The organism is Burkholderia sp. BCC0419 (assembly GCF_902830285.1).
Lineage (GTDB): Bacteria > Pseudomonadota > Gammaproteobacteria > Burkholderiales > Burkholderiaceae > Burkholderia.
Genome location: NZ_CADESR010000006.1, coordinates 115,343 through 172,642 on the forward strand (window position 1 = coordinate 115,343; position 57,300 = coordinate 172,642).

Genomic DNA, 57,300 nt, shown 5'->3' on the forward strand with positions numbered 1-57,300 from the left:
ATACCGGCGTGCTCGTCTGTGCCGTGGTCGGCTTTCCGCTCGGCGCGGGGCTGTCCGCCGCGAAGGCATTCGAAGCCACCGCCGCGATCGCGGCGGGCGCCGGCGAGATCGACATGGTGATCAACATCGGCGCGCTGAAAAGCGACCGCGCCGACGACGTGAAGGCCGACATCGACGCCGTGCATCGCGCCTGCGGCACGGTGCCGCTCAAGGTGATCCTCGAGACGGGGTTGCTGACCGACGACGAGAAGGTGCGCGTGTGCGAGATGTGCCGCGATCTCGGCGTCGCGTTCGTGAAGACGTCGACCGGGTTCGGCCACGGCGGCGCGACGCTCGCGGATGTCGCGCTGATGCGGCGTACGGTCGGGCCGACGCTCGGCGTGAAGGCGTCGGGCGGCGTGCGCGACCGCGCAGCCGCGCTCGCGATGCTCGAAGCCGGCGCAACGCGGCTCGGGACCAGTTCGGGGGTCGCGATCGTCACCGATCAGGGTGGCGGCGGGTCGGGGTACTGAGCCGGCGCCGCCGTCAGCGGGTGAAGACGTTCAGCCCGCCGTCGCTGAACAGTTCGGCCGTCACGCGCGTCGGCGGCGTGCCGGCGAACGTGAGCGGATATTTCGAACCGGGCGGCGCCATTTCACCCGACGGGCTGATCGCGAACGTATCGCCGTCCCAATGCGTGCATGCGAACGATACGTTGCCGGGGCCGATCGTCAGCACCAGCGCGTCGTCGACGACGGTCACCGTCATCGGCCCGTAATAGTCGTTGCCGTAAGTGCCCGCATAGGCGGTCAACGCTTGCGGCGGCGCGGGCGACACGGGCGCGGCGGCACCGGCCAGCGTCCCGGCCGGCGCGGTCAGCCCGGCCGTCTGCTCCTTCGCGAAGGCCGGCCAGTCCCGCTGCTGCGCGCCGTACTGGACCAGGTCGAGGAACGCGAAACCGATCGCCTCGGCCACGCCGACCGGCCAGATATTGGTCAGCACGGCGATGCCGATGTCGAGCGATGGCACGAGCACGAAGAAGGTACCGGCGCCTAGCAGGAAGCCGCCGGAATGGCTGACCATCGGCCGCCCGCCGTCGGCGGTCGTGCCGACGTTGAAGCCGAAGCCGTAGTATGCGGCGGCGCCCTCGGCGCTCGCCGGGCGGATCAGGATCTGCTGCGACAGGGCGGGCGACAGCGCGGCGGCCGGGATCAGTTGCGTCGCGCCAGCGCGACCGTTGGCCAGCACCATCGCCATCCATCGCGCGAGATCGTTCACCGACGAGCTCACGCCGCCCGCCGGCGATTGCAGGTCGGCATCGCGTGGGGCCGCAACCGGCACGAACACGCCCTTGACGGGGACATGCCCCACCGCATGGTTCGCGCTCGCCAGGTAGTCCGCGTATCGCGAGCTCGTGCGCGTCATGCCGAGCGGCGCATAAACGGCCTGTTCCGACAGCGTCGCCCAGTCGATGCCCGCCGCACTCGCGACCCCGATCGCCGCGGCCGTCAAGCCGATATTCGTATATGCGTAATGGCTTCGGTAGCCGGTGAGCGGGATCTCGCGCAGCCGGTTGAACACGGTCGCCTGGTCGAATCCCAGTTCCTCGAGCTGATCGCCGACATGCTCCGGCAGCCCGGAACGGTGCGCATACAGGTCGGCGACCGTCAGTGATTGCGTGACGGACGCATCGGACAGCGCGAACGACGGCATCAGTTGCTGCATCCGAGTGTCCCAGCTCACGACACCCTTGCCGACCTGCGACGCAACGACCGTCGCACCGATCGACTTCGAAACCGACGCGAGCTGAAAGATCGTGTCGGCGTCGACCGGCTGGCCGGTAGCCGTGCTGCCCACCCCGTAACCCTTCGCGAACAGCGTCTTCCCGCCGTGCACGACGGCCACCGCGATACCCGGCACGCCCGAGCTGCCGAGCAGCGCGCTCACGAGCGGATCGAGCTGGGCGACGGCCGCCGCGATCCGTGCATCGGGCACCGGCGCGAGCGGATCCGACGATACCGAATCGCCACCGCAGGCCTGCAGCATGCCGAGACCGCCGATGCCGAGTGCCGAGCCGAATACCGTCTTGAGGAAGCGCCTGCGATCGAGAGAGTCGGTCATGATGCAAACCCCATGGATTGGTGCGTGCGTGTTGTGTTTTTGATTCCCGACGCGAACCGGCACATCCCGGCGCCGATCGCCCGGACAATATGCCTGCACGGCACGAATCCCACAATACCCGGGTGGCGCGCCGATCGCCGTCGCGCACCGTCTTCCGCCCGTGCCACAACCCCGGCACAATGCCGCCCATGCGCTACGACAACGCCTTCGTTTACCCCTCCACCGGCCTCGTCGGCCGGCTCGCCAACCGGATCGTCGCGAGCGGCCCGCTGCTGCGCGCACGCCGCGCGTTGCTGTCGCGGCTGCCGTTCCTGCAGCTCGCGAGCGACGTCGAGCATGTCGTGTATTGCACGTGGGTCGTCGACGTCGCGGCCGCCGCGCACCTCGTGCCGCACGGCGTCACGCTCGCGAGCCGCGGCGGCCGCACGCTGTTCACGACGCTCACCTACCGGCACCGGCACTTCGGCCCGCGGCTCGCCGGCCCGCTGCGGCGCGTGTTTCCGTCGCCGTTGCAGAGCAACTGGCGCCTCTACGTCGACGCGCTGCCGGACGGGAAGCCGGCCGAGCGCACCGTGTTGTTCGTGAAGAACGTGTTCGATCACCCGCTCTATGCGCTCGGCAGCCGGCTGTTCAGCGACGCGCTGCCGTCGCATCTCGCGCGGCCCTTTACACATGCGGCGCGCGACGGACGCTACGACACGCGGCTGGCGGGGAGCGGCGGCAGCGCGCCCGACTTCCGCTGCACGGCCGAAACGTCGCACGACCGGACGCTGCCCGATGCATTCGCGCCGTTCTTCGACGGCTGGCGCGCGGCCGTCGCCGCGCTGTCGCTGCAGCACGCGGCCGTCGCCCATGTCGAGGACTGCGACCGCCTCGCGTATGCGTCGATCGACCTGCCGATCGACGTCGACGCGGTGCGGCCACTGAAGACGGTCGGGCCCGCAGGCGGCGGCGACTTCCTCGCCCGCATCGGCGCGACCGGCGAACCGCTGTGCTTCGTCGTGCCCGACGTCGCATTCCGCGTACTGTCCGAGCGGTTGCTGTAGCGTGATGCTCGGGTGGTCCGCCGCTGGCGCGAGCTAGCGGGCGCGGCGGCTGCTCGCGCTCAAGCATCTTGCACACGGCGAGAAGATCGCCACCGTCGCGATGAATCACTGCTACAGCAGCCAGAGCTTCGCGGCGGCAGGACTGTTCTCGGAATACTCTCGGGCTCGTTACGTTGGCGAGCGTGGCTATTTGTGTCGTGCCGACCTTCGCGGCGCATGCAAACGGGTGACGACACCGCTTGCGGCGCTTCATTGCGCGGCGCTGTGCTTCGGAAACCTCATCGCTATGACAAGCCCGCCGTCGGCCGCGTTGGAAATCTGCAGCGTGCCGCCGTTATGGCGAACGAGGCGGTGAACGATGGCCAGGCCCAAGCCGCTGTGCGAGGTGCCACCGCGAGCGGGATCGAGCCGGACAAACGGACGCAGCACACGGTCGAGATCGAGCTCGGATACGCCGGGCCCGTGGTCTCGCACCACGAGTTCGTAGTGCTCGCCATGCGCTCGCGTGGCGATCTCCACGGGCGGCTCACCATAGGTCAGCGCATTTTCGACGAGGTTCGAGAGCGTGCGGTCGATATCGACCGTGGGCAGCATGAAGCCGGGCCCCGCGTGAAGATCGAGCGTGACGAGCGCATCCAGGTGCGCTTCGCCGCTCGGACCCGGCGCGCCGGTGTAATCGCGACGACAATACGTGTCCACGCTGATCTGCGGCGAACCTTCGGGGATCTCGCGCGCGAAGTCGAGAAACTGCGTGATGACACGCGACATCGACTCGGTATCGCGCAAAAAACCCTCGCGATCGCCACGGTCGGTCAGCAGGTCAGCCCGCACCTGCATGCGTGTGATCGGTGTGCGCAGGTCGTGCGCGATACTCGCCAGCATCACGGCGCGCTCGCGCTCGGCCACGGCCAGCTCGCCCGTCATGTCGTTAAAGTCGCCGATCAGCTCGCGCAATTCGCGCGGCCCGCGCTTGCGCACGATGTTCAGATGGCGACCGATGCGATATTCGCGCGCGGCTGCGGCAAGATCGCGAATGGGGCGATTCAGTTGCCAGGCAAGCACGACGGCAACCGCGATGGCGAACACCAGCGTCAACGCCAGCATCCCGGTGAAACGGCTCAGCGGCACCTCGGCTCGCGGCAGCACGATGCCACGCGTGCTGCCCGCCCGAAGCACGCGCAGCGTGCCGCCGCCGTCCATTGCCACGTGGGTGCCCGGCGGCAGCACGTGCCGCAATTGCCGTTCGACGGGCCCGTTCGTGTCGCCGCGAAAGCGCTGCGCATCGGCGGCCGGCAGTTGCTTCAGGTCCACGAACGAAATACCGAGGATATCCGCCACGGACCGCTCACCGCCGCTGTCCTGGCCGCCCATGCTGGCGGCAGCCTCCACTACGCGCGAAATATGGAAGGCGGCGAGGCTCGCGCGGGTCCGCTCGATCAACAGCAGCGACGTGAGGTGAACCAGCACGAGCAGGCCCACCGTGGTGACGACGAGCCGGCCGAACATCGTATCAAGTGGATTCTTCATCGGCCGGGTTGTCGGGAATGAACATGTAGCCGATCCCGCGCACAGTTTGCAGCCGTCGGGGATTGGATGGATCGTCCTCGATCAGGCGGCGCAGGCGCCATACCGGCACGTCGATGCCGCGCTCAGTCACTTCGGCATCCGGACCGTGGAGCAGTTCGATGAGCCGCGTGCGCGATAGCGTTTCCATGGGGTGCGAGGCCAGCACCTCGAGCAGCGCATACTCGCCGCCAGTGAGCTTCACGGGTGTGCCTTCGCACAGCAGCGTGCGCGTCGAGAAATCCAGTTCGAAACGGCCGAACCGGCAAGGTGCACGCTTCTCCCGCACCGCCGTGGTTCGCGGTGGCCCCTGGCGGCGCAGCACTGCATGGATGCGCGCGAGCAGTTCCTGCGGCATGAACGGCTTGCCCAGATAGTCGTCCGCCCCGAGTTCGAGCCCCAGCACGCGGTCCGCGCCTTCGGCGCGCGCGGTCAGCATGATGACGGGAATCGTGTCGCCGCTCGCGCGCAGTTGCTTGAGTGCGGTAAGGCCATCCCCGCCCGGCATCATGAGGTCCAGCACGATGATGGCCGGCCGCTCGCGCTCCAGCCGCCGTACGAGATTCGTTGCATCGTGAAGAACGGAGAACTCGATGCCGCGCTGCTGGAAGAACTTGCGCAGCAGGTCGCGCAGTTCCGCATCGTCGTCGACGAGCAGGACTTGCGGGGCGGTGTCGGGGATGGAAGGTGGGTGCATTTCGGGTACTCAGGGCGGCGTGAGGACCAAATGATGGTAGCCCGGATGCGATCTGAATGGCTTTCGGAATATTACTGTGATTTGCGATCGCTAACGGAACCGGCACAAGCGCCGGGCCGCGACGGTATTTCGTACGCCGAACGCCCGATTCTCTTTTCCCTGTCCGGTCGCGTCACCGGACAGTAAGTTTCCGTAAGCACAAAAAAATGCGCCATCGGTAGCGTTACGCCTTGTCCAGCACCGGTACCGCTGAGGTACCCCTGAAGCGTCCGGTGCCGTCCCGTTCTCGCATCGCGCGACATCGCGATGTCCAAACAGGTCAAAGTTGACGTCCTCCACCGCCTAAAAGCGGAGGATTCCCACACCTGGCGATGCACGTCCGCATCGGAGAATGTTCAGCGCAGCGTTGATATCGCGATCATGCACGACACCACATCCACTGCAGGCCCATTCTCTTACTCGCAGTCCCGCAATACCTTTCGGCCGCGTCGTGCTGTCTTTCGACCCGCACGCCGAACAGGACTGGGTCGAACCGCTTTCGTCGACTTCCTCGAACGTGACTCCGTGCGCGATCGCTTTGTAGCGGAGCTTGTTTCGGAAGGACGACCAGGATGCGTCGTAGACGCTCTTCGCCATCCTGGTTCTGGCGAGCTTCGCGGCCGACACGTTGCCGACCGCGATGTAATCGAACCGCCGCACCAGATCGAGCGCGAGCTTGTGTTGGAAGTCGGCTCGGGCATTCGCGATCTTGGCGTGCAGCTTCGCGATATGCCTTTTGTGCTTTCGCGCCCGCTGCGCTTTCGCGAGCTTCTCCGCCGCGCGTCGGCCGAACCGGTCATTCGGCAGTTTTTCTCCGGTCGAAAGTGTGGCGAAGTCTTTCAGGCCGAGGTCGATGCCCACACCGGAACGGATAGGTCGGGCCTGCACATCCGGCATCTCGATCACGATGTTGAGAAACCAATTGCCGCGCGCATCCTGCGCAAAGTTGGTGCCGTCCTTGATCTTGCCGTCGGGAAGCGGTCGGCTGTTGAACACGCGGAAGGTGTTGCCGGCGAAACGGAACGCGTCACCCTCGCGCTTCAGGTCACGCCCCTTCAGCGGCACCCAGCCCAGCGATTTCCTGCCGCGATAGCGCAGGTAGGGGCGACGGTTCCGACTGCGCGACTTCGCGTACTGCTCGCACGTCGCGTTGATCGTGCCGGAGTGGATGTCGAGTTCCTTGCTGCTGCCGGTCGTGAGCACATTCAAGTCGAAACCGGTCGGCCACTTCTTGTTCCACTTGAGCGCGTGCTTCTGCGTGTCATTGCAGAAGTTCCAGACGTAGTTCACCGCACGGCTCTGCTTGTTGAGCAGTCCGTTGAGCGATTTCACCCGGTAGCGGTAGACAAGGATCATGCCGGTGATCCTAACCCGTGGAAGAAGCTGTCTGTCAACAGCACTCCTTTCCTTCCCGCCATCAATGGCGGGGTCTCTCGGAGCAAATTCTGATGAAGACGCCCATTCTCCCGAACCACGCGCACCGCCACATGACGTGCAGGCCGCGCCAGCTGTTTGCCGCACTCTCGATACTTGCGATAGTCGGAACCGCCGGCTGCAACAGGCAGAGCGGCGCACCGCCCGGCGGCTCCGCCGCGCAGACAGCACAGGTGGGCGTGCTCTCCCTCGCGCCGCAGCACATCGTCGAAACCACCGAACTCTCCGGCCGCCTTTCCTCGCAGAAGGTCTCCGACGTGCGACCGCAGGTGAGCGGCATCATCCTCAAGCGCTTGTTCGTGGAAGGCGGCGACGTGAAGGCGGGCCAGGTGCTCTACCAGATCGATCCGGCCACCTACCAGGCTGCCTACGACCAGGCGCGTGGCACGCTCGAAAACGCCCGCGCCACGCTGGCCTCGGCGAAGACGAAAGCGGACCGCTACACCGAACTCGTGAAGATCAACGCCGTGAGCAAGCAGGACTACGACGATGCCGTCGCTGCGGTTCGCGAAGACGCCGCGAGCGCCACGGCCGACGAGGCAGCGCTCGAATCCGCGCGCGTGAACCTCGAATACACGCGCGTGCGTGCGCCCATTTCGGGGCGCATCGGCGCATCGACCGTGACAGAAGGCGCGCTCGTCACCTCGAACCAGACCACCGCGCTCGCCACCATCCAGGCGTTCGACCAGATGTACCTCGACGTCACGCGCCCGAGCACGGAATGGTTGAGGCTTCGCAAGGCCTTCGCTTCCGGGCGCCTGAAGAAGACGGGCAGCGACAGCGCCGCCGTCACGCTCGTGATGGAAGACGGCACCGAATACGCCCACCCCGGCGCGCTGCAGTTCTCCGGCGTCACGGTGGACGCCACCACGGGTTCGGTCACGCTGCGCAGCACGTTCCCGAACCCCGAACGCGAATTGCTGCCGGGCATGTTCGTGCGCGCGCGCCTGGAAGAAGGCGAGAACGACAACGCGATACTCGTGCCGCAGATGGCCGTGACGCGCGCGTCGGACGGCAAGGCGAGCGTCTACGTCGTGGATGCGGCGGGCAACGCGCAGCAGGTGCAAGTAACGGCCGACAACGCTTTCCGCGACCAATGGATCGTGACGTCCGGTCTGCACGCCGGCGACCGCGTGATCGTGAGCGGCCTGCAGAGCGTGCATGCGGGCGCGCCGGTCAAGGTGGCGGCCGATACGCCGCAGACGCAGGCGGACGCGGCATCCGCGACACCCGCGACGGACACGGCCTCGACCGTGTCGGCACAACGCTAAGCGGAGAACGGCATGGCAGAGTTCTTCATCAAGCGTCCCATTCTCGCGTGGGTCATGGCCATCGTCATCATGCTGGTGGGCGCGGCGGCGGTCACGAGTCTTCCCGTCGCGCAGTACCCCACCATCGCGCCACCCTCGGTGCAGGTGACGGCCACTTACCCCGGCGCCTCCGCAGACACCGTCGCTGCAACCGTGACGCAGGTGATCGAGCAGAAGCTGAGCGGCATCGACAACGTGCTGTACATGTCGTCCACGAGCAGTTCCGCCGGGCAGGCCACCATCACGCTGACGTTCAATCCCGGAACGAATCCCGACATCGCGCAGGTGCAGGTGCAGAACAAGGTGACGCAGGCCACGCCTACCCTGCCCCAAACGGTGCAGGAGCAAGGGGTGCAGGTAGCGAAGGCGTCGACGAGCTTCCTCATGATCGTCGCGCTCTCGTCGCCGGGCGGCACCTGGAATTCGGTGGATCTCGGCAACATCATCGCGACCCGGATCGAAGATCCGCTCGCGCAGTTGAACGGCGTGGGCGACGTGACGCTGTTCGGCGCGCAGCACGCCATGCGCATCTGGCTCAACCCGGTGAAGCTGCACAGCGTCGGACTCACGCCCTCCGACGTGACCACGGCCATCACCAACCAGAACGTCGAGCTCTCCACGGGGCAGGTAGGCGGCTCGCCGGCAACGGATTCGCAGGCCATCAACGCGACCATCCGCTCGTCGAGTCTGCTTACGACCGCCGACCAGTTCGCCAGCATCCTGCTGCGCGTGAACAGCGACGGCTCGCGCGTGCTGCTGAAGGACGTTGCGCGCGTGGAGGTGGGCGGCGACAGCTACGACACCTCGTCGCGTCTGAACGGCAAGCCGGCATCCGCGCTCGCCATCAAGCTCGCCACTGGCGCCAACGCGCTGGACGCAGCCAACGCGGTGCGCGCGAAGCTCGCCGAAATCCAGCTGCAATTGCCGAAGGACGTCGCGATCAGTTACCCGTACGACACCACGCCGTTCGTTCGCATCTCGATCGAAGAGGTCGTGAAAACGCTGTTCGAAGCGGTCGTACTGGTCTTCCTCGTGATGTACCTGTTCCTGCAGAACGTGCGCGCCACGCTGATTCCCACCATCGTGGTGCCCGTCGCGCTGCTCGGCACGTTCGGTGTGATGTCGATGATCGGTTTTTCGATCAACGTGCTCTCGATGTTCGCGATGGTGCTCGCCATCGGCCTGCTCGTGGACGACGCCATCGTGGTGGTGGAAAACGTCGAGCGCATCATGAGCGAGGAGAAGCTCGGCCCGAAGGAAGCCACGCACAAGGCGATGGGGCAGATTACCGGCGCCCTGGTCGGCGTGACCACCGTGCTCACCGCCGTCTTCATTCCGATGGCGTTCTTCGCGGGCTCCACGGGCGCGATCTACCGGCAGTTCTCCATCACCATCGTCTCGGCGATGCTGCTGTCGGTCATGCTCGCGCTCACGCTCACGCCGGCGCTGTGCGCCACGCTGCTCAAGCGCGCCGACGTGGAGCACCACGAAAAGCGCGGCTTCTTCGGCTGGTTCAACCGGTGGTTCGCCAAGAGCAATGCGGGCTACAGTTCCTCGCTCGCACGCGTGGTCGCACGGCCCGCGCGTTACATGCTTCTCTACGGTGTGATCGCCGGCGTCGTGGCGTTGCTCTACGTCACGTTGCCCTCCTCGTTCCTGCCTGACGAAGACCAGGGCTACTTCATCGTGTCGATCAGCGCGCCCGCGGGCACGCCAGCCTCGCGTACGCTGAAGACGGTGGAGGCCGTGGAGCAGTACGTGCTGAAAAACGAGCCGGGCGTCAAGCAGGTCATCGCCATCAACGGCTTCAGCTTCAACGGCCAGGGGCAGAACAACGCCATCGCGTTCGTGACGCTCAAGGACTGGAGCCTGCGCGGTTCGCGCGACAGCGCGCCTGCCATCATCGCGCGCGCCAACCAGCATTTCGCCGGGAATCGCGACGCGCGCATCTTCGTGCTGAATCCGCCCGCCATTCAGGAACTGGGTACGCAAAGCGGTCTCGACTTCGAGATAGAAGACCGCGGCGGCGCAGGCCACGACAAGCTGCTCGCGGTGCGCAACCAGTTTCTCGGCATGGCGTCGAAGGAACCGACGCTCGCGATGGTGCGCCCGTCCGGCCTTGAAGACACGCCGCAGTTGCAGGTGGACATCGACCGCGAAAAAGCCAACGCGCTGGGGCTTTCCATCTCCGACGTCAACGACACGCTGCAGACCGCGTTCGGTTCGTCCTACGTGAACAACTACATCGACACGGGGCGCGTGCAGAAAGTCTACGTGCAGTCGGACGCGCCGTATCGCATGATGCCTGCCGACCTTGGCGACTGGTATGTGAAGGCAAGCAGCAACGCATCGAGTTCGTCGTCTTCATCGTCTTCGAGCACCACCACGAGTACGACAGGCTACGACTCCACGATGGTGCCCTTCTCGTCGTTCGCAAAGAGCCACTGGACGTTCGGGCCGCCGCAGATCGAGCGCTACAACCGGCAGCTCGCCATGGGCGTTTCGGCCGCCACGCGGCCCGGCGTGAGCACCGGCGATGCCATGAACGCGGTCGAGCAGCTCGCGCACAAACTGCCGCCCGGCTTCGCTCTGGAATGGACAGGACAATCCTATCAAGAGAAGCAGGCCGGCTCCCAGGCCACGACGCTCTACGCGATCTCGCTCGTCGTCGTGTTCCTGTGCCTTGCGGGTCTCTACGAAAGCTGGTCGATTCCGCTTGCGGTGCTGCTCGTCGTGCCGCTCGGTGTGCTGGGCGCGTTACTTGCCGCTCATGGGCGCGGACTTTCGAACGACATCTACTTCAAGGTGGGGCTGCTGGCCACCATCGGGCTTTCCACGAAGAACGCCATTTTGATCGTCGAGTTCGCGAAGGATCTGCAGGCGCAGGGGCACAGCCTCGTGGACGCCGTACTCGAAGCCGCCCACATGCGGTTGCGCCCCATTCTCATGACCTCGCTCGCGTTCGTGTTCGGCGTGCTGCCGCTCGTCATCAGTACGGGTGCCGGCGCCGGCGCACGCCATGCCATCGGCACGGGCGTGACGGGCGGCATGATCGCGGCCACGGTGCTCGCCATCTTCTTCGTACCGGTCTTCTTCGTCGTGGTGCGCAGGCTGTTCAAGGAACACGGTCACACCACGGACTCCGCCGACATCATCGAGGGCAACGCATGAAACGCACATTGATCGCCCTTCTTTGCGCGGGCGCGCTGGCAGGCTGCACGCTGGACCCGATGTACCAAAGGCCGGCCGCACCGGTCGATAACACCTGGTCCACCGTGCCCGCGCAGGCGCAGCCGAAGGCCGCTCAGAGCACCGCCGCGGTGCCGCTGGGGGCCGATCTCGGCTGGCGCGACTTCTTCAAGGATCCGCGACTGCAAAAGCTGATCGAACTCGCGCTCGCGAACAACCGCGATATGCGCGTGGCCGCGCTCAACGTGGCGCAGTACGAAGCGCAGTACCGCATTGCGCGCGCCAACGTCGGACCGACCATCAACGCATCCGGCTCGGTCACGCGCGAACGCGTGGCAGGCTCCACGAGCGCATACAGTTCGAGCAGCGCGAGCGTGGGCCTCACGTCGTGGGAAATCGACTTCTTCGGCCGCCTGCGCAGCCTGAAGCGCCAGGCGCTCGAGCAGTACCTCGCCACGGACGCCGCGCGCACCAGCACGCAGATCAGCCTGATCGCGACCGTCGCCACCGACTATCTGCAACTGCTTTCCGACGAGGCTTCGTTGCAGATCACGCAGAACACCGCGGATGCGGACCAGCACACCTACGACCTCACGGTGAACAAGATGAAGATGGGCAGCGCGTCGCTGCAGGACGTGCGCCAGGCCGAAAACTCGCTGGCGAGCGCGCGGTCGAGTCTCGCCTCGTACACGCGTGCGGTCGCACAGGACCGCAACAACCTGGTGGCCGAAATCGGCGCGCCGCTGCCCGACGATCTGCCGCAAGGCCCTTCGCTGATGGAAAGCGAGAACACGTTCGCGGACATCGGCGAAGGCGTGCCGTCGGATCTGCTCGCGCGCCGGCCCGACATCGTCGAAGCCGAGCACACGCTGAAGGCCGCCAACGCCAACATCGGCGCGGCGCGCGCCGCGTTCTTTCCGAAGATCGAGCTGACGGCTTCCGCGGGCACCACGAGCGGCAGCCTCTCGAACCTCTTCAAGGCGGGCACGGGCGCGTGGACATTTGCGCCGTCCATCTCGGTACCTCTCTTCGACTTCGGCTACAACCGCGCCACGCTGGACGTGGCGAAAGTCGAAAAGGACATCGACATCGCCAACTACGAAAAGGCCATCCAGACGGCGTTCAAGGAAGTGTCGAATGCGCTCGCCGGACGCACCACGTATGTCACCCAGGTGGCTGCGGACCGTGACTACGTGAACTCGGCGCAGCAGTACTACGATCTCGCGCGGGCACGCTACCGCAGCGGTACCGACAGCTTCCTGACCCTGCTCGACGCGCAGCGGACGCTCTACGCCGCGCAGCAGCAACTGGTCACGGACATGCTCGCCAAGCAGTCCAACCTCATCACGCTGTACAAGGTGCTGGGCGGCGGCTGGTGGGAGACGGGCATGGTGGCGCAGCGGTAACCGCTGTACGCCCGTGAACGACGTGTATTCACCAATCGCGGGTGTCTTGCTATCGATGAGCGGCACTTCGTCGTAGCGACGGCGCTACCGCGCCGCGATCCCCGCAATGAAGCACACGCTTGCAGCCGCCGACGCCACCGTGCGCACGTGATTCCACCTCGTCCAGTCGTGCACGTAGCGCGCCCACAGTGCCGCGCCTTGCACGCTCGCCGGATCGGCCGCGGCAAGCGCATCGTTGAGCGGCACGTTGACGGCCATCGTCACGGCGAACATGCCGAACACATAAAGCACGCCGCCCGCGACCGCCGCCATCGCGCCCGGCTGGTCGCGATTGAACAATGCGATCACGACAAGCGCAAGCGCCGTCAGCGTCGTGCCGAGAAACAGCGGCATGAACGGCGAACGCACGATGTCGACGTTGATCGCGTTCATCGCGGCCGCGCCGGCTGGCGGCGCGAGCCGGCCGAGCGACGTCATCACGAACGTCGAGAACGCGAAGTACACGCCGGCCATCAGCCCGCAGCCGATGGCCGAGCTCCACAGCAACGCGGCAGTCACGAACGCGATCATGGTCGGGCGCTCCACACGCCGGTCGCAGCGGCCGCGCGCGCATAGTCGACGAAATCGCGCGCAGGGCGACCGAGCGTGTCCTCGACTCCGTGCGCCACTGCGCTGTTGCGCCCGTCCAGCACTACGTCGAACAGGTCGTCGAGCAGCGCGACGACCGGCTCCGGCACGCCGACCTCGCGCAGCCCGGCGACGAACGCATCGCGCGGAATCTCGCGATAGGCGACCGGCCGCCCGGCGGCCCGTGCGATTGCGTCGACCGCTTCCGCGAACGTCAGCGCGCGCGGGCCCGTCACCTCGATCACGCGGTCCGCGAACCGCGCATCGGTGAGCGCGGCCACGGCCACGTCCGCGATGTCGTCCGCATCGACGAACGGCTCGGGCACCGCACCCGCCGGCAGCGCGACTTCGCTGGCCAGCACGCCGTCGAGCAGATAGCCTTCGGAGAAATTCTGGTTGAACCAGCTTGCCCGCACGACACCCCAGCCCACGCCCGACGCCTGCAACGCGGCCTCGGCCGCCTGCGCACGCGGCTCGCCGCGCCCGGACAGCAGCACCACGCGCTCGACGCCGCGCTCCCGCGCGAGCCGGGCGAATCCGGCAATCGCGTCCACCGCGCCTTCGACGGCCAGATCGGGCTGGTAGGTCACGTAAGCGGCCGACACGCCGTCGAGCGCGGCGGGCCAGGTCTCGGGCACGGTCCAGTCGAAGCGGGCGGCCGACGTGCGCGACACCGGCCGCGTCGCGAGGCCGCGAGCACGCAGCCGGGCATCGACGCGGGCGCCCGTCTTGCCCGAACCGCCGACGATGAGGATGGGAAGTGCCGACATGAGCGTCTCCTTTGAGCAAAACACGAGAATGTCTCGTTTTTCAAAAACACGATAAACTCTCGCATTAGCAACGTCAAGTTTTTCGGGAGGCGGCATGGGCCGGCAAAAATCGGGGCAGAACGACGTGCCCGACGCGGCGGCAGCGGACACGCCGGCGCGCTCGCGGCTGGTACCGACGCAGCAGCGCAGCCGCGAGCGGTTCGAGCGCATCCTCGCGTGCGCGTCGGACGTGATGGTCGAGAAAGGCTGCGATGCGTTCCGGATGAGCGACATCGTCGAACGCACGGGCATCTCGTTCGGTTCGCTGTACCAGTACTTTCCGGACAAGGCGGCCGTGATCGGCACGCTCGCGGAGCGCTACAACGCAGCCGGCCACGACTGCGTGCGGCGCGACCTCGCCGCGATGAAGACGCTCGACGACCTGCACGGCACGCTCGCGCGCATCACCGACAGCTACTACCGGATGTTCGTCGACGAGCCGCTGATGCGCGACATCTGGCGCGCGACGCAGGCCGATCGCGCGCTGCAGGAGCTGGATCGCGCGGACGGCGCGTTCCTGGCCGGGATGTTCGCGGATGCATTGGCAGAAGTCGCGCCCGGCACGACCCGCGCGCAGCGCAGCGCATTCGCCGAGCTGATGATGATCCAGATTGCGGCGGCCGTGCGCCATGCAATCACGCTGCCGCCGAAGGCGGCGCGGCAGATTCTCGCGATGTTCAAGCGCGCGCTGCCGCGCGATCTGTCGGTGCTTGACGCATAATCGCGCCGCACAAAGCACGCGGCCGCCCGAAGGCGGCCGCGCGAAGTGGCATGATGTGCCGCTTACTTGCCGTAGTCGTACACCCCGCGCCCGGTCTTGCGCCCCAGCCGCCCCGCCGACACCATCTCGCGCAGCAGCGGGCACGCACGATACTTCGGATCGCCGAAGTCCTTCACGAACACATCCATTACCGCGAGGCACACGTCGAGGCCCACGAGGTCGGCCAGCGCGAGCGGCCCGATCGGGTGGTTCGCGCCGAGCTTCATCCCCGCGTCGATCTCCTCGGCCGACGCGATGCCTTCGGCCAGCACGAAGAACGCTTCGTTGATCATCGGCACCAGGATCCGGTTTACGACGAAGCCCGGCGAATTGCGCACGCCGATCGGCGATTTGTCGAAACGCTCGGTCAGCGCGCGCACGGCCGACGCGGTCGCGTCGCTCGTCTGCAGCCCGCGGATGATCTCGACGAGCGGCATCAGCGGCACCGGGTTGAAGAAATGCATGCCGAGGAAACGCGACGGATCGGCAAGCGGCGCCGCGAGCGCGGTGATCGAGATCGACGACGTGTTGGTCGCGATGATCGCGTCCGGGCGCGCGACGGCCTCGATCTGCTTCAGGATGCGGCCCTTCAGCTCGACGTTCTCGGTCGCGGCTTCGATCACGATGTCGGCCGACGCGAGCTTCGCGTAGTCGGTCGACGTCGTGATGCGCGCGAGCGCCGCATCGCGTGCGGCCGCGTCGAGCTTGTCCTTCGACACGAGCCGCTCGAGGCTGCCCTTCAGCGTCGCGAGACCCTTGTCGAGCGCGGCGTCGCTGACGTCGATCATCACGACGTTCAGTCCTGCAACGGCAGCGGTTTGCGCAATGCCGTTACCCATGGTTCCGGCGCCCACGACGCCGACGATTTCGATGGCCATGAAATGTCCTGTGTATTCGGATGCTGAGCGGTCGATTATCAGATGTTCTCGAAGATCGCGGCAATCCCCTGGCCGCCGCCGATACACATCGTCACGAGCGCGTAACGTCCGCCGATGCGCTTCAGCTCGTACAGCGCCTTCACCGTGATCAGCGCGCCGGTCGCACCGATCGGGTGACCGAGCGAGATGCCCGAGCCGTTCGGGTTGACCTTCGCGGGATCGAGGCCGAGCTCCTGCGTGACCGCGCACGCCTGGGCGGCGAACGCCTCGTTGGCTTCGATCACGTCGAGATCGGTGATCTTCAGGCCGGCGCGTTCGAGCGCCTTCTGCGTGGCCGGCACCGGGCCGATGCCCATGTACGCCGGATCGACGCCCGCGTGCGCATACGCGACGAGGCGGGCGAGCGGCTTCACGCCCTGCGCGCGCGCGGCGTCCGCGCTCATCATCAGCACGGCGGCCGCGGCGTCGTTGATGCCCGATGCGTTGCCGGCCGTCACGGTGCCGTTCTCCTTCGCGAACACCGGCTTCAGCTTCGAGAAATCGTCCGGGCCGGCGTCGTGGCGCACGTGCTCGTCGGTGTCGAATGCGACTTCGCCCTTCTTCGTGCGGATCGAGATCGGCAGGATCTGGTCCTTGAAGCGCCCTTCCGCGATCGCGCGCGCCGCGCGACGATGCGATTCGAGCGCCAGCGCATCCTGCGCTTCACGCGAGATGTCGTACTTGCGTGCGACGTTCTCGGCCGTCACGCCCATGTGGATCGTCTGGAACGGGTCGTGCAGCGCGCCGAGCATCATGTCGACGAGCTTGCCGTCGCCCATGCGCTGACCGAAGCGCGCGGCCGGCACGGTGTACGGCGCGCGGCTCATGTTCTCCGAACCGCCGCCGATCGCGACGTCGGCATCGCCGAGCATGATCGTCTGCGCGGCCGACACGATCGCCTGCAGGCCCGAGCCGCACAGGCGGTTCACGGTCAGCGCCGGCGTGTGCTGCGCGACGCCGCCATTGATCGCCGCGACGCGCGCGAGATACATGTCCTTCGGCTCGGTGTTCACGACGTGGCCGAACACGACATGGCCGACCGCATCGCCCGGCACGTTCGCGCGCGCCAGCACTTCGGCGACCACCTTCGCACCGAGATCGGTCGGCGAGAAATCCTTCAGGCTCCCGCCGAAATCGCCGATCGCGGTACGGACACCGCTCACCACCACGACTTCCTTCGCTGCATTGCTCATCGTCTCACTCCGGTTCGTTCGCGCCCGCGGGCGCGGGGATGCGTTGCGTTACATGTTCGGGTAATTCGGCCCGCCGCCGCCTTCGGGCGTGACCCACACGATGTTCTGCGTCGGGTCCTTGATGTCGCAGGTCTTGCAGTGCACGCAGTTCTGCGCGTTGATCACCAGCCGATCGCTGCCGTCGTCGTTCTTCATGAACTCGTACACCGCCGCCGGGCAGAAGCGCGCCTCCGGCCCCGCGTAGGTGCGCAGGTTCACGTTCACCGGCACGCTCGCGTCCTTCAGCGTCAGGTGCGCCGGCTGGTTCTCCTCGTGGTTCGTGTTCGAGATGAACACCGACGACAGCCGGTCGAACGTCAGCTTGCCGTCCGGCTTCGGGTACTCGATCGGCTCGCACTGCGATGCCGGCTTCAGCATTTCATGGTCCGCGTGCTGGTGATGCAGCGTCCACGGCACGTTGCCGCCCATCACCTTCTGCTCGAGCCCCACCATCAGCGTGCCCAGGTACAGGCCCTTGGCCATCCACTGCTTGAAGTTGCGCGCGCGGTACAGCTCCGTGTACAGCCACGATTGCTTGAACGCGTCCGGATATGCGTTCAGCACGTCCGACTGGCGGCCCGCCTGTACCGCGTCGAATGCGGCGTCGGCCGCCAGCATGCCGGTCTTGATCGCCGCGTGGCTGCCCTTGATCCGCGACGCGTTCAGGAAGCCCGCGTCGTCGCCGATCAGCGCGCCGCCCGGGAACACCGTCTTCGGCAGCGACAGCAGGCCGCCGGCCGTGATCGCCCGCGCGCCGTACGACACGCGCTTGCCGCCTTCGAGGAACGCGCGGATCGACGGATGCGTCTTGTAGCGCTGGAATTCCTCGAACGGCGACAGGTACGGGTTCGTGTAGCCCAGTCCCACCACGAAGCCGACCACGACCTGGTTGTTGTCCATGTGATACAGGAACGAGCCGCCGTAGGTGTCCGACTTCAGCGGCCAGCCGGCCGTGTGGATCACGAGGCCCGGCTTGTGCTTCGCGGGATCGATTTCCCACAGTTCCTTGATGCCGATCCCGTACGCCTGCGGATCGGCGTTCGCGTCGAGCTTGAACTTCGAGATCAGCTGACGGCCGAGATGGCCGCGGCAGCCTTCGGCGAACAGCGTGTACTTCGCGTGCAATTCCATGCCGAGCTGGAAGTTCTCGGTCGGCTCGCCGTCCTTGCCCACGCCCATGTTGCCGGTCGCGACGCCTTTGACCGAGCCGTCGTCGTTGTAGAGGATCTCGGCGGCCGGGAAGCCCGGGAAGATCTCGACGCCCAGCGCTTCGGCCTGTGCCCCAAGCCAGCGCGTGACGTTGCCCAGCGAAATCACGTAGTTGCCGTGATTCTTGAAATTGTCGGGCAGCGCCCAGTTCGGCGTCGTGACCGCGCTCTTCTCGGACAGGAACAGGAAGCGGTCTTCCGTCACCTCGACGTCGAGCGGTGCGCCGCGCTCCTTCCAGTCGGGAAACAGCTCGGTGATCGCGCGCGGGTCCATCACCGCGCCCGACAGGATGTGCGCGCCGATCTCGGAACCCTTCTCGAGCACGCATACGCCGATCTCGGTGCCTTTCTCGGCAGCCAGCTGCTTGAGCCGGATCGCCGCCGACAGCCCGGCAGGGCCGCCGCCGACGATCACGACGTCGTATTCCATCGATTCGCGCGGGCCGTATTGCGCGAGCAAGTCCTGTGTGGTCAAAATCCTGTCTCCTGCTGCGTTCCGACCGTCAGCCGGTCAGAACTGGTCTTCCGTCAACGCGAGCACGCTCTCGTTGCCTTTCGCGCCGACGATCGACGCTTCGAGCGCACTCGCCTGCACCAGCACGTGCTCCGCATAGCATTGCGCGATCGCGATCTTCGCGTCGAAGAACGCCGTGTCGCTCGCGCGGTTCGCGTGCGCGGCCAACAGCGCGCGCGCCATCTGCCATCCGCACAGCACCACGCCCGCCAGCTTCAGGTACGGCACGCTGCCCGCGAACACCGCGTTCGGGTCCTGCTTCGCGTTCGCCAGCACGTAGTCCACCACCGACGACAGCGAGCGCGCGCCCTTCTCCAGCTGCGCCTTCATCGACGCGGCTGCCGCGCCGTCCAGCTTGCCGAGCGCCGCGACAGTCTCGCCGATCTCCGCAATCAGTGCCTTGGCGACCGCGCCGCCGTCGCGCATCGTCTTGCGGCCGACCAGGTCGTTCGCCTGAATCGCGGTCGTCCCTTCGTAGATCGCCAGGATCCGCGCGTCGCGGTAGTACTGCGCCGCGCCGGTCTCCTCGATGAAGCCCATCCCGCCGTGTACCTGCACGCCCAGGCTCGCCACGTCGTTCACCATCTCCGTGCTCCAGCCCTTCACCACCGGCACCAGATATTCGTAGATGGCCTGATGACGCGCGCGCGTCGCCTCGTCCGAATGGCGGTGCGCAATGTCGCTGTGCGCCGCGGCCACATATGCCAGCGCCCGCGCGCCTTCGGTCAGCGCACGCATCGTGCCCAGCATCCGGCGCACGTCCGGGTGATGGATGATCGTCACCGACTGCTTGGCCGAGCCATCCACCGGACGGCTCTGCACGCGTTCCTTCGCGAATTCGGCCGCCTTCTGGTACGCGCGGTCGGCCACGCCGATCCCCTGCATCCCGACCCCGAAGCGCGCCGCGTTCATCATGATGAACATGTATTCGAGGCCGCGGTTCTCTTCGCCGATCAGGTAGCCGATCGCGCCGCCGTGATCGCCATATTGCAGCACCGCCGTCGGGCTCGCCTTGATCCCGAGCTTGTGTTCGATCGACACGCAGTGCACGTCGTTGCGCGCACCGAGCGAGCCGTCTTCATTGACCATGAACTTCGGCACGATGAACAGCGAAATGCCCTTCACGCCTTCCGGCGCGTTCGGCGTGCGCGCCAGCACCAGGTGGACGATGTTGTCCGCCATGTCGTGCTCGCCCCACGTGATGAAGATCTTGGTGCCGAACACCTTGTAGGTGCCGTCGCCCTGCGGCTCCGCGCGCGAGCGCACCAGCGCGAGGTCCGAACCGGCTTGCGGCTCGGTCAGGTTCATCGTGCCGGTCCATTCGCCCGAGATCAGCTTCGGCACGTAGCGCTGCTTCTGCTCGTCGGTGCCGGCCGTCAGCAGCGCCTCGATCGCACCGTCGGTCAGCAGCGGGCACAGCGCGAACGACAGGTTCGACGCGTTCAGCATCTCGATGCACGGCGTCGCGATCAGCTTCGGCAGCCCCTGGCCGTCGTATTCGGCCGGATGCTGCAGCCCCTGCCAGCCGCCTTCGACGAACTGTCGGAACGCTTCGCCGAAGCCTGGCGTCGCGGTCACGACGCCATCCTTCCAGCTGCTCGGGTTGCGGTCGCCTTCGACGTTCAGCGGCGCCAGCACCTCGCCGCAGAATTTCGCGGACTCGTCGAGCACGGCCTGCGCCGTGTCGTAACCCGCATCCTCGAAGCCCGGCAACTGCGCAACGGCGTCGATGCCCGCGAGTTCCTTCAGCACGAACAGCATGTCCTTGACGGGGGCGTTATAGCTCATGGTCGATGTTCCAATCAGGCGGTGAATAGGAGCGCCACGGGGTCCGATACGGCAAAACCGGCCAGAACCGGGCGACGGGATGGGCCATCCTAACGCCGGGAACCCGGATTCCCATTGTCATATCCGGCCCACATGGTGACAAAACCGGCCACGGCGCGCGCGGGCGGCTGCCCTCGCGCCGAACGGCGAAAGCCCGTCGGGCGGCCATCAGCGCTCGTCCGACGGCCGTTCCGGCCGGGTGGCGAAATAGCGCGCGGGCGAATCCCCGAACGCCTTGCGGAACATCGCGATGAAGTTGCTGGGCGACGCGTAACCCAGCGCGTCCGACACCTCGGCCACCGGTCGGCCGCGCGCGAGCAGATCGAGGCCATGCGCGAGACGTGCCTGCTGGCGCCATTGCGAGAAGCTCATCCCGGTTTCGGCCGACATGAGCCGCCGCAACGTACGAGGCGACATCGCACCGAACGCCGCCCACGCGTCGAGCGTGCGCGGGTTGCCGGGATCGTCGAGGAGCGCCCGTGCCACGCGCGCGAGCCGCGGATCGACGGGCATCGGCACGTGCAACGCCTCGTGCGGCGTGCGCCGGATTTCGTCGTGGATGACCGCGGCCATCCGCGCGTGCTCGGGCGCCAGCGGCGCGTGCCGGCACCATCCGATCGCCCGGTGCACGAGCGAGCGCAGCACCGCGCTGATGCCGATCACGCACGGCTCGTCCGGCAGGCCCGCGCAGAACGGCGGCGCGGCCAGCAGCACCCAGCCGGCCGGCGCACCGCTCACCCGCACCTTGTGCGGCATGCCGGGCGGCACCCAGCCCGCACGATGCGGCGGGAGCAGCCACGCGCCGCGCGGCGTATGAACGTGGATCAGCCCCGCCTCGACACACAGCACCTGGCCGCGCGCATGCGCATGCCAGTCGTATTCGCGTGTGCCGAGCCGATACACGCTGGCCGGATCGTCATTGCCGCGCAGCGCGATCAGCGCGGGACCGTCCAGCCATTCGCTGTAGTCGGGGGGCGTCACGTCGGTGGCGGGTGCGTCGTCCATGTTGGCCAGTTTACGGCATCGAGCGGCCGGATGCCGTTATCCGACCGCCCGTCCCGCGCGGAACAATGCATGCCGGACCGCGCGCCCCGCGCGGCTAGCGGAGATCGTCCCATGCAAAACATTCATGTCGCCATCGTCGGCGCGGGCCTCGGCGGTCTGTGCCTCGCCCAGGCGCTGAAACAGGCCGGCATCGCGTTCGATGTCTACGAGCGCGACCCCGCCATCGACAGCCGGATGCAGGGCTACCGCATCCGGATCGACACGGCCGGGCAGCGCGCGTTGGCGGCCTGCCTGCCGGCCGGGCTGGCGGCATTGTTCCGGGCGTCGGCGTCGCAGGGCGCCGGCGGCACGCGGCTCGCGACGCCCCGGCTCGCGCCGGCCGACGGACACGCGTCCCCCGGCTGGCACACTGCACCGGACACGCCGGACCTAAGCGTGAACCGGCTGACCCTGCGGGAGATCCTGATGGCCGGCATCGAGGATCGTGTGCATTTCGCGCACGCGGTCGACCACTATCGCCTGCTGCCCGACGGCCGCGCGCAGGTGATGTTCGCGAGCGGCACGTCCGGGGCCGTCACGTGCGACGTGCTGGTCGGCGCGGACGGCGTCCATTCGACCGTCCGGGCGCAGCTCGTCCCCGCCGCCGCGCCGGTCCGGACCGGCAGCCTGTGCCTCTACGGCAGGACCCGGCTACCGACCGACGGCCCCGCCTTCGCCGACACCGCCGTGTTGCGCGACGCCACCACGGTGATCCTGGCCGACGGCTGCGCGGCGATCCTCGAGGACATGCGGTTCCGCACCGACTTGCGCGCGCTCGCCGCCCGTGCGCTGCCGCGCAGCCGGTTCACGCCGCCGGGCGACTATTTCTATTGGGCCGCGATCGGGCCGTCAGGCCGCCTCGGGCTGGACGGCGCCGACACGACGGCTGCGCTGGCGGCCCGGATCCCGGCCGCGCTGCGGCACGTCGCGCGAGACTGGCACCCGGTGCTGCGACGCCTGCTGCTCGATACGCCGGCCAACGCCGTCGCCGCGCTGCCCGTGCGCCGCGGATGCCCCGACGTCGCGCTGCCGGCCGGCCCGGTCACGCTGCTCGGCGACGCGATCCATGCGATGAGTCCCGCCGGCGGCGCGGGCGCCAATACCGCGCTCACGGATGCCGCTGCGCTCGCAACGCTGCTGGCCGGGCAGACCGGCAGCGACGGTGACATCCGGCACGCGCTGACGCGATATGCCGAACACATGCGTGTGTGGGCGACCGACGCGGTGGCCGCGTCCGATCGTGCAGCCGCGTGGCTGTTTGCCGCGGGCGAACCGGAAGCGCCCGTTAATCCGGAGTCCATATCGATGATAGCGGTCACGCGCGCCAAAGGAAACGGCTAGCCGCAATCGTGCCCGCACGGCGCGAGCGGCGAAGGGAGCCGGTTATGGGAGCGTCCGCTCAAAACCGGCCATGAAAACCGCAAAGGAGCCGGTTATGGGATTCACTCCGCGTACCCGCGAATCAGCGACGCACGGCCCCGCGCCCGCATCACGCGCGGCGCCGATACGTCCCCGGCGTACTCCCCGTCCAGTGCCGGAACGCGCGATGAAACGCGCTCGGGTCGTCGAAGCCGATATCGGCGCCGATCGCCGCGATCGTGTCGGGCGTATCGGTCAGCCGCTGGATCGCGATATCGCGCCGCAGCTCGTCCTTCAGCACCTGGAACGTCGTCCCTTCGGCGGCCAGGTGGCGGCTCAGCGTACGCACCGAACAATGCAGGTGCTCGGCCGCCTGGTCGATCACGGGCAGGTCGGGCAGCGCCGCCGACAGGTACTGCCGCACCCGGTGGCACACGAGCTGTTCGCTGAACGATTCGAAGATCCAGTCGCCGGGCGCACGCGCGAGGAATTTACCCAGGTTGCGCTTGCTCTGCCGGATCGGCGCGTCGAGGTAATCGGCGCTGAAGCGCATCAGCGTGCGCTCGCAGTCGAACTGCACGGCGCCGGTGAAGAAGTACAGGTGGTCGACCGCATGGCGCGGCCGCGGGCACGCGAACTCGATCTGCAGCAGCGGAATCTTCTGCCCGATCAGCCAGGAGCACACGCCGTGCACGAGCTTGAGCATCAGCTCCTGGCCGAGCGCGCCGATCGGGCCGATGGCGTCGTTCGGGCGCAGCAGCACCTGCGCGACGAGCTCGTCGCGCTTCGATTCGACGAAGAAGTCGTCGAGCAGGATATGGAAGAATTGTCCGAAACGATGCAGCGCCGTTTCGAGGTTGCGCGCATCGAGCAGGCTCAGGCACAGATACTTCAGCGTGCCGCCGCGCAGCGGGCGCGAGAAGATGCCGGGCATCTCGTCGTCGAGGTCGATCGCGAGCGTGCGGTACAGCGTCGAGAACTGCTCCTCCGTCACGCGCGCGTGCGGCTCGCCGAGCAGCTCGATCGGAATGCCGGCGCCGCGCAGGTAACGTTCGACCCCGTCGCGCTGCATGCCCGCGCTCGCGAGAAAGCCGTTGACGAGCGAGATCGGCACCGTCGCGCTCGGCGACGGCTGCGTACGCCCGGGCCGGGCGGAAAGTGAATCTGAGCCGGTCATCGCGTCCCCGTCGATCGAACCGACCGCATTGTACTTGAGCGGCCCGAGCGCCACTGTCGGGGTTATCGGCGCACCGGACCGCGCAGCCGCGGCCGCGGCGCCCTCGTCAGTCGGTGCGGCTGAGCTCCCGGCGCAGGATCTTGCCGACCGTCGACTTCGGCAGCCGGTCGACGAAGCGAACCAGCTTCGGCACCTTGTACGCCGCCAGGCTTGCGCGGCAATGCGCGACGAGCTGCGCTTCCGTCACGTCGGCGTCCGGCGCACGCACCACGAACAGCTTGACGGCCTCGCCCGTACGCGGGTCCGGCACGCCAATGCACGCGCATTCGGCGACGCCCGGCAGCGCGGTCGCCACCGCTTCCACCTCGTTCGGGTACACGTTGAAGCCGGACACGATGATCATGTCCTTCTTGCGGTCGACGATCCGCAGGAAGCCGGCCGCGTCGAATACGCCGACGTCGCCGGTGCGGAAATAGCCGTCCGCCGTGAACGCGGCCGCATTCGCATCCGGCTTCTGCCAGTAGCCGCTCATCACCTGCGGCCCCTTCACGCAGATCTCGCCCGCTTCGCCGAGCGCCACCTCGCGATCCTGCTCGTCGAGCAGCTTCACGTCGGTCGACGGCAGCGGCAGGCCCGTGGTGCCCGTGAACCGGTCGATCGACTGCGGGTTGAACGACACGACCGGCGACGTTTCCGACAGCCCGTAGCCTTCGCGGATGAAATTGCCCGTCACCGCCTTCCAGCGCGACGAGATCACGTCGATCACCGCCGCCCCGCCGCCGGCCGACAGCTTCAGCCGCGACCAGTCGACCTCCTTCAGCCGTGGATGGCCGGCGAGCCCCGCGTACAGCGTGTTCACGCCGACGAACACCGTCGGCCGCGCGGCCTTCAGCACGTCGACGAACCCGTCCATGTCGCGGGGATTCGCGACGAGCCAGTTCTGCGCGCCGATCGCGAAGTAGGACAGGAAGTTCACCGTCAGCGCGAAGATGTGATACAGCGGGATCGCCGTGACCACGACCTCTTCGCCCGGCTGGCGCGCATCCGGCACGATCGCCGCGAACTGCGCGACGTTCGCGACGAGGTTGCGATGCGACAGCGCCGCGCCCTTCGACAAGCCGGTCGTGCCGCCGGTGTATTGCAGCAGCAACAGGTCCGCGCCGCTCAGCGCAACCGGCTCGCACGCGAGCGATTCGCCGGCGGCGATGGCTTGCGCGAGCGCGGTCGAACCGGGCGGCAGTGCGTCGCACGTGCCGGCCGGCGCATCGACGACGCCGAGATCCTCGCGCCCCACGCTCAGCACGGTGCGCACGCGCGTGCCGCCGACCACCTCCGCGAACGTGCCCATCGAGCCGCCGCAGACGACCGCCACCTCGACCCCCGCGTCGTTGAGCTGATGCTCGAGTTCGCGCGCGGTGTAGTGCGGATTCACGTTGACCTGGATCGCGCCGATCTTCGCGACGGCGACGAACACGACCGGAAACGCGAGCACGTTGGGCAGCATCACGGCCACGCGATCGCCCTTGCGCACGCCGACGACCTGCTGCAGATACGCGGCCAGCGCGGTCGACAGGCGCTCGACGTCGGCATAGGCGAGCGTGCGGCCGAATGCATGAAACGCCGGACGGTCGGCGAAGCGGCGCATCGCGTCGTCCAGCAGCGCGCTGACGGAAGGATGGCGATCGGCGTCGATCTCGGCGGGGATCGAGCCATACGACCCGGTCCAGTGTCTCTTCGTCATGTCTCACTCCTCTGGGACGGCACGCCAGCCTGCGCGCCGTTCGCACGGCGGCCTGCACGCCGGAAGGACGCGGGCCGCCGCCTGATCGGCGACTATCGCCCGCGCGACGCGCTTTGCAAATGATCCGGGCGGCCGAAAACATGATCGAAACGGACACGCGCGCACGCCGGCTTGTCCGGGCGACTCCGTCGGACGCCGCCGCCACGCACATATTCCCGCGCGCGAATTGCAAAGCAGCAAGCGGCATGGCGCGGCGTGTCGCCGTTCTTCATAATCGACGACCGCCCCTCATTCGCCGAGACCATGCAGCCGCTCGCCCTGGCCCCCGCCGACACCTTCTCGTCCGTTCGATTCCTGCTGACCGACATGGACGAGACCCTGACCCATCGCGGTCGCCTGGCCGCGCAGACTTATGCGGCGCTCGAGCGGCTGCAAACGCGCGGCATCCGCGTGATCCCGGTCACCGCCGCGCCGGCCGGCTGGTGCGACCAGATGGCGCGGATGTGGCCGGTCGACGGCGTGATTGCAGAGAACGGCGGGCTCTTCATCCGGCGCGGCGCGGACGGGCACGGCGCCGAACGCCGTTACTGGCACGCGGACGATGCGCTCGACGGCGCGCGCGACGCGCTCCGGCGCATCGCGCAGCATGTCGGGAAGGCCGTCCCCGCCGCCCGCCACGCGGACGACCAGGACTTCAGGCTGACGTCGCTCGCGTACGCCCGCAGCGGCGGCGACCAGGACAACCGGATACTCGACGCGCTGATCGAGGCCGGCGCGGACGCGACCATCAACAACCTGTGGGTGATCGGCTGGGTCGGCGGATACGACAAGCTGTCGATGTCGCTGCGCGTGCTGGCGGATACGTTCGGCGTCGATGCCAATGCGGCGCCCGGTTGCGTCGCCTATTCGGGCGATTCGACCAACGACGCGCCGATGTTCGGCTATTTCGCGCATACGGCCGGCATGAGCACCGTGGTCGAGTATCTGCCGCAGTTGCCCGCGCTGCCGCGATGGATCACGCAAGGCCCGGGCGGCAGCGGCTTCGTCGAATTCGCCGACGCGATCCTGCGCGCGCATCCGGGTGATCGGGGCTGACCGCTCGCGCGTATCAGGGTGAACCCTGTGGCGGATGGAACCGTTCCCGCGCAGAATTGCGTGCCGTCAACGATATCGATTCGGACGCAGGATCCCGCCATGCCGCGCAGTGCGCTGTTGAAACCGACCGACGCCCGTCACACCCGGCTGCCGGACGCCGCCTCCACCCACGCGTTGCGCGAGCAGCGCTTCACGCCGGCCAAGCTAGCCGTGCTGGTCGACGTGGCCGCGCAAGCCGGCCTCGACCCGGCGACGGTGCTCGCCGGCACCGGCCTCGCGCCGGCCGACGTCGCGGACCCGTTCACGCTCACGTCGCCGCTGCAGTTCCTGACGGCCGCGCGCAACGCGGTCGGCCGGTACGACGGCACCGACCTCGGCGTGCGCGTCGGCCGCCTGCTGCGCGCGTCGAGCTACGGCATGTACGGCTACGCGATGCTGTGCTCGGAATCGCTCGCGCGCGCATTCGATTCGGCCGTCAACTATCACCGGCTCGCGAACGGCATGCTGCCGATCCGCTGGGTCGAACAGGGCGACACCGCGTCGTGGCTGTTTCCGGACCGCCACGAAGTCGCGCTGCCCGATCTCGACGAGCCGCTGTACCGTTTCCTGATCGACATGCAGTTCGCGCTGCACGTGACGATCATCAAGGACGTGATGGGCGGATGGTGCATGCCGGCGCGCGCGCAGTTCGCGCAGCCGCGGCCGCCGCACGGGGCGCTGCTGGCCGACGCGCTCGAATGCCCGATCGCGTTCGACCAGCCGCATCACGTGCTCAGCTATCCGGCGGCATGGCTCGCGCGCGCGCCGCAGCTCGCGAATCCGATCACCGCCGCGCAGGTGTCGTCGCACTGCGCGCAGTTGCTCGACGAATTGCGCAGCCAGTCGGGTATCACGCGACGCGTCTACGAGGAGCTCACCCGCACGCCGGGACAATTCCCGGACATCGACGCGATCGCCGAGATGCTGTGCATGACCTCGCGCACGCTGCGCCGCAAGCTCGAAGCCGAAGGCACGTCGTACAGCGAACTGCTGACGAGCGTGCGCAAGGCGCTCGCGATCGACTATCTCGGCACGACCACGCTCAGCACCGAGGACATCGCGCTGACGCTCGGCTTCAGCGATGCCGTGGGATTCCGCCACGCGTTCAAGCGCTGGACCGGCACGACGCCGAGTGACGTGCGGCGCAAGCGCGGCGGATGACGCCGCCGACCGCGATCAGCGCGCGTCGCCCGCCGCCGGCGACGCGACCGCCAGCGCAAACTCGAACACCGCGCCGCGCCCGGGCCGGTCGACGAGCCGGATGCCGCTGCCGTTGAGCGCCAGCATCCGGTGCACGATCAACAGGCCGAGCCCGCCGCTCGTCGCCGTGCCGCCGCTCATCGGCCGCTGCGGCCGCTGGAACAGCCCTTCGCGCCGCGCGGGCGGAATCCCCGCGCCGGTATCCGACACGGTCACGACCACGCAATCGTCCTGCGGCGTCAGCGCGACCTCGACTTCGCCGTGCTGCGGCGTGTGTCGCAACGCGTTGTCGAGCAGGTTGGTCAGCACGCGCTCGATCATCCCGAGATCGGCCGACACGACCGGCACGCGCGGCGGAATCCGCGCATGCAGCGCGACACCGCGCGATTGCGCGGTCAGCTCGAATTTCTGGAACACGTCCTGCACGAGATCGACGAGCGAGAACGGCTCACGCTCGGCCTGCACGCCGCCCGATTCGAGCCGCGCGAGCTCGAACAGCGCCTGCGCGAGCCGCCCGACCTTCGCGCTCTGCGTGAGCGCGATCGACAGGTAGCGCCGCCGTTCGGGCTCGGCCAGCGTGTCGGCCTTCAGCGACAGCGTCTCCAGATAACCGTGCAGCGACGTGAGCGGCGTGCGCAGGTCGTGCGAGATGTTCGTGATCAGTTCGCGCCGCTGCTGGTCCTGGCGCGTCAATGCGCGCCACTGGTCGCCGATCCGGTCGGCCATCTGCGCGTACGCGGATTCGAGCACCGCGATGTCGTCGCCGCGGCGGCCGGGCGGCAAGCGCAGCACCGGCGGCGGCGCATCAGACGCAGCATCAGGCGCATCAGGTGTGTCAGGCGCACCCGGCGCGCCGGGCACACCGTTCGCGTCGAAGCCGCGCATCGCGGCCGTCAGCCGGCGCAGCGGGCGCGTGATGAAGCTGAATGCGGTGAGGCCCGCGAGCAGGCCGAGCAGCGCGACGATCGCCATCGACCACAGCGTCGTGCGCAGCACGTTCCCGGCGTCGACGCGCGCGGCGAGCCGGTCATGCGCCTCGCCGAGCAGCACCACGTAGATGTAGCCCGACGGCGGCTGCCCCGCGCGCTGCAGCGGCGCGGCACTGAACACCTTGCGCGCGTCCGGGCTGCGCGGATCGTCGCCGAGGATCGGCAGCGGCTGGCCCGCGATGAAGCGCTGCACGGGCGCGAGATCGACGCGGTCGCGCTTCACGTGGCCCGGCGGCGCATCGTCGCCCTTGATGCGGCCCGCGTTGTCGAGCAGGTACACCTCGACGCTCGGGTTCACGCCCATCAACTGCCCGAACAGCGTGCGCACGGCGTCGGGGCGCAGCCCGTTCGCGTCCATCAGCGGCGCGCTGCCGGCGATGTTCGCGGCCAGGTCGCGCGACAGCGCCTGCACGACTTCCTTCTCGCGCATGTCGTTCGCGCGGATCTGCAGCCACGCCGACGCGCCCGAGCACGCGAGCAGCAGGATCGAGAACACGAGCGACAGCCGCTGGGTGAGCGTGAGCTTCATCATGCGTCCCGCTGGCCCGGCGCGGCGAGCTTGTAGCCACGCCCCCACACGGTGAGGATCCGCACGGGCTCGGCCGGATCGGCCTCGATCTTCGCGCGCAGCCGGTTGATGTGGGTGTTGACCGTATGTTCGTAGCCTTCGTGCTGGTAGCCCCACACCGCGTTCAGCAGATCCATCCGCGAGAACACCTTGCCCGGATGCCGCGCGAAGAAATACAGCAGGTCGAATTCGCGCGGCGTGAGGTCGATGCGTGCGCCGTCGACGCTCGCCTCGCGCGCGATCGGGTCGATCGCCAGCCCGGCGACATCGAGCGTGCCCGCGTCGATCCGCGAATCGCGCGCGAGCGCATCGACGCGCCGCAGCAGCGCCTTCACGCGCGCGACGAGTTCGAGCACCGAGAACGGCTTCGCGAGGTAGTCGTCGGCGCCGAGCTCGAGGCCGAGGATCCGGTGCACCTCGCTCGACCGCGCGCTCGTGATGATGATCGGCGTGTAGCGCGTCATCGCCCGCGCGCGCCGGCAGATTTCGAGGCCGTCGACGCCCGGCAGCATCAGGTCGAGGATCAGCGCGTCCCAGTTGCCCTGTTCGAGCAGGCGCAAGCCTTCGGCGCCGTCCGCGCTGTGCACGACCTCGTAGCGCTCGTCGCGCAGGTGCAGGCTCAGCACGTCGGCGATGTCGGCGTCGTCCTCGACGATCAGGATACGTTTCGGATGGTCCATGGCGGTGGGCGGCGGCACGTCGGAGCGAGGCTCGGTCACGGTTGTCGGGCGGCGATCGGGGCCGGCGCGAAGCGCGGCGGAAGGCCGCGCTGCCGTCATTGTGCAAAATTTTGCGGCGGATAGTGATCACATTTCGTTTATCTTTGGATCACGCTCGCACCGCGGGCCAATACCCGCAAGGCCTTCCGTTCCGTCCCTCTAAAACGAAACTCGACTCGCCCGAACACTGAATAGACACTCAGACCTTATCCGTGCCGCGCACGATTGACGGCACAGGTGTGCCCGCATCACCGACTCCAAATGGGCGAGAACCGGACCTGGGGCTCGTCGGCAATCTGAACGGTGCGCAAGGACAACCGAAAGCAAACCGCGACAGCTTCGTTCATGATCGATTCGCTTCGCAGGCTTGACGACGTCACGAATGCAGCTACTTGTTCCGCATCGCCTTGACAATCGCGCTCCATTACATGCGCGACACACCGCACGATCGAATCGTGTGGGAATTGTTTTATGTCGACTGCGCTGAAGCGCTGATGAACCGCGCGTCGTAGACCGGTATCGACAACGCGTTGCGGAAATCATTCGATGCACGACGATCCGCGCGAACGCGGGCGGATTTATTGCGTGTGCGTCGACGCGCTACCACGATCGAGCGACGCCGCACGCAGTGCCTCACCAGGCTCCGTAAAGTAGCGCTGCCGCAACTGCGCGACCTGCGCATCGCGATCCTGTGTCGACACGTTCTGCGCATCGATCTGCGCGCGCTGAACCGCATATTCGTTGTACTTAGCATGCCATGCATTGTCCGCCTGCTGCATCTTCACGACCCGCTCGGCAGCCTCCGGCCCGAGCGTTTGCACGAGCTGCGCGCGCATTTCGTCGGGCGTCGCGTTCGATTTCCACACTTTGTCTATCTGCGCGATCGCGTTGTTCTGCTCCTTCTGGCGTTCCAGCTCGGCGCGCTGATCGGCCGGCAGTTGCTGCTCGAGCGCGGCAAGATATGCCGCCTTCTGGGCTTCGGTCAGCGACGGATCGCGGATGATCTTCAATCGCGCGAGATCGCCACGCTGCAGCGCCTGCTCGGCGCCGAAGAACGGCTCGCTCCAGTCGCCCAGTGCGCGGCTCGCGATCGTTGCGCGTCGGTCGAGCGCGAGCTGCAGTGCCGGAAGGTCGAGCTTGTTGTCCACCGCACCGCCGCCCGGCAGCTTCGCGAGTTCGGCGAAATACGCGCGGTAGCGCTGCCAGACGTCGAGCGCCTCGCGTTGCGCAACCGTCCCGTCGAGCTGCGCGGCAATCGCGCGCGCGACGAGTGCATCGAGTTCCACGGGGCGCAACTGGTTTTGCGCGGTCAGGAAATAGTCGAAGAAGCCGCGCACCGCACCCACCTTTGCGAGATGGCCGTGCGCATCGAGCGGCAGGCGCGGCGCAGTCGAGCCAGCGAGTGCCGGGGGGAACCCGCTTGCGCCGAAACCGGGCATGGTGCTCGCCGCCGTGCCGCCCGCCGACGCCGACGCCGACGCGGACGACACGGCCCCGGCACGCGCGACGCCGGACATGCCGGCGTCGCGCGTCTTCAGAGCGTCGGCCCCATACCAGGCTGCGCCAGCCGCAACGACGCCCGCTACCCCGTAAAGCGCGACGCGACGCGCGATGCCGCTCTTGCGACCTGTCATCGATTACACGCCTTGCGTTTTCAGCCGGTTCGCGTGCGTGCGGATCGCCGCTACCGGATCCTCCACATTCGCGCCGAGCACGCCGAGAATCTGGTTGATCGCATCGGTGTGATTCCGGTGATATGTGCCAAGCACCTGGCCAAACAGCGCGCTGCATTGCGACACGACGCCGTCGTTCGGCCCGGAGCCGCGATTGATCATCACCGTGCCGCTGCCGAGGAACGCCAGCGTTGCTGGATTGAGCACGTTCGCCGGATCGGTGGCCCCGCTCACGCTCGTATCGACGGCACCCGTCACGCCGGCCACCGTCGTCGTCGGCTGGATCGCCGTGCCGCCCCACGAATAAAGCAGGTGCGTATTGCCGTTGACCGTCTCGGTTGACGCACCCGTCTGGCACGAGCCCGGCGCACCGAGACCTGCGCTCGGAAATTTCTGGTTATATGCGGCAGCCTTCGCTGTCGTCAGCACCGACAATGCCTGAATCGCATCCTGGTTCGTATTGAAGGTGCTGCTCGTCAAGGTGCCGAGCGCATTCGCGAACGCGCTGAACACGGCCGACGACAGGCCGGTCGGATCCGTCTGCAACAGTTGCTGGACGAAGTCCGCGAATTGCGAACCCCAGTGCGGCGTGCTGATCGTCGTCACCGACGCGACCAGCTCCGGCGCGACGGACGCAACATAACGCGATGACAGACCGCCCTGGCTGTGGCCGATCAGATTCACTTTCTGCGCGCCCGTCGCCGCGAGCACCTGCTTCACGTAGGCAAGCAACTGCTCGCCGCGCCCGTTCGGGCCATCGTCGCCTTGAAAGCCGGACAGATTGGCAACGTAGACCTTCGCGCCGTGCGCCTGCAGATCCGCCGGAATGTGATACCAGTACTCGACGACGCCGCCATACTTGTCGGTGCCGGTCAACCCGTGCACGAGAATGATCGGGTACTTGGTCGCCGCATAATCGTCGACGGTGGTCGTCGCGGCGGAGGCGGCGTGCGTGCCGGCCAGCGACAGAAAGGTTCCAACACTCGCGGCAGGCGCCGCGTTCATTGCGAATGCGACCACGGCCGCCGCTGTCTTCGCTCGTATCGATCTGCTCATCTTGCTCTCCATTTTTTACGTGCGTATCAATTGCTTGAGGATGAGGACGCGAGAATCGCTGATGCAGCGACGCTTCCGGCACTGAAGCGTCGCCCGCGCGGTGTCGGCCATACCGGCCTCGACGGCTTGGGCGCACACCGATGCCCGAAAACGAATAAAAACGAACACAAACGAACGTTTTCGCACCAGCAGGCGAAGTGAATCACGTTCGACAAGATTGCGGAGACGGTTAGACAGGGCCCTCCAGTCAGTTGACAACGGGGGCATCAATCACTAGACGTTGCATCGAGAATGATGTTGCTCCCGGACAGGCTTGAATGGATTGGCCTGCCCGAGCGGTCAATCGTGTGAATGTCCGGATTCGATCGCATCGCCCCCGCGTCGCGTCGAGAAGACTTGCGCTGGCGCGCATCTGCACCCTGCTTCGCATCCGGTGGATTGACGTCCTCCTCCGCCTGCCTAAAGGCGGAGGATTCCCACAGCTGGCGATGCACGTCCGCATCGGAGAATGTTCGGCGCAGCGTTGGTATCTCGATCATGCTCGACACCACAGTCACTACAGGTCCACTCTCTTACTCGCAGTCCCGCGATACCTTTCGGCCGCGTCGTGCTATCTTTCGATCCGCACGACGAACAGGACTGGGTCGAACCGCTTTCGTCGACTTCCTCGAACGTGGCCCCGTGCGCGATCGCTTTGTAGCGGAGCTTGTTTCGGAAGGACGACCAGGACGCGTCGTAGACGCTCTTCGCCATCCTGGTTCTGGCGAGTTTGACGGCAGATACGTTGCCAACCGCGATGTAATCGAAACGCCGCACCAGATCGAGCGCGAGCTTGTGCTGGAAATCGGCACGGGCATTCGCCACCTTGGCGTGCAGCTTCGCGATATGCCGCCTGTGCTTTCGCGCCCGTTGCGCTTGCGCCAGCTTTTCCGCCGCTCGTCGACCGAACTGGTCATTGGGCAGCTTCTCGCCGGTCGAAAGTGTGGCGAAGTCTTTCAGGCCGAGATCGATGCCGACACCGGAATGGATAGGTCGGGCCGGAACATCCGGCATCTCGATCACGATGTTGAGAAGCCAGTTGCCGCGTGCATCCTGCGCAAAGTTGGTCCCGTCCTTGATCTTGCCTTCGGGAAGCGGTCGACTGTTGAACACGCGGAAGGTGTTGCCGGCAAAGCGGAATGCTTCGCCTTCGCGTTTCAGGTCGCGGCCCTTCAGCGGCACCCAGCCCAGCGATTTCCTGCCGCGATATCGCAGGTACGGGCGTCGATGCAGGCTGCGCGACTTCGCGTATTGTTCGCACGTTGCGTTGACCGTGCCGGAGTGAATGCCGGGTTCCTTACTGCTACCAGTGGTAAGCACATTCAAGTCGAATCCCGTCGGCCACTTCCTGCTCCACTTGAGCGCGTGCCTCTGCGTGTCGTTGCAGAAGTTCCAGACGTAGTTCACCGCACGGCTCTGCTTGTTGAGCAGTCCGTTGAGCGACTTCACCCGGTAGCGGTAGACAAGGATCATGCAGGTGATCCTAACCCGTGGAAGAAGCTGCCTGTCAACTTCGCTCCTTTCCTTCCCGCCATCAATGGCGGGGTTTCTCGGAACAACTGATGAAATCGATCGTCATGGCCGCATGAACGTCCGCATCACGCCGACCCGCGCTGCGAACCGGCTCGCGATCGTCGCGCGCCGCGTGCCTGTCCGATGTCGACCGGACCGCTCGCGATGTCCGGCCGCCCCTTCCACGGCCGACCGCGACGCGTTCCGAAACAGGATCAGATATTTCTGATCGCAGTACCTTGCGCGGTCATTTCGACGAAGTGATCCGCCGGCATCGGACGTCCGAGCAGGAAGCCCTGCAGCGAGTTGCAGCCGAGTTGGGTCAGGAACTGCTGCTGCGCGGTCGTTTCAACGCCCTCCGCGACGATCTTCAGGTCGAGTGCCCGGCCGAGCGCGACGATCGCGGAAATGATCGCGGCATCTTCGGTATCGTGTTCGAGATCCCGGATGAATCCCCGGTCGATCTTGAGCTCGCTGGCCGGCAAGCGCTTGAGATACAACAAGCTTGAATAACCCGTTCCGAAGTCGTCGATGGAAATGCGCACACCCATGTCGTGCAACTGCTGCAGGATTCTCAAGCTGGCGTCGGCATCGCGCATCGCGGTCGATTCGGTGATCTCCAGCGTCAGGCAGTGCGGTTCCAGCGCGTGCCGCTGCAATGTGGCCTCCACGACCCGGATCAGGCTCGCGTGGCCGAATTGCAGCGGTGACAGGTTGACGGCCATCGTCCAGTCGGTTCGACCTGCATCGCGCCACTCGCGCATCTGCCGGCAGGCCTCGTCCAGGACCCATTCGCCGATCGGCACGATCAATCCGGTCTTTTCCGCGATGGCGATGAACTGGTCGGGCGCAATGAGGCCGCGCGTCGGGTGCAGCCATCGCAAAAGCGCCTCGACGCCGATGATCGGCCCGTCAGGAACGTCGAACTTCGGCTGGTAATGCAGGATCAGTTCACGCCGCTCCAGCGCCAAACGGAGTTCCTGCACGATTTTCAAGTGCTCGCGGACATTCGCGTTCATCGATGCCTCGAAGTAACAGTACGCGTTACGGCCGAGCGCCTTGGCGTGATACATCGCTGCATCGGCATTGGTCATCAGCTCCCGGAAATCGCCGCCATTGCCGGGATAGAGCGCGATACCGATGCTGGCCGACACGCGCAATTCGTGTTCGGACACGTGGAATGGCGCCCGGATCACCGCCAATACCTTGTCCGCCACGTCGGCCGCGTCGGCGGGCTCGTTCACGGCCACGACCAGCACGAACTCGTCGCCACCCAGACGGGCAATCGTGTCCTGCGAGCGCAGGTTCGCGCCGATGCGCCGCGCCACGTCGACCAGCAGCAGATCGCCGACATGATGACCATAGGCGTCGTTGACGGCCTTGAATCCATCGAGGTCCATGAACATCAGCGCGAAACTCCCGTGCTCGCGGTCGGCGCTCTGGATCGCCTGATCGATCCGGTCTTCGAGCAGCACGCGGTTGGGGAGCTTGGTGAGGGTGTCGTGCAGCGCCAGATACGTCAGTTCCTGGTTGGCTTCCGCCAGCGACGTCGCGAGTACCGACGTGCGGGACTCCAGACGCAGGTCGAGGACGGAAACGATCAGCGCGATGGCGAGTATCGCCAACGTGGCCACGACAATGACGAGCGCAAGCCCGCCGGCATCCATGCTGGAGCCGGCTGCCCCGCAGATGCTGCCCAACGGGAACCGGGCGGCCGCCATCCCCGTATAGTGCATGCCGGCGATGGCGGCGCCCATCAGGACCGCGGCGCCCAGATTGAGCAGACGCACGCGAGACGAACCGCTACGCCGAATGAATACGATCCATAGCACGGCGCCCGATGCGACCACGGCAATCGCGACCGACAGGCAAACGAGCAACGGGTCGTACTGGATGCCCGGTGACATGCGCATCGAGGCCATGCCCGTGTAATGCATTCCCGAGACGCCGGCCCCCATCAACATCGCTCCGCCGCCAAGCCGGTGCCACTTCAGCGTGCCCCGACAGACGAGCCACAGCGCAACCGTGGAGCAGCCAATGGCAATCAGCAACGAAAGCACCGTAATGGCCGGATCGTATCCCAGGGGAATCGGCAACGCGAAGGCAAGCATGCCGACGAAATGCATCGACCAGATGCCCGCACCCATCACGCTGGCCCCGCCTACCAGCCACCAATGTGCGGCGCGCCCCTCGGCCGTCTTGATACGCCCGGCCATGTCCAGCACGGTGTAGGACGCCAATATGGCAATCAGGAGCGAAAGAAGAACGAGCAACGCGTTATAACTTGTCGGCAGCATTGTTATTTACAGATCGCTTTCGATTCGGCAGTCACGAGACCACCGGTTAGCCGGGGCCTCGCGGATTCGCGTGAAAGTTGGGCACAAAGGGAAAGCGGCGTCCGAAAGCATGGACCAGTCGTGTGACGCGTCAGACGATTCGGACGACTACCGCTTGCAGCGGCGGATCATAAACGCGACTTGCCGTTCAGGGAAGGATTTACCGCTGCGGGGGCGTTGGAGGGTGCGGCCGGGAATCAGAACGTGTGGCGAATGCCGGCCGCAAACGTGTTGCCGATGGGGTGCGCGCTCAGCTTGTCGTAAGCGTAAATCGCGTAGATGTCCGTCCGTTTCGACAGAAGGTGGTTGTAGCCGACAGACATGGTGTTCCGCAAGCTGCCGGCCGCTTGGGTAGCGCCGGACCGCTTCGTGCGCGCCCACTCTGCAAGCAGGAAGTCGGCCGGTGAGAACGGAATCGACAAACCCGCCTCGTAGGTGTGGCTGCCGGTCGGCGCACTCACGTCGCTCGTCATCGCCCAGGCGCCGTACAGTGTGAAGAGCTTGAAATCGTATGCCGCGCCGGCCAGATAGGCGTACTGCGCGCGGACCGGCCCTGCCGCGGTGTACCGCACGCGCTGGCCGGACAGCACGGCCGTGAGACCGTGCCCTTGATAATTCAGGTGAACGCCGAGGTTACCGACGCCAGGCGAACCCGCCACGCCGCCAAGACCATAGATGACGGTCGCGCCGAAACCCTTGAAGGTCGGCGTCGTGTACTTGACGGTGTTGTTCCACACCGTATCGCCGATGATCGTCCCGCCATAGCTGGTCACGAACGTCTGCAGGACGAGCGGAGAGAAGACGGTCGAGGATCCGAACGGATTGACGAGGGATTCTGCCGTATAGGCCGGGTTTCTTTGTCGCCCGAAGGTCAACTGGCCGAAGTCGCCTTGAAAGCCCACGTAGGCATTGCGTGACCAGAACGGGTCCGCCGCACTACGCCCCTGCGCGCCGTTTGCGGGTTGAAAGAAGCTTTCGAGGACAAAAATGGCGCCGACGCCGCCGCCAAGGTCTTCCTTGCCGCGGATTCCCCAGAACGATGTGGTCAGCCCGCCGCTTCCCGTCAGTACTGCAGACTGCGGCGTGTCGCTACGTTTGATACTGCCGACGTAGGTGCCGATGAGGCCATAAAGCTGGACCTGGGATCCGCTATCTGCGTGTGCTCCGACGGAAGTCAATGCCAGACCGGCACTGAATATCGCCGTCACGCCGAGCGTACCGACAACGCGCCGGGCGGCAACGCGCACCACGACCTGTCGTGCCTTTTTCATTTCGGTTGTCTCCATTCATGTTTTTGTGAGCGACCTTTTCCGTGACGATCCTCTCAGTAGTACTGATTGACTACCCGGTAACGGCGGCGCTTGTTGCGAGCATGTCGCGGTAGCCAATGGCGCGACGAGCGAGGAAACGCCTTCCCCGAGGCTTCTCGGGGGAAGGCGCAGTCAGGCATCCGAGTGACTACGGGGAAATTTCTTCGAGCGAACGATTGGTCGTCTCCACCATTCGCGCGGCGACGAAGAAGCCCACCGCACTGACCACGGCAAACATGCCGAATACCGCGGCGATACCTTTCCCGGTCAATACGATGCCGACGATCGCCGGCGCGGCGGCAGACGCCGCGCGCAGCCAGGAGGTCGCGAGACCGGTGCCGATGGCGCGCATCCGGGTCGGGTAGATTTCAGGGGTGTACAGGTACAGAAGGACCGTGGTCGTTGCCATCACCGCGTAGGCCGACGATCCGAGGACCATCACGGACCACGCACTGCCTGCGCCATGAATGCCCAGTACGGCGAGCAGGACTGCGCTGATGATGAAGCACGCCATTGCCCACCGGCGGCGCCCGACCCGATCGATCAGCAGCGCACAAGCAAGCACTCCGCACGTACTCAGGACGTTCGAGATCGACGCCATCTGAAGCGACGTTTGCAGCGGCAGATGGTAGACCGTCTTGTAGAGGCTCGGCAGCCAGTTGTTGATGCCATTGGCCACGAAATAAGCGCTCGCCCAGAGCAACCACACGACAACGGTGCGGCCTCGGTAGAACGGCGAGAAGAGTTCCTTCCACGTTCCCTTCTGCTTCGACTGCAGTCCGGTCAGAAGGCCCGCCACGCGCTCATCCACCTCGGCCCTTTGAGCCTGCGTGTCGAGGTTGCGCTTCGTCGTGCTTGCCTCCAGCTGCTCGACGATGCGTTCGGCCTTATCGAAACGCCCGCGTGAAACGAGCCAGCGCGGCGATTCCGGAAGGCGTGCGATCAGGACCGCGACGACCATGCCGGGAATGCCTCCGATCAGGAACATAGTTTCCCAGCCGAAGCGCGGGACGACGAATGCACCGAGCTGCGCGGCCGCGAGCAGACCCAACGGGAAGATGAGCTCGTACAGGATGAAGAAACGTCCGCGGCCGTGCGCTTGGGACAGCTCGTTGATGTACGTGGCGGCCACGGGCACTTCTCCTCCCACGCCGATGCCTTGCAGGAAACGCATCAGAAACAGCATGTGAAAGCTGCCGGTGAACGCGCATACGACGCTCATGGCCGACATGACGCCCACCGCGACGGTGGCGCTCGGCACCCGCCCCAGGCGCTCGGCCAGCCAGCCGAAGACCAACGCGCCGACGACCTGGCCAAGATAGCCGGCAGCGATCAGCACGCCGATCTGACCAGGAGAAAGATGCCAGAGCCCCACCAGTACCGGTAAGACGAAAGCAAGCGACAGTGCGTCGAATGCATCGAAGAGGGTCGCGCTGCCCATGACGATCCGTGCCTTGGTGTGCCACTTGCAAAACGGCACGTTCTCGATGCGGAACAGCAGGTTCGCCGCCCGCAATTGCTCGCTCATGGGACGCGTTTCGCTCGCGGATCGACCAAGGTCGACGCCGCAGGCGGTCGAAGGGGTGTTCATGCTGTCTCCTGAAAAGCTGCATTTTATGAACCTTCGGCTTGCTTCTTGTTTTGAAGCACCGGTCGCGTTTCTTTATTGTTTGCCGCGACATCGGCGCCTTTTTTGATCGTTTGCCGAGCGTGTCGGCGGCGGCGCGCTCAACGAGGTTGCGCGCGTCGCCCCTACTGCTCGATGCCGATGGCAAGCGGGCGGCGCTTCGCCGTCGTCATCCAGCTATGAACGTGCCGCGCCGGAGTCAGTCGACGAGGCCGGCCGAACGAAGCGCGTCCGCAATTTCAACGTCCGCGCCTTGCGCGAGCGGCAGCAACGGCGAGCGCACGGTGGCGTGCTCGAGGATGCCGCGGGCCACCAGCCCGTGCTTGAGCGCGACGGTGCCTTCCATGTGCGACCCACGGTGATACACGGTGCGCGTCACCGGCAGCAGGCGATCGTGAATCGCGCGCGCGGCCGGGTAGTCTTTCGCCTTGCCGGCCTTGATCAGTTCGATCAGCGGCTCGGGAGCCAGGCCGCCGTAGCCGACGAGCGCCCCGTCGACGTCGAACATCGTGTGGAGCAGATACTCGTCGTGGCAGGTGAGGATTTGCAGTTCCGGACGCTCGCGTCGGATGACGGGAATCTCGACGTCCCAGCGACGCATGTTGCGCACGCCGTTTTTCATCGCAAAGACGCCCGGTTGCGCGGCGATTTCCAGCTGCGTGTCGAGGTTGTAGGTCGCCTTGGTGGCGTCCGGGTACTGGAACAGGATGAGCGGCAGGCCGCTGCCCTCGTGGATGGCGCGGTAGCGATCTTGCGGCGCGCCTTTCTGATAGCCGAAGCGCAGCCAACCGTGCGACGGATACACCAGACCGGCCGACGCGCCGGCCTCGACCGCGCGCTTCGCCTCTTCCACCGCCACTTCGGTGCCTTCGAGCGTGATACCGGCGATGACCGGAATCTTGCCGTCGACGGACTTCACGAAGCTTTCGATCACTTGAGCCTGTTCTTTCTGTGAGAGGAACGTGCCTTCGCCGGCGTGTCCGAGAACCGTCAGACCTTTGACGCCTTCGATGCCGCCAAGCCATGCGCCCAGCCGTTGGATTGCTGCATGGTCCACCGCGCCCTCGCGGGTGAAAGGGGTAACGGGTGCCGGGACCAAACCGCGCAGATCGATCGCTTTCATGACGTCTCCAAATGTGAGCTTTTCCGCTCCTCTTTGCAGGAGGAGAGCCCGCCGCCCGTTTCGCATCGCGCCGGAACAACGGTGCATGCGTTGCAGTGTAGGGACGCACAACCCATGCGAGAACGGCCAAATTGCACATTTCAGCTATACTGATTTGACATATCTACGGGGAGGCTTCGCGGTGGACTATGCGGCCTGGAAGCTCTTCATCGACGCGGCGGAACTCGGAAGCTTGAGCAAGACGGCCGTTGCTTACGGCACCAGTCAGCCTCACATCAGCCGTCAAATCGTCGAGCTCGAGCAGTACTGCGGCGGCCGTCTGTTTCAACGGACAGGGCGGGGCGTGGTATTGACCGAGTTGGGAGCGCGTATCGCGCCGCGCGTCAGGGCGTGGCTCGCCAGCACGGAGCAGTTGTCCAACGACATCCGCAGCACGGCGGGCGAGCCCATCGGCGTGGTCAGGCTCGGGATCTTGCCCTCCACCGCCCATCCCCTTGTCAGCACCGTTTACCATCGCCTTCGAGAGCGCTATCCGCTGGTGCAGTTACAGGTGCGCGAGGGTCAAGGGGCGTTGCTGGAAACCTGGCTGGAGAACGGCAGCGTCGATCTCGCCATCCTGTTTCGAAATAGTCCGACGCCGAGAAACGGTGACGAATATCTGGTCGAGGCCGCGACCTACCTGGTGGGTGCGGAAGGCGATCCCTTGACCAGTCAGCCCACGATCGCTTTTTCCCGGCTCGATGGCATTCCGCTGGTCTTTTTCTGCCGTCCCAATAGCTGGCGCGAGCGGCTCGAACAAATCGCGGGCGAACATCAGGTATCGCTGAATTTCGCGGCGGAAGCCGACTCCCTGAGCCTGCAGGGACACATCGTCGCCGACGGCGGCATCTATGCGTTGCTCGGCCCTTACGCGATTGCCAATCTGGAACGGGAATGCCGGTTGCAGGCGTCGATGGTGGTCGATCCGTCCGTGCCGCGTTTCATTGCACTCGCCATGTCGCCTCACGGCGAACTGACGCTGGCGTGCCGCACGGTCATGCAGCTTACGAAGGAAATCGCACGGTCGCGCAATCTCTCGTCGGACCTTCGATTGGGCGTGTCCGCCGCGTTCCTGCGCTCGATTTGAAGGGCTGGGGCACGGTGTGTTCGCAGTCCTGATCGAATGTTGCCGGGCTTCGACTTGCGCGGCGAACGGCGCGACGGGATGGCGCAACCTCTCCATCCGCTGCGCGCGTCTAGCGTTGACCTCTAGTACGACTTTCCGCCCACCGTCGCCGATTCCAGTTCGCGCGTGATGATCTGCGTGCCGCCCACGTCGGCGACCGACTTGACCAGGCCGACGCCCGGCGCGAGCCAGTCGTCCGCGATCGTCTTGCTCGTCAACGCCGGGTTGGTGGCGGTCTCCGTGGTGTGATAGTGGCAGGCGTTCGCGAAGACCTTGCCGTTCCGGAGGCTGACCGTTTCGCGCGCGACGTAGGTCCGCTGGATCGAGACGGACGTTTGCGCGCCGCCTGACGGAAAAACGGGCGTATCCACGTAATTCACCGACTCGCTTCCCGCGAGCCCGATCGTCTCGACATCGGGCGGCGAGTTCACGTCCCGCAACGCGAGCGTGCCGCCGCTGTAGACCTCGCTGCCGTAGTTCGTGCGCACGCCGTTGCCGACGAGGTAGTAGTGATTGGTCTGGATCGGCGAGCCTGTCGTGGTTTCGGCTTGCTGCGTGAGCGCCATGCCCTCGAACGTCGCCGGCGCGTAAGTCCGCGTGTACACGCCGTTGTCGACCGACGGGCTCTGCGACGTCGCTTGCGTATACATGCGCAGTTGCACGGTATCGCCCTGCTGGTAAACCGGGTCGCACTCGACGTTCGAGGCGGTCGGTGAACCCGAATTGCCGTCGGGTGTGCCCGTGGTCGGCGTCCCGCCGCTTCCGCCGTTGTTCGTCGTGCCTGAACCGCTGGACGCCGCGGGCGAGGAATTGTCGTCACCGCCGCCGCAAGCGGTCAGCGCGAGGCAGGTCAATGCAATCAGTGCAGCGGCTCTCATCGGGATCACCTTTCAAACGAACAGGACGAACGCAGCCGGTACGCGCGGATCACGCCGCACGCACCGACCATCACGAATCAGCAATCGGCAATCGGCCGGCGGCATCCCGCCGGCCCGGCGACGTCAGTTGACCTGCAGCTGGCCACCACGACCCAGCCCGCCCTTCACGTCCTGCGCCTTGTAGCTGCGCAGCGCGACGACCATCTTGTTGTACGCATCGATGAACGCGACGACCGTCGCCTTGCCTTCCGGCGTCGACGAGAAGCCCGCGAGCGCGCCGCCCACGCCGCCGCCGAAGCCGCCCAGCGCCGCGCCGTAGTTGGTCGCCGTCGAGCTGCCTTCCGACGCCGCGATCTGCACCGCCGAGCGCACGTCGAACAGCGTCAGCGTCACGACCGACGCCTTCGTCTGCAAGTGGCCCGCCACCGCCGCCACCGCGCTGTTGCCGATCAGCCCGCCGATCATGCTGCCGATCCCGTCGATCGGCGAATCGTTGATCACGATCTGCGGCTCCATGTAGTAGTCGGCCGCGACCCGCTGCCCCTTCTGCTGCTTCGAGCCCGCCCGGTATTCGCCCGAGTTGCGCTGCAACTGCGTGATGCGCGACAGGCGCGCGTCGCTCTTCTGGTTGCCGATCGACGTGATCACGAAGCAGTTCGACTGCTGCACCGCCAGGCGCAGCAGCGGATCGATCGTCGTCATCTTGGTCGCGCTGCCGAACGGGCCCCACCAGTCGGCATTGCGGCCGTCGTCGACCGCGATCGTGCCCAGCGGCGACGTGCAGCGCTGCAGTTGCGAATCGGCGCCGGCGCTCGCGCCGCCTGCCGCCGCACCCGTCACGCCGGCGTTCTGCCCGCCGGGCGTCACCACGCCGCCGCACCCCGCGACGGACGCGCCAAGCGCTGCGACCAGCGCACCTTGAATGAGACGTTGGGAAAGGTTGGTCTTCATGTCGTTGTCGATCGATTAGAGTCGTTGTTCGGCTTATGTGTCCGTGCGAACTTCGATAAGCCCCCCGGCGTGGCGCGCGATGGTGGTCTCCCCGCGGCTGCCCCCGTTGCTCGATGCCCGGTCAGTAGTACCAGTACGTCTGCTGCCAGACGCCGTAGTACGGATAGCCCGAGTACCAGTAGCCGTAATAGGTGTCACGCCATTGCGTGCGCCATTTCCAGTCTTCTTCGTCTTCTTTCTTCGCCTTGCGCGCGAGTTCGAGCAGCTTTTTCGATTCCTTGTCGCCGCGGCCGGCCGCGATCGACAGCCACTTCTCCGCTTCGCGCGAATCCGAGCCCATTTCCTCGAGGCCGAACAGGTAGAAACTGCCGAGCGCCTTCTGCGCGTTCAGGTCGCCGCGCTCGGCGGCCTCGCGCATCCACTTGAGCGCCTGGTAGCTGTCCTGGCGCACGCCGTCGCCGCGGAAATAACGCAGGCCGAGGTCGTAGGCGGCCTTCGGCTGGGTCTTCGCGGTTTGCTTGAGCGCGGCGATGCGCGGATCGTCCCGGTCTTCCGCATCGTCCCTTTTTTGATAGGAGACCTGATCTTTAGGGCGATCGGAACAACCTGTGTCGTCGCAGATCCGTACCGTGCTGGCGGTAACCGACGGATCCTGCGCGCACGCGGCCAACAGCAACAGCAGCCCCGGTGCGAGTAAACGGCGATACATGGGTACTTTCCTCAAGTTTTATTGGCGCCGCAATTCTTCGAGCTATCCCACCCCCGCGAGCTCGTACCTGGTTGCGCGCGGCGCAGCGGATACAATTCCATCCGCCAACGCCGACACGCAGTCCTAGGCTCTCTCAGGCTCTCTCTTCGAATCGTTCCGTCACTACTTCATTGCTGCCGCTTTTCGCCGACCCGACTGTGCCGGCATCGACCCCCAAACATGACGCGACAAACAATAGTGACGTGGTGAGCAATAATAATGGAGAAAAATGGCATGTCAAGGTCCTTCGCGCATTTAAAGTTTGCATGACGCGTCAGCTTTGATATGCTCTTCCTCGCCAAAACCCCTGGAGACCCCATCGAGATGTCCACCACCGAGCAGGCCAACGTCGATCTCATCACCGCCAACAAGGTGCGCGATCTCCTGAACCGGAACGGCATTCCGCCGCGAAGTCACAACACGACGATCGCGAACGTGCTCGGCCTGAGCTTCTCGGTCGTCACGCGCAAGATGAAAGGCCTGATCCCGTGGAACCTGTCGCAGTTGCAGGACATCGCGACGCACTTCGGCGTGCCGCCGGCGATCCTGCTCGACGACAAGGGCACGCAGCCGGCCGCGGCCGAGATGATCGACGCGACGTTCGTGATCGAATCGAAGCGCTTCCGCTGCCGCGCCGCGATCTCGACGAAGGCCACCAGCCAGATCGAAACGGATTTCGTCGCGCTGCAGTGGCAGGGCGAATGGATCGTCACCGAACGCCAGCACGCGCGCGAGGGCCGCACGTATCCGGTCGACGTGATCGAGCTGCGCTCGGCGCAGCCGAACGTGTATGCGGCGCGGATCGCCGTGGTCGACGATTCGCACGACGTCGCCGAAACAGTCTGTGAATATTTCATCGAAAAAGGCGTGAACGCGATTCCGTTCTTCGACGGCGCGAGCTTCCGCAAGGCGCTGGAAGTCGAGGATTTCGACGGCTACATCCTCGACTGGATGCTCGGCGACCAGACGGCCGCCGAACTCGTGCGCGGCATCCGCTCGAGCGAGAACAGCGGCGCGCCGATCTTCCTGCTGACCGGCAAGATCTCGACCGGCGAAGCGAGCGAGGACGAAATCGCGCACATCGTGTCGCACTACAACGCGCGCTGCGAAGAAAAGCCGGTGCGCCTGCCGATCCTGTTCGCGGAAGTGGCCCGCGAACTGAAGCTCACGCTGTCGGCGGCGGCCGCGGCGACGAACTGAGCACCGGGCACCGGGAACGGAAACCGGAACGACAACCCGCCACACGCACCACCAGACCGAGGGAAAGACATGCGCGTTTCAACCATCTGGACCAAAAGCCTGCTGACGGCCTGCCTGCTCGGGATGGCCGCCGCGGCATGGGCCGCGTCGTCGTTCACGTTCACCGTCGACGGCAAGATCAGCAAGAGCAACCAGCAGGGAAAGATGACTTACATCTTTTCCGAGCAGGCGCTGATGGCGCTGCCGCAGCATACGATCGTCACGTCGACCAGCTGGACGCCGAAGGCGACCTTCACCGGCCCGCGCCTGTCCGACGTGCTGAAGACGGTCGGCGCGCACGGCACGCAGATCGAATTCCGCTGCATCGACGAATACACGTTCACGATTCCCGTGTCCGATGCCGACAAGTACGGCGTGATCCTCGCGCGGACGATGAACGGCAAGGTGCTCGGCAACGACAACTACGGCCCGCTGTGGATCATGTATCCGCGCGACCAGTATCCCGACGAGCTGAAGACGCCGCTCGGCGAAGCCAAGTTCGCGTGGCAGATCATCGGTCTGACCGTGAAGTGACATGACGCGGCGGCGATGGAAAAATAGAAAAATCATCCTGGTCCTCGGCTCGCTGTGGATCATGGGGTTCGCCGCGTGGGCGTTCCTGCTGTGGGATCTCCTCGCCACCTCGGTCAACGAGGGCGTGCTCGAGGGGCCGCGCGAAGGCGTGTTCTGGACCGCCGCGCAATATCGCAACGTCTACACGCGCTTCGACCGGCAGCTGATTCTCTACGCGACGCACGAGGACGACGATTTCGATCACGTGCAGATGCAGCTCGACAGCCTGTCGGTGTCGTTCGGGTTCCTGCAGCGGCCGTCGGAAGTGTCCCAATACTGGCTGCGCATCCCGCGCGCGCGCAACGAGATCGACGCGCTCGGCGAATTCATGACGCGCCTGAAGCGCGAGGTGCCGCTGTTGCGCGACGCGCCGAAGCAGGCGCGGCAGGTGATCGACGAAGTCAATGCGTACTGGCCGAAGGTCAACGGCCTCGCGAACTATTTCCGCGCGATCGAAATGGCGCAGCGCGATTTCACGTTCCATCAATTGAAGGACAAGCAGCGCGCGCTCCTGATCCTCGGCATCGTGCTCGGCGTGATTTTGTGCGCGCTGTTCCTGCTGCTGTTCTATACGATGCGCACGCGCGACGACCTGCTCGAACGGCAAAACGCGGCGCTCGATGCGGAACGCAAGGCATCCGACCGCGCGTTCGAGATGATCGAGGCGAAGAACGCGTTCCTCGGGATGGTCAGCCACGAACTGCGCACGCCGCTGCAGGCGATCTGCGGATCGATCGAGATCCTGCTTGCACGCCCGCAGTCCGACGCGAACCTGAAGACGATCCGGCGGCTGCAGAATTCCGCGCTGGCGCTGGAAGCGCTCGTCAAGGACCTCACCGACTATATCAAGCTGCGCTCGACGAAACGCGTCGCCGAACTGGATACCGTCGGCATCGCGCCGCTGCTCGCCGAAGTGCTCGAACCGCTGCGCGGGAAGATCGTGGCCAGGCGGATCGCGGTCACGCAGCTCGTCGAGCCGCCCGGCCTCGCGATCCGCTCCGATCGCAAGCTGCTGCGGCAGGTGCTGTCGAACCTGATCGAGAACTCGGTCAAGTACACGGCCGACGGCTCGATCACGGTGGCGATCACGCTCGCCGACGCGCCGGCCGGCCAGCAGGTGAAGATCGCCGTGCGCGACACCGGCGCGGGCATCGCGAAGCAGCATCTGTCGAAGATCTTCGAGCCGTTCTATCGCGCGAACGACGCGGTCGGCCTGCACGTGGACGGGATCGGCATGGGGCTCGCGGTCGTGCGCGAAATCGTGACGACGCTGCGCGGGCACGTGGACGTGCGCAGTGTGGTCGGCGAAGGCAGCGAGTTCGTCGTGACGCTGCCGGTCGAAGTGCCCGGCGTCGACACGGCCGGCACCGCGGCCGTCGACGTGCCCGCGTTGCCGCCCGTGCTCGCGCACCGCGGCCGGCGCGCGCTGGTGGTCGACGACAACGACAACGCACGCGAAACGCTCGGTGCGATGCTGTCGGCGCTCGGCGTCGACGCCGATCTGTGCGGCACCGGGCAGGAAGGCGTCGCGCGCTTCGGTACGGGCCGCTACGACCTCGTCGTGCTCGACCTCGAACTGCCGGACCTGAGCGGATTCGACGTGGCGCGGCGCATTCGCGCGGTGGCGGAACCCGACGACGACGGCCGGCATCCGGCGATCCTCGGCGTCAGCGCGTATGAATCGGCGGCGTTGCGCGAGAACCAGCGGGTGTTCGACGCGTTCCTGCCGAAGCCGGTTCACCTGCGCGAACTCGGCGCGCTCGTCGAGAAGCTGCTCGCCTGAGCCGCGCGCCGGCGCGGCGTCACGCGTTCCCGTCTGCTTGCCTGCTCGCCTGCTTGCCTACTCGCCGATCAGATGCAGCACGAGGTCGCGCCGGTGCGCCGCGCGACGATGCTCGAACAGATAGATCCCCTGCCACGTGCCGAGCACCATGCGTCCGTGCTCGACCGGAATCGACAACTGCACCTGCGTGAGCGCCGTGCGCAGATGCGCGGGCATGTCGTCGGCGCCTTCGGTGTCGTGCTCGTAGCGCGTGTCGTCCTCGGGCGCGAGCGTCGCGAAATAGCGTTCGATATCGCGCTGCACCGACGGATCCGCGTTCTCCTGGATCAGCAGCGACGCCGACGTATGGCGGCAGAACACGGTGAGCAGGCCGGTGCGGATCGCCTGCTGGTCGACGAACGCACGCACCTGCGGCGTGACTTCGACGAGGCCGCTGCCGCGCGTATCGACGCCGACGTGCGTGATGGCCTGTTGCATCGCCATGATCTCAGGCCAGCGCCGCGAAGCCGTCGGCTTCGATCTGTTTCGCGTCGGCGGGGCGCACGACGCGCGCGACTTCGACCCCATCGCGCAGGAACACCAGCGTCGGCCACAGCTTCACGCCGAACGAGCGGCCGAGCGGACGGCCGGGGCCGTCCTCGATCTTCAGGTGCCGCACGGCAGGATGCGCGGAGAACGACGCCGTGATCGCGGGCTGCGCGCCTGCGCAGATCCCGCACCAGTTCGCGCCGAATTCGATGACGGTTGCGCCGCCCAGTGCGTCGACTTCCGCGCGGGTCGGCGCGTTGGCGGTGTAGCGTTGCTCGGGTTGCTCGGTGTCCATCAGGCCCTCGTGTGCGTTGGCGGAACGTGACCGCACGCGCCGGCGTGATGCAGGCGGGCGCGGCCTTCGATTTCTTACTGTAGCGGAAAAGCCCGCACGCTGCCGATGCGGTCCGGCGCGGCGCCGACGCCTCTTTGCGCACCGTTCGGAATGACACGACAAGATTCGGAGCGCCGCGCCGCCGCGACGGGATCAGCATGAGAACCGATCCCGTCAACGAAGGACTCGACATGAATGCGCCACATTGCGTCACCGAACCGAACATCCTCTACTTCGGCACGCCCGTCGTGCTGATCAGCACGCTGAACGAAAACGGCACGGCCAATCTCGCGCCGATCTCGTCCGCGTTCTGGCTCGGCTGGCGCGGCGTGATCGGCATCGCCGCCAGCTCGCAGACCACCCGCAACCTGCTGCGCACCGGCGAATGCGTGCTGAACCTGCCGTCGTCGGCGCAGGCGGACGCGGTCGACCGCATCGCGCGCACGACCGGCACGTACCCGGTGCCCGACGGCAAGCGCGCGAAAGGCTACGTATTCGAACCCGACAAGTTCGGCACGGCCGGGTTCACCGAGGCCGCGTCGCAAACGGTCGCGCCGCCGCGCGCGCTCGAATGCCCGGTGCACATGGAGGCGGTCGTCGCGGCCACGCACGGGATCGGCGACGACATGCCCGACCTGCGCGGCCGCATCCGCGTGTTCGAGGTGCGTATCCAGCGCGTGCACGCGCACCCCGACCTGCTGATGGACGGTCATCCGGACCGCATCGATCCGGACAAGTGGTCGCCGCTGATCATGAGCTTCCAGAAGTTCTACGGGCTGGCGCCGCGACAGGTGCATGCGTCGCGGCTCGCCGAGATTCCCGAGCACGCGTATCGCAGCCCCGATATCGAGCGCTCGCGCGATGCGGGCGTGCTGACCGGTACGGGACGGTCATGAAGCGCGCGGGAGAACGCCAGTGAATCCGACACGCCGCCCCGCTTCCACCGACGCGGCCGATGCCGCTGCACCGGCCCGGCACCGCCTCGTGCTGCCGGCCCTGTGCATCGCCGTGCTGATCGCGCAGATCGACACGGCGATCGTCAATCTCGCGACCGAACCGATCGGCACCGCGTTCGGCGCCCGCGTCGGCGCGCTGCAATGGGTGATCGACGCGTACAACCTCGCGTATGCGGTGCTGCTGCTCACGGGCGGCCTGATCGGCGACCTGTACGGCCGGCGGCGCGCGTTCTTGCTCGGCGCGGCGGTGCTGAGCGGCGCGTCGGTCGTGTGCGCGCTCGCGCCGACGCTCGGCGTGCTGATCGCGGGCCGTGCGCTCGCCGGCGCGGGCGCCGCGCTGCTGATCCCCGCTTCGCTCGCGATCGTTCGCGTGATCTGGCGCGATCCGGCCGAACGCGCACGCGCGCTCGGCATCTGGGCCGCGTGCGGCGGCATCGCGATGATCGTCGGCCCGACGCTCGGCGGCGTGCTGATCCACGCGTTCGGCTGGCGCAGCATCTTCGGCGTCGTGATTCCGTTCGGCGTCGCCGCGATCGGGCTCGCCAGCGCCGTCGTGCCGGAATCGGCCGATCCGCAGGGCCGACGCTTCGATCCAGCCGCGCAGGTGCTCGGCGCGATCGCGATCGGCTGCGTCGTATTCGCGACGATCGACGCGCGCCACGACCCGCTGCGCGCGGCGCTGCTGGTCGCGACCGGCGCGGCCGCCATCGCGCTGTTCGTGCGGATCGAACGGCGGCTCGGCACGGCCGCGCTCGTGCCGCTCGACCTGTTCGCGAATCGCGCGTTCCGCGGGATGCTCGTCGGCAACGGCGCGATGACCTTCGGCGGTTACGGGATGCTGTTCGTGCTGCCGCTCGCATGGCAGAGCCACCACGTGCTCGACGCCACCGGCGCGGGCCTCGCACTGCTGCCGATGTCGGTGCCGTTCGCGCTCGTGTCGTTCGGCTCCGGCGCGGTCGCGGCCCGCGTCGGCGGGCGCACGGCCGGCGCGGGCGGCGTCGCGCTGATGGGGCTCGGGCTCGCCGCGATCGGCATCGGCGCGGCCGGTTCGACGGATCCGCATGCGCCGATGCTCGCGTGGGCCGAGGCCGGGCTCGCGCTGACCGGCACGGGGCTCGGCCTCGCGGTCGGGTCGCTGGCCGCGACGGCCGTCGGCGCGGTCGACGCCGCACGCGCCGGCACGACGGCATCGCTGATGAACGTGACGCGGATGATCGGCGCGGTATTCGGCGTCGCGATGCTGGGCACGCTGTACGACGCGTGCGGCGGCGGTGCGACCGGGCTCCGGGTCGCGATGCTGACCGGCAGCGCGCTGCAGCTCGCGGGCGCGGCGCTCGCGTGGCGCACGGCCGGCACCGGCACGCGGGCCGGCGCGCCGAATCCGATCGGATAAGATACGGCCGGCCACGCACCTTGGCCGATGACCGAACCGACGGAGTGTTTTCAGTGATTCAACCGACCCAAGTATTCAAGGACAACCTCGCGCAACTGCCGGCCATCGACGGCATCGCGCGCATCGATCTCGTCGGCGCGAACGGCGACGTGGTCGCGACCATCGAGAACCAGCCGGGCAAGCAGGGCTCGCTCGCGGTGTACCACTATCTGAAGCAGGCGTTCGGCACGCTCGACGCGAAAGCGGCCGAACACGGCCTCGCGGTGTTCGCCGAGCATACGGCCGACGCACGCAATCGTCCGGGCGCGCACCCGAATGTCGATCGCCTGCTGGCGATCGTCGCCGGCGGCGACGCGCTGCGCATCGACGTCGTCGCGAACGGCTGAGAGTCGGCGGCGGCACGTGGGCGTGCCGCCGGGCGGTGCGCGCGACCGTGACATACGGGCGAAGAAGCGCGATTGCCGCGCCCGTTCCATTTTCCCCGGAGACAGCCTGCGTGTTTCTTTCCGTTGCCTCACCGCTCACCCGCCGTCTTGCTTCGATCGTTTCGATCGCGGTATTTGCCGGTGCCGCGTTCGGCGGCACGGCATCGGCCTCGCCCGATACGCTGCGGACGGCCTCCGAGATCGCCGGGGCGTCGCTCGTGCCGCTCGGCGTGCTGCCGCGCTCACCTGAAAGCGGTTCGCTCGATTCATTCTGCACGCAATATCGCGCGAAAACGACCACGGCGGCCGGCCGCGAAGTCGCGCAGCGCAACTGGATCGTGACGTCCGAGGCACCGCTCGGGCGCTACACGGTCGTGACCTTCGCGAGCGGATTCAACGCCGGCACGAGCGCGATGTGTTTCGCGCGCAACGGCAATATCGGCGTATTCGACGGCACCACACTCGTCGCACTCGGCTATACGGCACGCAAGGCCGGCTGGCAGCTCGGCCCGGTCGATCGTCTGGAAAACGGCGCGCTGCTCGTCTGGGGCGGCAACGGCCCCGGCGCGCCCGTCGGCGAGCTGCACGAAGAAAGCGGCGGCCTGCGGTTGACCCGCGTCGTCGCCGAGCGTACGTTCTGCGACGGCCGCGCGGTCGTGCCGAACGTGTATGGCAAGCCGCTAGACGTGGCACGGAGGATCCTGATCGCGCATGGCTGGCAACCGCTGCGACCGCGCGAGAAGCCGGATGCAATGGACGGGGCTGCAACGCTCGCAAAGCACGGCATCGTCGAAGCTGAAGCGTGTTCGGGCACCGGCGTCGGGTATTGCGCGCTGCGCTACCGGAACGCGGCCGGCGTACTCGGCGTGACGACGGTGGGCGGCGAGCCGGACCGGCCGTCGGCAAACACCGTGATCGATTATCAGGTTGGCTGTCGCAAATAGTGAGGGGCGCAGGCCGCGCATGCGCAATGCATGCGTCCCGCGATCCGTGCCGTCCGGCCATCGTCCGTTCGCTCGATTGACCGGCCTCGCGCGCCCTCCTAAACTGACCTCCCTTTTACGCCGCACCAGCACAAGGGACTGCCATGATCGACTTCTCCACGCTCGCACTGTTCTCCGGCGCGTGTCTCGCGCTGACCGTTACGCCCGGCCCGGACATGTTGCTGATCGCGTCCCGCAGCGTGAGCCAGGGGCGACGCGCCGGCTTCGCGACGCTCGCGGGCATTCAGGCCGGCACCTACTGCCACGCGCTCGCGGCCGCGCTCGGTCTGTCGCAGCTCTTCGTCGCGGTGCCGCTCGCGTACGACGCGGTGCGTTTCGCAGGCGCCGCGTATCTGCTGTATCTCGCATGGAAAACGTTCCGTTCGGATGCGACCGCGCTGTCGCCCGTCGCGTCGCAACGCCGCCATTCAACCGCGACGATCTTTCGCCAAGGGCTGACGACGAACCTGCTGAACCCGAAGATGGCGCTGTTCGTGCTCGCGCTGTTCCCGCAGTTCGTGCGGCCCGAGCACGGCTCGATCGCCGTGCAGATTCTCGTGCTCGCGACGGTGCTGAACCTCATCGGGATCGTCGTGAACGGTGCGGTGATTCTGTCCGCGAGCCGGCTGAGCCAACGGATCGGCGCGCGCCGCCGGCCGTCGAAGGTGCCGCAGTATCTGCTCGGGTCGGTGTTCGTGGGGCTGGCGGCGCGGCTCGCGGTGGCGGGGCGGAACTAACCCCGTCGCGAATCCGTCGTGCCCGCTCCACGCTGACACCGAATCGCGCTGCTTGCCGGACCCGAATTTCCCGAGCGTGCTCGGGTCCGTACATCGTCACCGATATCTCCGATCGAAGAAATACGGTCGCCAACTCCCCTCACGTCTGACCAACCGCCCGTGTCCGCAGCTGCGGTCGGTCGCCGTTCTTGCATCGACATAACATATTTGTTACTATGCCGACTCATGGTTACGAGATCCAGTTCTTCAATGAGTGTGTAGCGGTGGGCGTAGCGTCGTTGCCGACGACCTTGCTTGCCCGATACTTTGCACTCGCTGACCGCATGGAACGGTACGGCCCGAATCTCGGGGAGCCCCACTCCCAATCGATGGGAAACGGCCTGTACGAAATGCGCTTGAAAGGCGCAGAAGGTATTGCCCGAGTGTTTTACTGCGCGATCGTCGAGCGGCGTATCGTCATGCTCCACTGCTTCGTGAAGAAGACGCCAAGGACGCCTCTGAAGGAACTGGACATCGCGCGTCGTCGATTGAAGGAGGTTCGAGATGGCAACGTATAAGGAACTACGCGAGCGGGCATTGGCCGACCCCGCGGTGCGCACGGAATACGAACGATTGAATCGCGAGGAATTCGCGCTGCTCGACGCGATGCTGGCTGCACGGCGAGAGGCGGGCTTGTCGCAAGCCGATGTGGCGGAGCGGATGGGCACGAAAGCGCCCGCCATCACTCGACTCGAGCGCGCGCTCGCCACCGGGCAGCATTCCCCGTCCATCGATACGCTACGCAAGTACGCGGCGGCTTGCGGCAAGACGCTCATGATCTCGTTCGCCTGAATCACGCGCCCCCAAAGCGGTCGGCTTCTACACACGCGCAATCAAGCGAACGTACAGCCGGCTCCTGATCGCGCTTGTTCACCCATCCGCCTTGCGCTCGCGCGTATCCACCACGACCCGCAACTCGCCACTACCAAGCAAACTCGCCGGCGTCACCATGCGGCGACGCCACTGAATCCGCCCGAAGTACCAGATCTTCCAGAAGCCGAGCGGATGATCGGGATTCCGGCGCAGCAGCATGTCGAAGGTCTCGACGTCGCCGAGCACGATCCGCGTTGCATCGCGCACGATCTCGCGCACGAAACGCGAGCAAAACTGCCGGCGCGACGCGAGATTGAAACCCGTGTCGTACACCACGCCGATCCTGCGCATCGCCGCGTCGACGAGCCGGTGTCGCTGCGCGGCATCAAGCGGCTGCTTCAGCCGCGCGATCACGCATGCGCCGCGATCGGAGCGCGCGAGAAACCGCGACATCGTCGTGACGCGCGACAGCGGAAACGTGCTCTCCGCGATCAGCGCCTCGCCACCGCGCTCGCCGACGACGATTCCAACGTGATTCGTCCATGAGCGCGTCGCGCTCGCCACTTCGAGAAACGGCCGCACGGTGACGCGGATGAAGACGATGTCGCCGATTTCCGGTTCGATCGGCAACGGCATCGCATGCGATTCGGGCGAAGGCGCCTGCGGCGTGCGCCGGGCGAGCGGACCAGGGACGGCTGGCGGCCGGTGTCGACGACCATACGAGCCTCGTGCAAGTGGACATGGAGCGAGCATGGCAAGCGTTGCCGCGCGCCGCATCCGGTTCATGCGCGAGGGTGCGAATCCGTGCTGCCGGGTGGCGGATTTCGATACCGGCATGACGCGCGAGGCGCCCGAGCGCAGACGCCGAAGCCCTCAGCGCGTCGCCCCCAGCGCCACGCGCAGCCGCTCCATCAATTGCGTGTAGTGCCGCAGCACGTCGTCCTTCGACACGACATTCGCGGTCGCGAAACGCTCGGACCACGCCGGCTTCCACTCATACGAACCGTGCACGCTGCGGTCGCCGTCGGGCGCCTGGATCAGCGAGCGGATCCGCGCGTCGCGGCCCGGCCCCGTATGCATCTCGAACAGCGCGTGGATGAACGTGTGATACGCGTCGTACACGTCGTCGTCGAACAGGTAGCGGTAGATGTGGAACGTGCGGTCGAGGTCGCGCTTCGCGCGGATCACGTCGTCCGGCGAGATGTCCTTCCAGTAGCCGATCCACGTGTAGAAGCACAGCAGCGCATTGAGCTGCGGCGCGACCGCGTCGTACAGCGCGAGCCGCTTCTCGATCAGCCGCTGGTTGGTCCACTGCACGAGCTCGAGCCGCTTCAGCCGGCGCGCGACCAGCCAGCAGAGACAGGCGACCGACAACGGCGTCAGCACGCCGAGCGTGAGCTTGACGATTTCCAGCGAATTCCACGGCGTATTGAATGGCTGCATGTAGGGCTCGACAGGAAGAAACGCATTCGCGCCGACGCACGACCCCGGCGCGCCACGCAGCGCCGCTCGGCCGATCGCGTCGGCATTGACCGTTAGTTGCTTGCACATCGAACAGTGTGCGACCGCACCGGCAATACGTGCGATGCGACTCACCCCATCAGTTTATCGGGCGATTGTCACCGCGCGATGACCGCTCGTCGACGCGTCGCCGCGCGCCCGCCCCGCTTCAGGTCGGCAGCGCCGACGTGAGCTTGACCTTCTGCATCGGAATGTCGGTCTTCACGCTGAGCACGCCGGGAATACGCGTCAGGTATTCCATCTGGAAGCGCCGGTAATCGTCGATGTCGGCCGCGACGACGCGCAGCAGGAAATCGCAGTCGCCGGCCATCAGGTGGCATTCGACGACTTCCGGCATCTGCTGGACGGCCTCGGCGAAACGGTTCACCGATTCCGCGTCCTGCCCCTTCAGCCACACGCGCGTGAAGATCGTCAGCCCCTTGCCGACCTTCGCCGGATTCAGCACGGCCACGTATTTCTCGATCACGCCGGCTTCCTCGAGGAGCCGCACGCGCCGCAGGCACGGCGACGGCGACAGCCCGACCTCGTGCGCAAGCTCCACGTTCTGCATGCGGCCGTCGCGCTGCAGCGCGCTCAGGATCCGGCGGTCGATAGCGTCAAGTTTCATTGGCATCCGATTCCAAAAAATTCGCGTATCACGCGTTCAATGCCAAATTCTGAGAAAAATCTGGCGACAACGCAACCCGATTCGAGTCAAAAAAGCAGACAATCCCTCCCCCGAAGGAGGAGTAATGAGCAGTAGCGTTTCAACGTCGTCCGGGCTTCGCGACAAGCCCGCCTATGTCGCCGAGATGGGTCGCGGTTTGCGCGCGGCGCTGCCCGTCATGCTGGGTTTCGTGCCGTTCGCGCTGGTGCTGGGCGCGCAGGCCGCGCAGAAAGGGCTGAGCCTGTTCGAGGTGCCGATGATGACGGGCCTGAACTTCGGCGGGGGCTCCGAATTCGCGGCGAT

50 protein-coding genes and 1 pseudogene (2 of these 51 only partly in view) are annotated in these 57,300 nt (G+C 66.5%); 21 read left to right on the top strand and 30 right to left on the bottom strand.

All coding sequences use genetic code 11. The features are described 5' to 3' along the window. On the top strand, positions 1 to 512 hold the 3' portion of the coding sequence (gene deoC, locus HWW87_RS25935; RefSeq protein WP_175822688.1) for a deoxyribose-phosphate aldolase. Its footprint begins 169 nt before the window's first position; the window shows 512 of its 681 coding nt (coding positions 170-681); the start codon falls outside the window, past its left edge; its stop codon occupies positions 510 to 512. A 13-nt stretch (positions 513 to 525) separates the two neighbouring features. On the opposite strand, the gene HWW87_RS25940 is transcribed toward deoC, so the two are convergent. Then, positions 526 to 2,100: a serine hydrolase gene (locus HWW87_RS25940; protein WP_175822689.1), complete on the bottom strand. Its 1,575-nt coding sequence runs from the start codon at positions 2,098 to 2,100 to the stop codon at positions 526 to 528. Positions 2,101 to 2,279: 179 nt separating this feature from the next. Here HWW87_RS25940 and HWW87_RS25945 point away from each other — a divergent pair, with 179 nt between their 5' ends. Then, complete coding sequence (locus tag HWW87_RS25945; protein ID WP_175822690.1) at positions 2,280 to 3,146, top strand: DUF2071 domain-containing protein; 867 nt, start codon at positions 2,280 to 2,282, stop codon at positions 3,144 to 3,146. A gap of 249 nt (positions 3,147 to 3,395) precedes the next feature. Here the strand turns inward: HWW87_RS25945 and HWW87_RS25950 are convergent, their stop codons facing one another. The 3 genes from HWW87_RS25950 to HWW87_RS25960 form a co-directional block, all read right to left on the bottom strand. Beyond that, positions 3,396 to 4,673, bottom strand: a complete 1,278-nt coding sequence (locus HWW87_RS25950) for an ATP-binding protein (RefSeq protein WP_175822691.1) — start codon at positions 4,671 to 4,673, stop codon at positions 3,396 to 3,398. Next, complete coding sequence (locus HWW87_RS25955) at positions 4,657 to 5,406, bottom strand: response regulator (RefSeq protein WP_175822692.1); 750 nt, start codon at positions 5,404 to 5,406, stop codon at positions 4,657 to 4,659. Before HWW87_RS25955 ends, HWW87_RS25950 begins: the two co-directional genes overlap by 17 nt. Before the next feature lie 342 nt (positions 5,407 to 5,748). Then, positions 5,749 to 6,801, bottom strand: coding sequence for an RNA-guided endonuclease TnpB family protein (locus HWW87_RS25960; RefSeq protein WP_175822693.1), 1,053 nt, complete (start codon positions 6,799 to 6,801; stop codon positions 5,749 to 5,751). A 92-nt stretch (positions 6,802 to 6,893) separates the two neighbouring features. On the opposite strand from HWW87_RS25960, the gene HWW87_RS25965 reads away from it, so the two are divergent. From HWW87_RS25965 to HWW87_RS25975, 3 genes are read left to right on the top strand one after another with little or no spacing between them, the layout of a single operon-like run. Next, the gene (locus tag HWW87_RS25965; RefSeq protein ID WP_175822844.1) at positions 6,894 to 8,150 is read left to right on the top strand and encodes an efflux RND transporter periplasmic adaptor subunit; all 1,257 of its coding nucleotides are present in this window, start codon (positions 6,894 to 6,896) and stop codon (positions 8,148 to 8,150) included. A gap of 12 nt (positions 8,151 to 8,162) precedes the next feature. Next, positions 8,163 to 11,360: an efflux RND transporter permease subunit gene (locus tag HWW87_RS25970; protein WP_175822694.1), complete on the top strand. Its 3,198-nt coding sequence runs from the start codon at positions 8,163 to 8,165 to the stop codon at positions 11,358 to 11,360. Next, on the top strand, positions 11,357 to 12,784 hold the full coding sequence (locus HWW87_RS25975; RefSeq protein WP_175822695.1) for an efflux transporter outer membrane subunit: 1,428 nt from the start codon (positions 11,357 to 11,359) through the stop codon (positions 12,782 to 12,784). Before HWW87_RS25970 ends, HWW87_RS25975 begins: the two co-directional genes overlap by 4 nt. An 84-nt stretch (positions 12,785 to 12,868) precedes the next feature. Here HWW87_RS25975 and HWW87_RS25980 read toward each other — a convergent pair whose 3' ends face one another. Further along, positions 12,869 to 13,354, bottom strand: coding sequence for an anthrone oxygenase family protein (locus HWW87_RS25980; RefSeq protein WP_175822696.1), 486 nt, complete (start codon positions 13,352 to 13,354; stop codon positions 12,869 to 12,871). Continuing rightward, positions 13,351 to 14,181: an NmrA family transcriptional regulator gene (locus tag HWW87_RS25985; protein WP_175822697.1), complete on the bottom strand. Its 831-nt coding sequence runs from the start codon at positions 14,179 to 14,181 to the stop codon at positions 13,351 to 13,353. The genes HWW87_RS25980 and HWW87_RS25985 overlap by 4 nt, the downstream gene beginning before the upstream one ends. Positions 14,182 to 14,275: 94 nt before the next feature. On the opposite strand from HWW87_RS25985, the gene HWW87_RS25990 reads away from it, so the two are divergent. Then, a complete protein-coding gene (locus HWW87_RS25990) occupies positions 14,276 to 14,941 on the top strand; it encodes a TetR/AcrR family transcriptional regulator (RefSeq protein ID WP_175822698.1) in 666 nt (221 codons plus the stop codon). Positions 14,942 to 15,003: 62 nt separating this feature from the next. Here the strand turns inward: HWW87_RS25990 and HWW87_RS25995 are convergent, their stop codons facing one another. From HWW87_RS25995 to HWW87_RS26015, 5 genes are all read right to left on the bottom strand, one after another. Beyond that, positions 15,004 to 15,858 (bottom strand): 3-hydroxybutyryl-CoA dehydrogenase, encoded by an 855-nt coding sequence (locus HWW87_RS25995; protein ID WP_174432149.1) that lies wholly within the window; start codon positions 15,856 to 15,858, stop codon positions 15,004 to 15,006. Positions 15,859 to 15,896: 38 nt separating this feature from the next. Further along, on the bottom strand, positions 15,897 to 17,090 hold the full coding sequence (gene bktB, locus HWW87_RS26000; RefSeq protein WP_175822699.1) for a beta-ketothiolase BktB: 1,194 nt from the start codon (positions 17,088 to 17,090) through the stop codon (positions 15,897 to 15,899). 48 nt (positions 17,091 to 17,138) lie between these two features. After that, positions 17,139 to 18,812 (bottom strand): electron transfer flavoprotein-ubiquinone oxidoreductase, encoded by a 1,674-nt coding sequence (locus tag HWW87_RS26005; protein WP_175822700.1) that lies wholly within the window; start codon positions 18,810 to 18,812, stop codon positions 17,139 to 17,141. A gap of 36 nt (positions 18,813 to 18,848) precedes the next feature. Then, complete coding sequence (locus HWW87_RS26010) at positions 18,849 to 20,639, bottom strand: acyl-CoA dehydrogenase (RefSeq protein WP_175822701.1); 1,791 nt, start codon at positions 20,637 to 20,639, stop codon at positions 18,849 to 18,851. A gap of 207 nt (positions 20,640 to 20,846) precedes the next feature. After that, positions 20,847 to 21,683 (bottom strand): helix-turn-helix transcriptional regulator, encoded by an 837-nt coding sequence (locus HWW87_RS26015; protein WP_175822702.1) that lies wholly within the window; start codon positions 21,681 to 21,683, stop codon positions 20,847 to 20,849. 111 nt (positions 21,684 to 21,794) lie between these two features. Here HWW87_RS26015 and HWW87_RS26020 point away from each other — a divergent pair, with 111 nt between their 5' ends. Continuing rightward, the gene (locus HWW87_RS26020; RefSeq protein ID WP_175822703.1) at positions 21,795 to 23,063 is read left to right on the top strand and encodes an FAD-dependent monooxygenase; all 1,269 of its coding nucleotides are present in this window, start codon (positions 21,795 to 21,797) and stop codon (positions 23,061 to 23,063) included. 148 nt (positions 23,064 to 23,211) lie between these two features. On the opposite strand, the gene HWW87_RS26025 is transcribed toward HWW87_RS26020, so the two are convergent. Together HWW87_RS26025 and HWW87_RS26030 are read right to left on the bottom strand one after the other, a co-directional pair. After that, positions 23,212 to 24,324: an AraC family transcriptional regulator gene (locus HWW87_RS26025; protein WP_175822845.1), complete on the bottom strand. Its 1,113-nt coding sequence runs from the start codon at positions 24,322 to 24,324 to the stop codon at positions 23,212 to 23,214. Between the two features lie 40 nt (positions 24,325 to 24,364). Beyond that, on the bottom strand, positions 24,365 to 25,999 hold the full coding sequence (locus HWW87_RS26030; RefSeq protein ID WP_175822704.1) for an AMP-binding protein: 1,635 nt from the start codon (positions 25,997 to 25,999) through the stop codon (positions 24,365 to 24,367). Positions 26,000 to 26,302: 303 nt separating this feature from the next. On the opposite strand from HWW87_RS26030, the gene HWW87_RS26035 reads away from it, so the two are divergent. Both HWW87_RS26035 and HWW87_RS26040 read left to right on the top strand, forming a co-directional pair. After that, positions 26,303 to 27,094 carry an HAD-IIB family hydrolase gene (locus tag HWW87_RS26035; RefSeq protein WP_175822705.1) on the top strand — a complete coding sequence of 264 codons (792 nt, stop codon included), beginning with the start codon at positions 26,303 to 26,305 and terminating at the stop codon, positions 27,092 to 27,094. Between the two features lie 99 nt (positions 27,095 to 27,193). Next, a complete protein-coding gene (locus tag HWW87_RS26040) occupies positions 27,194 to 28,294 on the top strand; it encodes an AraC family transcriptional regulator (protein ID WP_175822706.1) in 1,101 nt (366 codons plus the stop codon). 15 nt (positions 28,295 to 28,309) lie between these two features. Here HWW87_RS26040 and HWW87_RS26045 read toward each other — a convergent pair whose 3' ends face one another. From HWW87_RS26045 to HWW87_RS26085, 9 genes are all read right to left on the bottom strand, one after another. Next, positions 28,310 to 29,851 (bottom strand): HAMP domain-containing sensor histidine kinase, encoded by a 1,542-nt coding sequence (locus HWW87_RS26045; protein ID WP_175822707.1) that lies wholly within the window; start codon positions 29,849 to 29,851, stop codon positions 28,310 to 28,312. Beyond that, positions 29,851 to 30,570, bottom strand: coding sequence for a response regulator transcription factor (locus HWW87_RS26050; RefSeq protein WP_174391209.1), 720 nt, complete (start codon positions 30,568 to 30,570; stop codon positions 29,851 to 29,853). Before HWW87_RS26050 ends, HWW87_RS26045 begins: the two co-directional genes overlap by 1 nt. A gap of 617 nt (positions 30,571 to 31,187) precedes the next feature. Beyond that, on the bottom strand, positions 31,188 to 32,243 hold the full coding sequence (locus HWW87_RS26055; protein ID WP_175822708.1) for a lipase secretion chaperone: 1,056 nt from the start codon (positions 32,241 to 32,243) through the stop codon (positions 31,188 to 31,190). Positions 32,244 to 32,246: 3 nt separating this feature from the next. Then, positions 32,247 to 33,338 (bottom strand): triacylglycerol lipase, encoded by a 1,092-nt coding sequence (locus HWW87_RS26060; RefSeq protein WP_175822709.1) that lies wholly within the window; start codon positions 33,336 to 33,338, stop codon positions 32,247 to 32,249. 459 nt (positions 33,339 to 33,797) lie between these two features. Continuing rightward, complete coding sequence (locus HWW87_RS26065) at positions 33,798 to 34,850, bottom strand: RNA-guided endonuclease TnpB family protein (protein WP_175822710.1); 1,053 nt, start codon at positions 34,848 to 34,850, stop codon at positions 33,798 to 33,800. Between the two features lie 254 nt (positions 34,851 to 35,104). Beyond that, complete coding sequence (locus HWW87_RS26070) at positions 35,105 to 37,186, bottom strand: bifunctional diguanylate cyclase/phosphodiesterase (protein WP_175822711.1); 2,082 nt, start codon at positions 37,184 to 37,186, stop codon at positions 35,105 to 35,107. Between the two features lie 236 nt (positions 37,187 to 37,422). Beyond that, positions 37,423 to 38,496, bottom strand: coding sequence for a porin (locus tag HWW87_RS26075; RefSeq protein WP_175822712.1), 1,074 nt, complete (start codon positions 38,494 to 38,496; stop codon positions 37,423 to 37,425). A 187-nt stretch (positions 38,497 to 38,683) separates the two neighbouring features. Next, entirely contained in the window at positions 38,684 to 40,126 is a 1,443-nt protein-coding gene (locus HWW87_RS26080; RefSeq protein ID WP_175822713.1) for an MFS transporter, read from the bottom strand. Positions 40,127 to 40,361: 235 nt separating this feature from the next. Next, on the bottom strand, positions 40,362 to 41,285 hold the full coding sequence (locus HWW87_RS26085) for a dihydrodipicolinate synthase family protein (RefSeq protein WP_175822714.1): 924 nt from the start codon (positions 41,283 to 41,285) through the stop codon (positions 40,362 to 40,364). A 181-nt stretch (positions 41,286 to 41,466) separates the two neighbouring features. Between HWW87_RS26085 and HWW87_RS26090 the strand changes: the two genes are divergently transcribed. Further along, the gene (locus HWW87_RS26090; protein WP_175822715.1) at positions 41,467 to 42,411 is read left to right on the top strand and encodes a LysR family transcriptional regulator; all 945 of its coding nucleotides are present in this window, start codon (positions 41,467 to 41,469) and stop codon (positions 42,409 to 42,411) included. 122 nt (positions 42,412 to 42,533) lie between these two features. Here the strand turns inward: HWW87_RS26090 and HWW87_RS26095 are convergent, their stop codons facing one another. The 3 genes from HWW87_RS26095 to HWW87_RS26105 form a co-directional block, all read right to left on the bottom strand. Then, positions 42,534 to 43,328: a hypothetical protein gene (locus HWW87_RS26095; RefSeq protein ID WP_175822716.1), complete on the bottom strand. Its 795-nt coding sequence runs from the start codon at positions 43,326 to 43,328 to the stop codon at positions 42,534 to 42,536. A 123-nt stretch (positions 43,329 to 43,451) separates the two neighbouring features. Further along, positions 43,452 to 44,279, bottom strand: coding sequence for a hypothetical protein (locus HWW87_RS26100; RefSeq protein WP_175822717.1), 828 nt, complete (start codon positions 44,277 to 44,279; stop codon positions 43,452 to 43,454). 121 nt (positions 44,280 to 44,400) lie between these two features. Further along, on the bottom strand, positions 44,401 to 44,988 hold the full coding sequence (locus HWW87_RS26105; RefSeq protein WP_175822718.1) for a tetratricopeptide repeat protein: 588 nt from the start codon (positions 44,986 to 44,988) through the stop codon (positions 44,401 to 44,403). A gap of 363 nt (positions 44,989 to 45,351) precedes the next feature. Between HWW87_RS26105 and HWW87_RS26110 the strand changes: the two genes are divergently transcribed. The 3 genes from HWW87_RS26110 to atsR all read left to right on the top strand — a co-directional run bounded on the left by HWW87_RS26110 (position 45,352) and on the right by atsR (position 48,622). Further along, positions 45,352 to 46,227, top strand: coding sequence for a helix-turn-helix domain-containing protein (locus HWW87_RS26110; protein WP_175822719.1), 876 nt, complete (start codon positions 45,352 to 45,354; stop codon positions 46,225 to 46,227). 69 nt (positions 46,228 to 46,296) lie between these two features. Next, on the top strand, positions 46,297 to 46,800 hold the full coding sequence (locus tag HWW87_RS26115; protein WP_175822720.1) for a molybdopterin-dependent oxidoreductase: 504 nt from the start codon (positions 46,297 to 46,299) through the stop codon (positions 46,798 to 46,800). Position 46,801: 1 nt separating this feature from the next. Then, positions 46,802 to 48,622: a hybrid sensor histidine kinase/response regulator AtsR gene (atsR, locus tag HWW87_RS26120; protein ID WP_175822721.1), complete on the top strand. Its 1,821-nt coding sequence runs from the start codon at positions 46,802 to 46,804 to the stop codon at positions 48,620 to 48,622. Between the two features lie 57 nt (positions 48,623 to 48,679). On the opposite strand, the gene HWW87_RS26125 is transcribed toward atsR, so the two are convergent. Together HWW87_RS26125 and HWW87_RS26130 are read right to left on the bottom strand one after the other, a co-directional pair. Beyond that, positions 48,680 to 49,099 carry a secondary thiamine-phosphate synthase enzyme YjbQ gene (locus HWW87_RS26125; RefSeq protein ID WP_175822722.1) on the bottom strand — a complete coding sequence of 140 codons (420 nt, stop codon included), beginning with the start codon at positions 49,097 to 49,099 and terminating at the stop codon, positions 48,680 to 48,682. A 10-nt stretch (positions 49,100 to 49,109) separates the two neighbouring features. After that, the gene (locus HWW87_RS26130; RefSeq protein ID WP_175822723.1) at positions 49,110 to 49,445 is read right to left on the bottom strand and encodes a thioredoxin family protein; all 336 of its coding nucleotides are present in this window, start codon (positions 49,443 to 49,445) and stop codon (positions 49,110 to 49,112) included. 230 nt (positions 49,446 to 49,675) lie between these two features. On the opposite strand from HWW87_RS26130, the gene HWW87_RS26135 reads away from it, so the two are divergent. The 7 genes from HWW87_RS26135 to HWW87_RS26165 all read left to right on the top strand — a co-directional run bounded on the left by HWW87_RS26135 (position 49,676) and on the right by HWW87_RS26165 (position 54,809). Then, entirely contained in the window at positions 49,676 to 50,380 is a 705-nt protein-coding gene (locus HWW87_RS26135) for a flavin reductase family protein (protein WP_175822846.1), read from the top strand. Positions 50,381 to 50,399: 19 nt separating this feature from the next. Continuing rightward, positions 50,400 to 51,833, top strand: coding sequence for an MFS transporter (locus HWW87_RS26140; RefSeq protein ID WP_175822724.1), 1,434 nt, complete (start codon positions 50,400 to 50,402; stop codon positions 51,831 to 51,833). A gap of 53 nt (positions 51,834 to 51,886) precedes the next feature. Beyond that, complete coding sequence (locus HWW87_RS26145; protein ID WP_124594909.1) at positions 51,887 to 52,219, top strand: DUF2322 family protein; 333 nt, start codon at positions 51,887 to 51,889, stop codon at positions 52,217 to 52,219. Between the two features lie 110 nt (positions 52,220 to 52,329). Then, positions 52,330 to 53,202 carry a hypothetical protein gene (locus HWW87_RS26150; RefSeq protein WP_175822725.1) on the top strand — a complete coding sequence of 291 codons (873 nt, stop codon included), beginning with the start codon at positions 52,330 to 52,332 and terminating at the stop codon, positions 53,200 to 53,202. A 143-nt stretch (positions 53,203 to 53,345) separates the two neighbouring features. Beyond that, entirely contained in the window at positions 53,346 to 53,978 is a 633-nt protein-coding gene (locus tag HWW87_RS26155) for a LysE family translocator (protein ID WP_175822726.1), read from the top strand. 215 nt (positions 53,979 to 54,193) lie between these two features. After that, on the top strand, positions 54,194 to 54,535 hold the full coding sequence (locus HWW87_RS26160) for a type II toxin-antitoxin system RelE/ParE family toxin (protein ID WP_175822727.1): 342 nt from the start codon (positions 54,194 to 54,196) through the stop codon (positions 54,533 to 54,535). After that, complete coding sequence (locus HWW87_RS26165) at positions 54,522 to 54,809, top strand: helix-turn-helix transcriptional regulator (RefSeq protein WP_175822728.1); 288 nt, start codon at positions 54,522 to 54,524, stop codon at positions 54,807 to 54,809. The genes HWW87_RS26160 and HWW87_RS26165 overlap by 14 nt, the downstream gene beginning before the upstream one ends. A gap of 78 nt (positions 54,810 to 54,887) precedes the next feature. On the opposite strand, the pseudogene HWW87_RS26170 reads toward HWW87_RS26165, so the two are convergent. The 3 genes and pseudogenes from HWW87_RS26170 to HWW87_RS26180 form a co-directional block, all read right to left on the bottom strand. Then, positions 54,888 to 55,549 (bottom strand): annotated as a pseudogene (locus HWW87_RS26170) (YebB family permuted papain-like enzyme). Positions 55,550 to 55,703: 154 nt separating this feature from the next. Next, positions 55,704 to 56,273, bottom strand: coding sequence for a hypothetical protein (locus HWW87_RS26175; protein ID WP_175822729.1), 570 nt, complete (start codon positions 56,271 to 56,273; stop codon positions 55,704 to 55,706). A 226-nt stretch (positions 56,274 to 56,499) separates the two neighbouring features. Beyond that, positions 56,500 to 56,958, bottom strand: a complete 459-nt coding sequence (locus tag HWW87_RS26180) for an Lrp/AsnC family transcriptional regulator (RefSeq protein ID WP_006486309.1) — start codon at positions 56,956 to 56,958, stop codon at positions 56,500 to 56,502. A 124-nt stretch (positions 56,959 to 57,082) separates the two neighbouring features. Between HWW87_RS26180 and HWW87_RS26185 the strand changes: the two genes are divergently transcribed. After that, positions 57,083 to 57,300, top strand: the start of a protein-coding gene (locus HWW87_RS26185; RefSeq protein WP_175822730.1) for an AzlC family ABC transporter permease. Its footprint extends 517 nt past the window's final position; only the first 218 of its 735 coding nucleotides appear in the window; its start codon is at positions 57,083 to 57,085; its stop codon lies off the right edge, out of view.

Coding starts and splice junctions, on each gene's coding strand:
- HWW87_RS25940 (WP_175822689.1), bottom strand. CDS start 2,100: ATGACCGACTCTCTCGATCGCAGGCGCTTCCTCAAGACGGTATTCGGC.
- HWW87_RS25945 (WP_175822690.1), top strand. CDS start 2,280: ATGCCGCCCATGCGCTACGACAACGCCTTCGTTTACCCCTCCACCGGC.
- HWW87_RS25950 (WP_175822691.1), bottom strand. CDS start 4,673: ATGAAGAATCCACTTGATACGATGTTCGGCCGGCTCGTCGTCACCACG.
- HWW87_RS25955 (WP_175822692.1), bottom strand. CDS start 5,406: ATGCACCCACCTTCCATCCCCGACACCGCCCCGCAAGTCCTGCTCGTC.
- HWW87_RS25960 (WP_175822693.1), bottom strand. CDS start 6,801: ATGATCCTTGTCTACCGCTACCGGGTGAAATCGCTCAACGGACTGCTC.
- HWW87_RS25965 (WP_175822844.1), top strand. CDS start 6,894: ATGAAGACGCCCATTCTCCCGAACCACGCGCACCGCCACATGACGTGC.
- HWW87_RS25970 (WP_175822694.1), top strand. CDS start 8,163: ATGGCAGAGTTCTTCATCAAGCGTCCCATTCTCGCGTGGGTCATGGCC.
- HWW87_RS25975 (WP_175822695.1), top strand. CDS start 11,357: ATGAAACGCACATTGATCGCCCTTCTTTGCGCGGGCGCGCTGGCAGGC.
- HWW87_RS25980 (WP_175822696.1), bottom strand. CDS start 13,354: ATGATCGCGTTCGTGACTGCCGCGTTGCTGTGGAGCTCGGCCATCGGC.
- HWW87_RS25985 (WP_175822697.1), bottom strand. CDS start 14,181: ATGTCGGCACTTCCCATCCTCATCGTCGGCGGTTCGGGCAAGACGGGC.
- HWW87_RS25990 (WP_175822698.1), top strand. CDS start 14,276: ATGGGCCGGCAAAAATCGGGGCAGAACGACGTGCCCGACGCGGCGGCA.
- HWW87_RS25995 (WP_174432149.1), bottom strand. CDS start 15,858: ATGGCCATCGAAATCGTCGGCGTCGTGGGCGCCGGAACCATGGGTAAC.
- bktB (WP_175822699.1), bottom strand. CDS start 17,090: ATGAGCAATGCAGCGAAGGAAGTCGTGGTGGTGAGCGGTGTCCGTACC.
- HWW87_RS26010 (WP_175822701.1), bottom strand. CDS start 20,639: ATGAGCTATAACGCCCCCGTCAAGGACATGCTGTTCGTGCTGAAGGAA.
- HWW87_RS26015 (WP_175822702.1), bottom strand. CDS start 21,683: ATGGACGACGCACCCGCCACCGACGTGACGCCCCCCGACTACAGCGAA.
- HWW87_RS26020 (WP_175822703.1), top strand. CDS start 21,795: ATGCAAAACATTCATGTCGCCATCGTCGGCGCGGGCCTCGGCGGTCTG.
- HWW87_RS26030 (WP_175822704.1), bottom strand. CDS start 25,999: ATGACGAAGAGACACTGGACCGGGTCGTATGGCTCGATCCCCGCCGAG.
- HWW87_RS26035 (WP_175822705.1), top strand. CDS start 26,303: ATGCAGCCGCTCGCCCTGGCCCCCGCCGACACCTTCTCGTCCGTTCGA.
- HWW87_RS26040 (WP_175822706.1), top strand. CDS start 27,194: ATGCCGCGCAGTGCGCTGTTGAAACCGACCGACGCCCGTCACACCCGG.
- HWW87_RS26045 (WP_175822707.1), bottom strand. CDS start 29,851: ATGAAGCTCACGCTCACCCAGCGGCTGTCGCTCGTGTTCTCGATCCTG.
- HWW87_RS26050 (WP_174391209.1), bottom strand. CDS start 30,570: ATGGACCATCCGAAACGTATCCTGATCGTCGAGGACGACGCCGACATC.
- HWW87_RS26055 (WP_175822708.1), bottom strand. CDS start 32,243: ATGACAGGTCGCAAGAGCGGCATCGCGCGTCGCGTCGCGCTTTACGGG.
- HWW87_RS26060 (WP_175822709.1), bottom strand. CDS start 33,338: ATGAGCAGATCGATACGAGCGAAGACAGCGGCGGCCGTGGTCGCATTC.
- HWW87_RS26065 (WP_175822710.1), bottom strand. CDS start 34,850: ATGATCCTTGTCTACCGCTACCGGGTGAAGTCGCTCAACGGACTGCTC.
- HWW87_RS26070 (WP_175822711.1), bottom strand. CDS start 37,186: ATGCTGCCGACAAGTTATAACGCGTTGCTCGTTCTTCTTTCGCTCCTG.
- HWW87_RS26075 (WP_175822712.1), bottom strand. CDS start 38,496: ATGAAAAAGGCACGACAGGTCGTGGTGCGCGTTGCCGCCCGGCGCGTT.
- HWW87_RS26080 (WP_175822713.1), bottom strand. CDS start 40,126: ATGAACACCCCTTCGACCGCCTGCGGCGTCGACCTTGGTCGATCCGCG.
- HWW87_RS26085 (WP_175822714.1), bottom strand. CDS start 41,285: ATGAAAGCGATCGATCTGCGCGGTTTGGTCCCGGCACCCGTTACCCCT.
- HWW87_RS26095 (WP_175822716.1), bottom strand. CDS start 43,328: ATGAGAGCCGCTGCACTGATTGCATTGACCTGCCTCGCGCTGACCGCT.
- HWW87_RS26100 (WP_175822717.1), bottom strand. CDS start 44,279: ATGAAGACCAACCTTTCCCAACGTCTCATTCAAGGTGCGCTGGTCGCA.
- HWW87_RS26105 (WP_175822718.1), bottom strand. CDS start 44,988: ATGTATCGCCGTTTACTCGCACCGGGGCTGCTGTTGCTGTTGGCCGCG.
- HWW87_RS26110 (WP_175822719.1), top strand. CDS start 45,352: ATGTCCACCACCGAGCAGGCCAACGTCGATCTCATCACCGCCAACAAG.
- HWW87_RS26115 (WP_175822720.1), top strand. CDS start 46,297: ATGCGCGTTTCAACCATCTGGACCAAAAGCCTGCTGACGGCCTGCCTG.
- atsR (WP_175822721.1), top strand. CDS start 46,802: ATGACGCGGCGGCGATGGAAAAATAGAAAAATCATCCTGGTCCTCGGC.
- HWW87_RS26125 (WP_175822722.1), bottom strand. CDS start 49,099: ATGCAACAGGCCATCACGCACGTCGGCGTCGATACGCGCGGCAGCGGC.
- HWW87_RS26130 (WP_175822723.1), bottom strand. CDS start 49,445: ATGGACACCGAGCAACCCGAGCAACGCTACACCGCCAACGCGCCGACC.
- HWW87_RS26135 (WP_175822846.1), top strand. CDS start 49,676: ATGAATGCGCCACATTGCGTCACCGAACCGAACATCCTCTACTTCGGC.
- HWW87_RS26155 (WP_175822726.1), top strand. CDS start 53,346: ATGATCGACTTCTCCACGCTCGCACTGTTCTCCGGCGCGTGTCTCGCG.
- HWW87_RS26160 (WP_175822727.1), top strand. CDS start 54,194: ATGCCGACTCATGGTTACGAGATCCAGTTCTTCAATGAGTGTGTAGCG.
- HWW87_RS26165 (WP_175822728.1), top strand. CDS start 54,522: ATGGCAACGTATAAGGAACTACGCGAGCGGGCATTGGCCGACCCCGCG.
- HWW87_RS26175 (WP_175822729.1), bottom strand. CDS start 56,273: ATGCAGCCATTCAATACGCCGTGGAATTCGCTGGAAATCGTCAAGCTC.
- HWW87_RS26180 (WP_006486309.1), bottom strand. CDS start 56,958: ATGAAACTTGACGCTATCGACCGCCGGATCCTGAGCGCGCTGCAGCGC.